Below are 56,749 nucleotides of genomic sequence, written 5' to 3' on the forward strand. Positions count from 1 at the left end.
TGAATAAAGTCTGCGTCGCCCCAGACTACTGGGCGACGAAAGCCCCGAATCCTACGGAATCTGGTAGTGGCTTTGGTTCATCAGATCAACGCCACACTCCAGGTCAGCGATCCAGTTGATGAACTCAGCCACCGCTTTTTTGCCGACAAACGCGCGGCCATGCTGCGGCACGATCATCTCGATATCGAGGTCCTTCACCATGTTGGCCCAATAGCGACAGACCCGGTTTGAGTTCATATAGCGCTTGTGGAAACCCTCCATATAGGGCAAAACCTCAGCGATCTTCTTCACCGGCTTGTCCAGGTCTCCCGGCGGCAGGTTGGCACCCAGATCACCGGAGAAGAGGATCTTGCTCTTCGGATCGTAGAACTGAAAATTGCCTTCGGCATGGAGAAAATGGGCCGGCAGCGCCTTCAGGCGGATATCGCCCAACTCCAGATTCATGCCCGGATCCGGGATCGCGATGACCCGGTTCTGCAGCCGCCCCGGCCGGGTGAAGTGAGGAATGAACCGCTCCCAGAGGGCGGGCACGACCACTTTACAATCGGTACCAACCAACCATTTGTTGATCGAGGCAACAATATCGGGATCCTGGTGGGATGCAACCACATAGTCGAGCTTCTTGACGTTCACATAATCACTGATCGCCATAAACAGACGAGAGTAGGTGAGCTCTCCGCCAGGATCGATCAATGCGGCATGGCCGTGATCAAAGATGAGAAACTGATTGGCCTGCACCGCCTCACCGCTAACCAGATCACGATAAACTACGCAGATATGGCCCTGTTTGTTATAGAGTTCCACTGACATCTAATGCCCACCCTTCTACAGCGCCTGCTCCCCAGCATCACCGGAGAAACGAGCGCCTGTCCACTGAAATTACTTAATAAATCGCTAGCCTGAAACGCAAAGGCAGTGCCAAATTTATGCGAACATGGTTCAACTGCCTGTGAAACGATCACAATCACCAAAAAGCATGGTATATGTCATCATCCCGCTGGAACAATCTTATGTCAGGTTCGGCTATTTGCAACAAATTGTTGGAATTTGCTGTCCTGGATCACACAGGACGATCGGTTCAGAATTCAGACTAATCGAGAGCAGATCCAACCAGCACTGAACTTGGCCGGCGACGTTGAAGGTGGATCTATCTAACTTGCACGATTGGAATCTGACACCGCAGCAGGCGCGCGAGCTACAACAGCAGCTGAGCCTGAAGGTGATCCGTGAAGACCGATTCACCACACCACGCTTTGTTGCCGGTGTCGATGTGGGATTTGAAGATGGTGGCGCCACCACCCGCGCTGCGGTTGCCCTGTTGCGGTTTCCATCCCTTGAGCTGCTGGAACACAGCATCGCACACCTGCCCACCCGCTTTCCCTATCTGCCGGGACTGCTCTCCTTTCGTGAGATACCGGCAATCCTTGAGGCGTTGAAGGGGCTGGAAACAGCACCCGATATGCTGCTATGCGACGGTCAGGGGCTGGCCCACCCCCGCCGCTTTGGGCTGGCCTGTCATCTCGGCCTGATCACCGACACACCCTCCATTGGTGTTGCGAAAAGCCGCCTGATCGGCACCCATGCGGAGTTGCCAGCGGAGAAGGGGGCTTGGGTAACACTGGAAGACAAGGGCGAGATCATCGGCGCAGTGCTACGCAGCCGCAGCAACGTAAAACCCCTCTATATATCCATCGGGCAAAGGATCAGCCTGGCTTCGGCCATCCACTACACTCTCGCCTGCACCACCCGTTACAAGCTGCCGGAGACGACCCGCTGGGCGCATCGCTTCGCCTCCGGCTAAGCAGCCGGGGCTATTCTGGCTTGATGTGCTCAATGTAGTAGGGGCGATCCTCCATCTCCAGCCTCACCCCCACGGCCTGCGCCTGAAGTATCTGCTCACTGTCTTTGAAGCGCAGTTTGCAGTGGGCATGTCCCTGACTCTGCAGTGGCAACGGGATCATATCGCGGTAGGTGTAGACATTCTCCCCCACGTCACCGCCGTCACAGATACAAGGTGCGCTGGGCAGCTCGCCATCGAGCTCGGCAGCAGTAAAGATCAGCGAACCGGCCTGCCACCAGCGGGTGCGTTCCTTGGAGCCGCTGATGGTCTTGATGATATAGGCCCGGGAAAAGCGAACCTTGAGTTCACCATCTTCCAATGTGATTGACTCAATTTCACTGCCTGGCAGATCGACACTGCTGGAATCCATCAAAACCCCCTTTATCTGTTCGGGATGACGCGCATCCACCCCGCTAATCGTTTAACTGTCTAACTCGAGACCCAGCTCTTTGATCTTGCGGGTCAAGGTATTGCGTCCCCAGCCGAGCAATTTTGCCGCGTCCTGGCGGCGCCCGGCGGTCTGCTCCAGGGCGCTCTCGATCATCACACGCTCAAACGCAGGAAGTGCCTCGTCAAGCAGATTTTTATCCCCCGCCTGCAGCCGCTCCCGTGCCCACAGCTGGAGCAGCTGACGCCAGTCTCCGGCGGCTGCCGAGGATCGCTCCTCCTGCAGCAACTCTGGAGGCAGATCCTCTACATGGATCTCCTTGCCGGCAGCCATTACCGTAAGCCAACGCGCAGTGTTCTCCAACTGGCGCACATTGCCAGGCCACTCTAGTTGACTGAGAAACTGCTCGGTTTCCGGCAGCAGCGTCTTAGTCTCGACTGCCAGCTCCTCCGATGCCTGCCCGAGAAAGTGGCGCATCAGCAGGGGGATGTCCTCACGACGCTCGCGCAGGGCCGGGATATGAATTCTAATCACATTGAGGCGATGAAATAAATCCTCCCGAAACTGTGCTTTTTTGACTAGCTGTTCGAGATTCTGATGGGTGGCGGCAATGATGCGCACATCCACTTTCACCGGTTCATGGCCGCCGACCCGATAGAATTCACCATCTGCCAGCACCCGCAGCAACCGCGTCTGCAGCTCAGCCGGCATATCACCGATCTCATCCAGGAACAGGGTACCGCCATCGGTCTGTTCGAAACGCCCCTCGCGCCGGCTCTGCGCACCGGTGAAGGCGCCACGTTCGTGGCCAAACAGCTCCGACTCCATCAGATCCCGTGGGATCGCCGCCATGTTGAGGGCGATGAACGGGGCCTCGGCGCGCGGGCTGTGGCGGATGCAGGGCTCGGGCGACCAGCTCCTTGCCGGTGCCCGACTCGCCATTGATCATCACCGTGATGTTGGAACGCGCCAGCCGGCCGATGGCACGAAACACCTCCTGCATCGCCGGCGCCTCACCAATGATCTCCGGACTCGGCTCAATGACATCAACCTGGCGTTTCGTCTGACTCTGGGTCTGCCGGCAGGCGCGACGGATCTGATCCACGGCCTCATCCACATCGAAGGGCTTTGGCAGATATTCGAACGCGCCACCATGGAAGGCCGACACTGCACTCTCCAGGTCAGAGTGAGCGGTCATGATGATCACCGGCAACTCCGGAAAGCGTAGATTGATCCGCTCCAGCAGCTCCAGCCCATCCATACCTGGCATACGGATATCCGAGACGATCACATCCGGCTGTTGCCGCTCCAGTGAGTCGAGCACCCCATTGGCACTCTCGAAGCAGACCACCTCCATCTGCGCCTTCTGCAGGGTCTTCTCCAGCACCCAGCGAATCGACCGGTCGTCATCAATGACCCAGACCCGGCAGAAATCAGCCATGTTTGCCCTCCAAAGGCAGAGAAATTGTAAACACCGTCTCACCCGGACGGCTAGTGAATTCAATCAGGCCCTTATGCTGATTAATCAGTGACTGGGCGATGGAGAGCCCTAGGCCCATACCATCGCTACTGCCTGAAACCATCGGGAAGAAGATCCGCTCCTGGATCTCCTTGGGGATGCCACCGCCGTTATCACTGATCTCAACCTGCAGCACTAATCGGTAGTGTTTGGTGCCGATGGTAAAGTGGCGCATCACCCGGGTGCGCAGGCCTATCACACCGCTAGGTCCAGCGGCCCGCACACCGTTACGCACGATATTCAAACAGGCCTGGATCAGCTGATCGCTATCCCCCAGCAGGGAGGGAATACTTGGATCGTAATCCTTTTTGATAGTCAGGGCGTTGCCCGTTTCCACCTGCACCAGGCTGACCACTCGTTCCAGCACCTGGTGGATGTTGACCGGCTTACGATCCGGCAGACGGTTCGGTCCGAGCATCCGGTCAACCAGGGTCTGCAAGCGGTCGGACTCGCCGATGATGATCTGGGTATACTCCTTGAGTTCAGGGTCATCCAGTTCCCGCTCCAGCAGTTGCGCCGCGCCGCGCACTCCGCCCAGGGGATTTTTTATCTCATGCGCGAGCCCCCGCACCAGCGCACGCGAGGCCTGGTTGCGTGACAGCAGCTGCTCCTCACGGTTGATCCTCAATTGCCGATCAACCTGCAGCAACTCGACCAGAAACTCCTTGATCTCGCCCTCCTGGCGAAGCGGGATCACGGTGCAGTCGACCGTCACCTCTTTACCTCCGGCGAGAGGCAACGACAACTCCCGCTCGGTAAAGGGCTGACCGCTCTTCACCACTTGAGAGAGGTGTGACTCAACCAGTGCTCCAGGGCAGCGGATCAGATCTCTGACCCGCAGCCCGATCAGCTGGCGAGCACTCACCGCAAACAACATCTCCCCGGCGGGATTGATGTAGTTGAGGATGAAATCGCGGTCAAACAGCAACACAGCTGAACGTTGATTTTCAACGATGCGTTGCTCAATGGTCTCTGTGTCTGGTGTAACTGCCATGCTAATTGCTTGCAATAATCAAACCAATCAGCAGCATAGGGCATTTTTCTGCGTGCAGTCTGCTGAACTGTCTCATCTGTCACGATTTAAGACGTTGAGTAAGGCTTTGTTTCTGAAAAAATTGAGGCTGCGACGAGTGCCCGCCTTTTCATAGGGCAGGGGCTGTCCGCGTCGCAAGATAATGCGCACCAAAAAAGTGCGGCCAGAGGACCCCTAGTGAACGTCAGGGTTTGATAATAGAGGCTTTTCGCAGATGGAAGCTGATCTGTTGAGCGGAGATCAAACGCTTGCCCGCGGCATCGACGACATGCGCCTCAAGGGTATGGGTGCCGCGATTCAGGCCAATCAACCTGAATTGAGTCCGATTCAGCTCATCTCCTCCTTTCTGCAATGCACCATCGATCAGGATCTCCAATCTGTGCCCCTGCTGCAGTGCCGGCGAAAGGCTCAGGCCCACATCGACCACACCCTCGTTGTTGCGAATCGTGACATCCTGCTCGGGTTCGACAATCTCAAAGCTGGTGTAGCCTTCCGCTTTCTCCTGTTTGCTCTCTGACTCCGCGCTTGGTCTGAACGATCGGGCTGTACTGATCTGAATGGGTGCCTTTGATGGTGACCATCTCCGCCCCCGGCGCGTCGAAGTCGGAGTAGTGGATCACTCCATCATCCGAGACCCAGCGGTAGACATCCCTGGCTGCAGCCGGCAAGGCAAGAACAATAAGAAGAATTAGGATAAGGGTACGCATATGCAAAAGAATAGACCACAACTCGTTGATAAAACAAGCAGATAGAGACTAAAAAAGCGCCCCCGAATGGAGGCGCTTTCCACAATTCCTGTACTAGGCGGGAATCGACCAGGCAAGGCTCCCTGACGGGAGCCGATACCTGCTTAGAGGCTGTAGTACATGTCGAATTCCACCGGGTGGGTGGTCATGCGCAGACGAGTCACCTCTTCCATCTTCAGCTCGATGTAGCCATCGATCAGATCATCGGTGAAAACGCCGCCAGCGGTGAGGAACTCACGATCCGCATCCAGTGCATCCAGTGCCTGATCCAGACTGTGGCAGACGGTGGGGATATTCGCCGCCTCTTCTGCGGGCAGGTCATAGAGATCCTTGTCCATCGCGTCGCCAGGGTGGATCTTGTTCTGGATGCCGTCCAGGCCGGCCATCATCATGGCGGCGAAGGCCAGGTAGGGGTTGGCGGTCGGATCGGGGAAACGCACCTCGACGCGACGACCCTTCGGGCTGGAAACCCACGGGATACGGATCGAAGCAGAGCGGTTGCGGGCCGAGTAGGCCAGCATTACCGGGGCTTCGAAGCCCGGCACCAGACGCTTGTAGGAGTTGGTGGAGGCATTAGTGAAGGCGTTCAGCGCACGAGCATGCTTGATGATGCCGCCGATGTAGTAGAGCGCACTCTCGGAGAGGCCGCCGTACTGGTCACCAGCGAAAATGTTCTCACCATCTTTCGCCAGGGACTGGTGCACATGCATGCCGGAACCGTTGTCACCAACGATCGGCTTGGGCATGAAGGTCACGGTCTTGCCGTAAGCGTGACCGACGTTCCAGGTAGCGTATTTCTGGATCTGCACCCAGTCAGCACGCTCCACCAAGGTGCTGAACTTGGTGCCGATCTCACACTGACCACCAGTCGCCACCTCATGGTGATGGACCTCGACCGGCACCCCCATCTCTTCCATCGCCAGACACATGGCGCCACGCAGGTCGTGCAGGGAGTCAACCGGAGGGACCGGGAAGTAACCACCCTTCACGCCAGGACGGTGACCGATGTTGCCATCTTCATAGACGCGCTCGGAGTTCCACTCCGCCTCTTCGGAGTCGATCTTGACCATGCAGCCGCTCATATCGGCACTCCAGCGCACGTCGTCGAGGACGAAGAATTCTGGCTCGGGACCGAAGAAAGCCTGGTCGGCGATGCCGGTGGACTGCAGATAGGCCTCGGCGCGCTTGGCGACGGAACGGGGATCACGCTCGTAGCCCTGCATGGTGGCAGGCTCGAGGATGTCGCAGCGTACGATCAGGGTGTTCTCGTCGGCGAAGGGGTCCATCACGGCAGTGGCAGCCTCAGGCATCAGGATCATGTCTGACTCATTGATACCCTTCCAGCCAGCGATGGAGGAGCCATCAAACATCTTGCCGTCGGTAAACATCTCCTCATCAACCTCGTGGGCAGGCAGAGTGACATGCTGTTCCTTGCCGCGGGTATCGGTGAAGCGAAGATCAACGAATTTTACTTCGTTGTCTTTCATCATTTTCATGACTTCAGAGGCCATCATTATCTCCAAATCTATTAGGTGACTATCTGCTGCTGCAAGAGCCTCTGAACGAATCGGATGAAGCAGATTCATTCAGAGGCTCCTGTCGCCAGCAACGAAATTCCTGCGAAAGGATGCCATCGATCCCTGCCGCTCTGGGCCATTCACTAGGCAAAAACAGTGCCATCAACCTTTGATTGCTACAGCTCCTGTATGAGCCAATTCGCAAAAAACTGTTGATAAACAAGCGGAAGATGATAGAGCGATCGAACGCATAATGGTAGTGGTTGCACGCATTAGCCGCGACCAAACAGTAACTCTTCGCAAGAATACGCACAAAAACTGTGCGGATCCGCGCCTGCATGCACAAAAATCGTGCGTTAACCAAACCAGAGCCGTACCCGCCCAAACTGCTCGGCCTCTTGCAGCTGCGCCTGATAGCGCTCGGCCAACTCCTCGCTTATCGATACGCTCTTGCTGCAGTCGAGCGGAAAGAAAAGATCCACATCGATACGTCCGGAAATGTAGTGCAATACGAGCCTCATGCGTCGATCGAAACAGGGCAGATCCTGCCATAGCGCCTGCAGACGTTGCTCCGCTTCGGTGCGTAGCGGTAGATGACCACAGGGAGCGGTCGATTCGTCATCCTCCGGATCGATATGCACCGTCACATCCACCAGTTCCTCCACCGACTCAAGCAGCCGCTGCATCACCACTTCACTGATCCTGTGTCCCTCAGAGACACTCAGCCAGGAGGCGACCTGCACATGCACATCAGCCGAGGCGTGACCACCCATCTTACGGGTGCGTAACATATGTACATCCTTGACCCCGGCCACTGAGGTGATCACCTGCTTGATCTCTTCTACCCGCTGCTCTTCAAGACCTGAGTCGACCAGCTCATGCACCGACTGCCAGACCAGCTGCCAGCCGATGTGCAAAATCATCAAGCCGACCAGCACCGCGGCGATGGCATCGAGATAGGGCAGCCCCACCAAGGTGCCGCCGATGCCGACCAGCACCACCACCGATGAGATCGAGTCGCTGCGATGGTGCCAGGCATTGGCGCGCAACAGATCGGAGCGGATCTGCTTCGCCAGATGCTGGGTATAGAAATAGAGAGCCTCGTTGGCAACGATGGAGAAGGCGGCAACCCACAGGGTGGTCATGCTGGGTACCAACAGTGCCTCTGGCGAAAACAACCGCTCCACCGCATCCCAGATCACCCCGGCACCCACCAGGAACAGAAACAATCCCAGGGCGAGAGTTCCCGCCGTTTCGAAGCGCCCGTGGCCATAAGGATGCTCGTCATCTGGTGCCTCTTTGGCATGGTAGGCAGCAAACAGCACCAGCCCATCCGAAAGTAGATCGGAGAGTGAATGCAGACCATCAGCTAACAGCGACTGGGAGTGTCCGATCACGCCAAACAGAATCTTCACTACCGCCAACAGCAGGTTCACCCCGGCGCCGACAAGGGTGGCCCGCTGGGTCACCCGATAGCGCTGCTGTTGCTGCCGTTCCCGACTATCCACCTGGCTGCTCCACACCACCCACCCGGATCCGCACGATATATTCGTCGCCCTGCTGGCGGGTCTCCACCACCTCGTGGCCGTTGATCCGGCACCAGGCGGGGATGTCGTTCAACACTCCGGGGTCGGTACAGACCACCTCCAGCACGGTTCCCGGCTGCAGGGTTTCGACCCGATCCTGCACCCGGATCACCGGCATTGGGCAGAGCAGACGCCGTGCGTCCAGGGTTACCAGCTTCAAATGAACCACTCCTGCGGGATCTCGTGGGGCTTGATCGGCGTGACACTGAGCTGGCGGGTCTCGCCCTGGAGGTCGGTCAACTCAAGATCGACCAGCTCCGCATCCCGCCCCTGGCTGTAACGCGCCACCAGTCGTGCCGCCAGCTCGATCTCGTCCGCGTTGGGCTCTCCGTCGATCAGCGCCAGCGGCCCACCGTGGCTGGTGGTCTTGAGGCTGATGAACTGTTTTCGATAGCCCTGCAGAAACTTCGCCTCGCCCTCTTCGCGAGCGATGATCAGCTTGAAGTGCGGCGCCGGGCGCAGATGCCGACCGACCTTGAGCAGCATGATGTCATCCATCTCATACTGCTTGCTGCCGCGCGCCTGCCAGAGATCGGCCAACTTTTTCGAGTACTGCTGATCGGTAAGAAAGCAGCAGCCGCCAGCCGGTTGCGCATAATCTGTCAGGCCAAACGACTCGGCCAGGGCCATCTGCGGCTTGCGGTTGCGGCCGCTGAATGCATAGAGCTTGTCGCGATCGACCCAGCCCTTGCGCTCCGGCAGGGTCTCGGGCAAATTCTTGGCACAGAGCGGGCGTAGCAGCAGATCCTCGGCACCCGACTCACCCGCCACCACCGGCATAGTGTCCTTACGCTGCGACATCGGCCGCTGGCCGATCACCTCGCCGGTGATGATGAAGTCAAAACCACGTGCGCGGATCCACTCAAACGCCTTTTTCACCATGAAGATTTTGCAATCGAGGCAAGGATTGAGATTGGCGCCGTAACCGTGCACTGGGTTGAACAGCACCTCCTTATACTCCTCCACGATGTCGACGATATGCAGCTTGATGCCCAACTGCTCCGCCACCCAGAGCGCATTGTTGCGCTTCGGCTTGCGCTGGTCGCGCTTGCGGATCGCATGGGTGTGGCCCTCGACGCAGAATCCGGTGAAGAAGTTGATCCCCTCCACATGGATCCCCTGGGACTGGATCACCTTAGCGGCGAGTAGCGAGTCGAGCCCGCCGGAGATCAGGGCGACAGCTTTGCGTGGCTCGGTCATGGTGCTCCTGGCAGATGAGAGAAAACGCGCATTATAAGAGATCATAGGGCGCAGGGCATCCGGTTAGCCAAGCCTCGGGGCGACCGCTATAATTGTTCAGTTTTTTCTGATCAAACAGGATCTTGGACGTGAACCAGGCAGACGACCTCAAACCCGATCTATCAACCTTTCAGGGGCTGATCTTCGCCCTGCAAGCCTATTGGGCCAAGCAAGGTTGTGTGATCCTGCAGCCCTACGACATGGAAATGGGCGCCGGCACCTTCCACACCGCCACCTTTCTGCGCTCAATCGGGCCCGAACCCTGGAATGCCGCCTACGTGCAGCCTTCGCGCCGCCCCACCGACGGACGCTATGGTGAGAATCCCAACCGGCTGCAGCACTATTATCAGTATCAGGTGGCGATGAAACCCTCGCCAATGAACATCCAGGAGCTCTATCTGGGTTCCCTCGAGATGCTCGGCATCGACCCCAAGGTGCATGATATCCGCTTCGTTGAAGACAACTGGGAGTCCCCTACCCTAGGTGCCTGGGGTCTCGGCTGGGAGGTCTGGCTGAATGGCATGGAGGTGACCCAGTTCACCTATTTTCAGCAGGTTGGCGGGCTCGATTGCCGCCCGGTCACCGGTGAGATCACCTATGGCCTGGAGCGCATTGCAATGTATATCCAGGGAGTGGAGAGCGTCTTCGATCTGGTCTGGACCCATGGTCCGCATGGCCCGGTCACCTATGGTGATGTGTTTCACCAGAACGAGGTCGAACAGTCTGCCTACAACTTCGAACATGCAGATGTCGATTTTCTCTTCGGCTATTTCGATCAGTGTGAGAAGGCGTCCAATAAACTGATCGAGCTCGGCCTGCCACTGCCTGCCTACGAACAGGTACTGAAGGCCTCCCATGCCTTCAACCTGCTCGACGCGCGCCACGCCATCTCGGTCACTGAGCGCCAGAGCTACATCCTCAAGGTCCGTGCGTTGTCGCGGGCGGTTGCCAAAGCCTACTACGATGCCCGCGAGAAGCTGGGCTTTCCCATGCTCAACACCGATGCGGAGGTGGCCAATGGCTGAACGAGTCGATCTGCTATTTGAACTCGGCACCGAGGAGCTACCACCGCTGGCACTTAAGCGCCTCTCTGATGCCCTGACCCAGGAGTTTGTTGCAGGACTGAAACGTGCCGGGCTCGCCCATGGCGAGGTGGAGAGCTTCGCTGCACCACGTCGTCTGGCTGTCAGAATCAGCGACTGCGCCAGTCGCCAGGCAGATCGAACCATCGAGCGACGCGGCCCGGCCGTTAAGGCCGCCTTCGATGCGGATGGCAACCCCACCAAGGCTGCTGAGGGCTTTGCCCGTTCGGTCGGTACCACAGTTGATCAGCTGCAACGTCAGAAAAGCGACAAGGGTGAATGGCTCTGCTACCAGTTAAAAGAGACGGGCAAGTCAACCCGGAACCTACTACCGGAGATCGCCGAAACTGCCCTCGCCCGTCTGCCGATCCCAAAGCGCATGCGCTGGGGTGCCTCGGAGGCGCAGTTTGTCCGGCCTGTTCACTGGCTGCTGTTCCTGCTCGGCAATGAGGTGGTGCCCTGCACTCTCCTCGAAGCTGAGGCCGACCGGTTTACCTACGGCCACCGTTTTCACCATCCGGCCGCGATCGAGATCAACTCACCGGCCGAGTACGCAGACAAACTGGAGACCACCGGCTATGTGATTGCTGATTTCGCCCGTCGCCAGGAGCAGATTCGCTCCCATGTTGTGCAGACAGCCCAGGCCCTAGGCGGCATCGCCGACCTGGACGAGGCGCTGCTAGATGAGGTGACGGCTCTTAATGAGTGGCCGGTGCCGATTGCCGGTAGCTTCGAGGAGCGCTTTCTGGAGGTGCCTCACGAAGCGCTGGTTCTGACCATGAAGAAGAACCAGAAGTATTTCCCGCTGTTCGATAGCGAGCAACGCCTGCTGAACCACTTCATTACCATCGCCAATATCGATAGCCCCAAGCCCGAGCTGATCAAAGAGGGCAACGAGCGCGTGGTGCGCCCGCGTCTTGCCGACGCCATGTTTTTCTGGCAGCAGGATAGCAAGAAGCGGCTGGAGGATCACCGTGAATCGCTCAAGCATGTGGTGTTCCAACGGAAGCTCGGCAGCATGGCCGACAAATCGGAACGAGTCGCCGACTTGGCCATCTATATCGCCGAACAGATTGGCGCTGATCAGGAGCGGGTAAGACGCGCCGGACTGTTGAGTCGCTGCGACCTGATGACCGAGATGGTCTATGAGTTCCCGGAGATGCAGGGCATCATGGGACGCTATCAGGCACAGCGAGATGGTGAAGATGCCGAGCTCGCTCAGGCGATGGATGAGTTCTACATGCCGCGCTTCTCCGGCGACCAACTGCCGCAAAGCCAGACTGGCATCGCCATCGCACTGGCTGAGCGCATTGACACCCTGGTCGGTATCTTTGGTATTGGCATGAAACCCACCGGAGACAAGGATCCGTTTGCCCTGCGACGTGCCGCGCTCGGTGCGATTCGCATCATGAGTGAGCACTCACTTAGCGTAAACCTCCCTGATCTCATCGCCAACTCTGCGGAGTTGCTGGCTGACAAGATCGAGCAAAATGACACTATTGTGCTGGTCTACGATTTCATCATCGAGCGTCTCAAAGGCGTCTGTTTGGAACAGGGTATCAGCAGCGATCAGTTCCAGGCCGTTGCCTCGATCCGGCCGAAGAGTATTGCCGATTTCTATCGTCGACTTGAGGCTGTAAAGGCGTTTCGGGATCTGGATGAATCCGAAGCACTTGCTGCAGCCAACAAGCGCATCCAGAATCTGTTAAAGAAGGTCGATGGCGAGGTTCAAGAACATGTCAACACGCAGCTCCTGAAACAACCTGAGGAGCGCGAATTGAATGACCAGCTTCAGGCGATGAAGCTACGTGTCTCGCCGATGATCGAATCTGCTGACTATCAGGGCACTTTGATGGGGCTGGCTGAGCTGCGCCAACCGGTCGATCGTTTTTTTGATCAGGTGCTGGTAATGGCCGATCAGGCAGATATCCGAAACAATCGGCTGGCACTGCTGAAGGGGTTGAGCAATCTGTTTCTCAAGGTCGCCGATGTCTCCATGCTGAGACACAGCTGAGGGTCTAAATCATATGTCTTCACAACGTGACTCCTGGCAGGAGATGATGGCCGCTGTTCAGGCATTTCATGACAAACATGACTTCAAGAACACCGGTGGCGAAGAGCTTAAATATAGGGTCGCCCTGATGGCGGAGGAGCTGGGTGAGATCTCCTCCTGTGTCACCAAAGGCAAACGAGTTGAGCTGCTGGCTGAAGAGGTGGCTGATCTGCTAATCCTTGTGATGGGCACCGGCATCGCCGCCGATTTTGATCTGAATGCCGCCTTCTGGAACAAGATGGAGAAACTGATGAAGCGGGAGTCGCGAATGGTCAACGGCCATATCCGGGTCTCAGAATTTCGGGATATGGATGGATGAAGTTTGTCATCCTCGACCGTGACGGGGTCATCAACCAGGATTCCGCTGAGTTTGTTAAGGGACCGGAGGAGTGGATTCCGATTCCTGGTAGCCTAGAGGCGATTGCACGTCTGAACCATGCGGGCTTCCGGATCTTCATTGCAACCAACCAATCCGGCCTCGCCCGCGGCATGTTTGACATCAACGCCCTCAACTCGATGCATCACAAGTTGCATCAGGAGTTGGAAAAGCACGGCGGCCAGATCGAGGGGATATTTTTCTGTCCCCATGGGCCAGATGATGACTGTGATTGCAGAAAGCCCAAATCAGGTCTTTATCAGCAGATCGCCGATCGTACTCAGCAATCACTGGAAGGCGTTCCGGTGATCGGTGACTCTTTCCGGGATTTGGAGGCGGCATTGGATGTTGCCGCACGCCCTATTCTGGTACTCACCGGCAAGGGCAAGCGCACTCTGGATGCCCATGCTTCACGCCTCACTGATATCGAGATCTATTCCAATCTTTTTGAAGCCGCAAAGGCGATTATCAACGGTTAATAATCTCCAAATCCTATGACTTTCCTACGCTCCTCCCTCTTTTTCTTGGCATTTGTGCTCAACACGATCTTCTTTGCGCTCATTGCAAGCACCTTCATCTGGCTAATTCCCGAGAAAAGTCGCTTCCACATTGATGGGGCGTGGAGTCGCACAAATCTCTTCGCTCTCAAGGTGATTTGCGGTCTCAACTACCGCGTTGAAGGGCTTGAAAATCTGCCGAAGGGCAGCTTCATAGCCTTGGCAAAACATCAATCGACTTGGGAGACCATTGCACTGATACATATTCTTAACCGCCCAGTGGCGTGGGTGGTCAAGAAAGAGCTGCTTTCAGTTCCATTTTTTGGGTGGGCTCTACGTGCCTTCAGGGCAATCGCTATCGATCGTAAGTCAGGCCGCAAAGCGGTCGTGCAGATCGTCAAAGAGGGGATAAATCGCCTTGATGCGGGGCTTAGCATCATCATCTTCCCTGAAGGGACACGCGTCGCACCCGGTGAAAAAAAGCGATACGGCATCGGCGGTTCCATTCTTGCCGAGAAGAGCGGCTATCCGGTGGTTCCTATTGCACACAATGCGGGCCAGTTCTGGGCCCGTAGAGGCATTAATAAATATCCAGGTGTCATCGATGTCAGGATTGGTTCTGCCATCAAAACACAGGGTAAAAGCGCCACGGAGATCAATTCCGAAGTCGAAGAGTGGATTGAATCTACTATAGATCTACTACCCCAGCGTACTAGCGGTCAGTAGATACTCGCTTTTTAGTCACTACTCCCACTACATTCAGACATCAAGATTTTCAACCGAGAGTGCATGCGCCTCAATAAACTCTCTTCTAGGTTCAACCTGATCGCCCATCAGGGTAGTAAACACCTCATCTGAAGCAACAACATCTTCAATATTCACCAGCAGAAGACGTCTTGATTCTCGATTCATTGTCGTCTCCCACAACTGTTCGGGATTCATCTCACCAAGGCCTTTGTAGCGCTGGACATGCTGGCCACGCTTTGCCTCCTCCATCAACCATTCAAGTGCCTGCCGAAAACTACTGATCGGATGTTTTTTCTCGCCCCTTTGAACAAACGCATCGTCATCAAGCAATCCTGATAGTTTTTCACCCAATTCAATAATATTTCGGTATTCAACCGTAGCAAAAAAATCGGCTGGAATAAACTTATCCGTTGATATGCCATGAACTTTTCGTTCAACCAGCAGCCCTGCTTCTCCAGTCCCTGTCTCCGATTCGTTTAACCACTTCAGCTCGCAGGATTCAGAGATACCGAGATCACTGTTGAGCATAGGCAATAGATCGGCCAACCAGCCATCCATTGCCTCTTGGTTTTCAACTAACGATGCATCAAGTCTTCGAACGTAGATGAGCTTTTCCAACAATTCTTCGTCATAGCGTCGAGACAATCTATCTATAGTCGATTTAACAACCAGATAGGACTGACACAAATCTTCCAATGCACTTCCACTTAGTGGAGGTGCATCAGCTGTGACATATATCGCCGAATTCTCAAGCGCAGTTTGCAAAAAATAGCTATTGAGGTCAGATTCATCTTTCAGATATTGCTCTTGTTTGCCTTTTTTTATCTTGAATAGCGGAGGCTGAGCGATATAAATATGGCCACGTTCGATTAATTCAGGCATTTGCCTGTAAAAGAAGGTCAATAACAGTGTGCGGATATGAGCGCCATCAACATCAGCATCGGTCATAATGATCACACGATGGTAACGTAATTTATCTGGATTAAACTCTTCTCTCCCAATTCCACACCCAAGCGCGGTGATCAAGGTACCCACTTCCGCTGAGGACAGCATTTTGTCAAAACGAGCCTTCTCGACATTCAATATCTTGCCTTTAAGTGGGAGTATTGCCTGATATCTGCGATCCCTACCCTGTTTGGCCGATCCTCCTGCTGAATCACCCTCAACCAAATATAGTTCTGATTGAGCTGGATCTTTTTCCTGACAATCAGCAAGCTTTCCAGGAAGTCCTGCAATATCTAAGACACCCTTGCGGCGTGTCATCTCCCGCGCCTTCCGCGCTGCCTCTCTAGCCCTGGCAGCTTCCACCATCTTCCCAACAATTACCTTTGCATCAGATGGATTTTCAAGCAGAAATTCATTCAAATATTCAGTCACCACCCCTTCTACAATCGCTTTAACCTCAGATGAAACTAATTTATCTTTCGTCTGAGATGAAAACTTTGGATCAGGCACTTTAACTGATAGAACTGCTGTCAAGCCTTCCCTTGCGTCATCTCCAGATGTATTTACTTTATGTTTTTTCAGGACGCCTTCTTTCTCAATGTATTGATTAAGCGTTCTTGTCAGCGCTGCTCTAAATCCCGCAAGGTGACTACCACCATCTCGTTGAGGAATATTGTTTGTGTAGCAGAAAATATTTTCCTGATAAGACTCATTCCACTGTAGCGCCACTTCAACACCAACATCATTCTTATCAGTTGAAAAGTGGAATACTTTCTTATGAATCGGTGTTTTATTTCTATTGAGGTGTTCAACAAAAGCTAGAATGCCGCCCTTGTACTCAAAAACATCCTCTTTTCCAGACGACTCCTCACGCAGAATGATGCGCGCTCCTGAATTCAGGAATGACAATTCTCGCAACCGCTTTGCAAGGATATCGTAATGGAATTCAATATTTGAGAACGTTTCTTTTGCTGGCTTAAAGCAAACCGTAGTTCCTGTTTTTTCTGTATCCCCGATTGACTTAAGTGGGAACACAGGCTCACCACGAGAATATTCTTGTTGCCAGACTTTTCCTTGGCGTTTAATTGTAAGTACTAACGAATCTGAAAGGGCATTAACCACTGATATCCCAACGCCATGAAGCCCGCCAGAAACCTTATAAGAGTTATCATCGAATTTTCCACCAGCATGCAGAACCGTCATTATCACTTCTGCTGCCGAGCGATTTTCCTCTAGGTGAATATCTACAGGAATTCCTCTCCCGTTATCTGAGACACTCACAGACTGATCAGAGTGGATTACTACTTTAATCTCATCACAATAACCAGCAAGTACCTCATCAATTGAGTTGTCCACAACCTCGAACACCATATGATGAAGCCCTGTCCCGTCGTCAGTATCTCCAATATACATTCCCGGACGCTTGCGAACGGCATCCAAGCCTTTAAGAACTTTAATATTTGACGAACCGTAGGACATTAGAAAAGAACCCCATTCAACTAATTGAAAAACTGAATAAAAGCACTCGAGTTATGATGGGCATGTAGACTTTTTTACCAATACAAACTACTACTTCGTCCCAAACACACCTTACATTTCACAGCGCGCTTAGACGCACCTAGCGAGTCCCGCCCATGAGCAAGGCGGCGTTGCGGCCTCTTGGAGAGGGCACAGCATTCCTTACGGACCGCGCCTACACCCCAAGGGTACTTCCTTCGGGACGCCTTGGCTTATGGGTGGGACGCTGAAACGTAAGATGTGCCTGGAACGGAGCGCCAGTATCTAAGTTTAGACAGTTTACGACAAAACACATTAGTAATCCCCCATTTATTACGCAGATTAGAAATGGAGCCTAACCGTGAGGGCTAGCTTCTATCTCAATGCGCTGTCTGCTAGGAGGCTCCCACACCGCTGGTGGTACTGCGCTATCGCGCAGCATCTACACAAATTTGCTAACGTTAAGACAGGCAAAAGAGCGGTTATTTTTATCTTTAAAACAAGAGGTTATGGGGGATTCGATAAGAGTTATACTTGATCGCTCATGGTTATTAGTCGACTGTTGATTCGCCGGGAATACCCGTCTTCATCACTAAACAGCCACCGGCCAAGGCAGGAGGATTTGGGTTACGGACTAAAGGTACGGATTCGCGTCGACTGAACGATGCGTCTAGTCGGGCTCCATCCGAAAAATATCGCTAGAATTCGGCTCAAAATGATGATCCAAACACTCCTTGATCAATTCTTCGGTCATCTGCCGGGCCGTGGCACAGAAGTATTTCTTCGCCCAAAATGCCTTCCCCAGCACCGTTTCTTTAAATAGGAAAACTCTTCAGACGTTCGTCCCTTGGTGCACCTTATAATTCTCCCGGCACAAGACTCAGCAGTTCGCTCACCAATATGTGGGCATGGCCTTTACTCACCACCCCTCGCACAATGCACATCTCAAATGTCTCACAAGTCTCACGCACCAACTTGCATACCCATTCCGCCACCTCCCCATGCAGTATCTGTAACAATACTTTAGGCTCTTTCCAGGATTGTGTGGGCACCTGCTCAGCATAAGCTCGGCCTCGTAAAGGGGGATCAGGTAGATGGCTGAGCTTTCCGGCAATCAGGTAAGCTATCGCAATCAGGCTACGGGAGGCCCAGTAACCTCTAGCTCTCGCTTTGACGGCCTAAATCAGCGAGTTGGTGCCTCCACACATCCATTACTCAGTTGCACTGTGGATCCATTGAGGATACCGGAGAGGTACGCCTTGATAGTGGCCACCATCTTCTTTATCTGGGGAACCCGGCATCGACGTGCCCAGCTCTGCCACTTCATGAGCATTCTTGTTGGCATTGTCGAGCATCAGCAGGGTAGAGAGAATTTCACATAGCGCCTCTTTGACCTATTCCACCTGCCTTCATCGACAGCCTTAGCCTTGTTGGCTAGCTGAACAATGTGAAAGCGATCAAAGCTCAGTTCAGCGTTGGGCAGATAGGTGCTGGCGCCCTTGATAAAGGCTTTGGATATATCGGAGCAGGCGCCAGGATCGTGCGGACCACCTTGATGGATCTTTAGGTCTTCAGTGAAACGCTCGACGGTTTTGTAGCCGCACCGCTCACAGACTTATAATCCCCAAGTCGTGAAACAGGGCGATATAGTTGCGCCCAAGTCTGGAGGCTTTCTTATCGGCACCAACGGTCTTCCCTCGCTGAAATCCTCCTGGCTCCGGGCGCCATCTACAGAGTGCGATCGCGATAACCCATAAGCTCCAAGGCAGACAGCAAGATTTCAGTGGAGGACATTTCTGTGTCTGGGCTCGTGGAGCCTTTGCTCAACAGCGGAGCTGGGTGAAATGATGCTAAGAAAACACCTCCGCCATCAAGAAAAATGATGGGCATCGGGACCCATTGAAACTCAATATTGCACCCAAGGCGCTCACATCGAGCCATTTGAGGGCGTTCCCAAATATGCCTCAGGCTCGGATGGCTTTCACTGAATCGGGGGGCATCCAAGAAGCTAGGCCCTATTCAGCGATTCTAATATATTCAAAAAGACTTTACCTGTACTTACTGTTCCACGTGAAACATTGCAGGATTTTAGCTTCGGTCTTTTCTACTATTGCTTTAGCAGCGCAAAGAACGCCCGTGCTCCATGGATTTGAGTGGCGTGCAAAGTGGATAAACTTTTTCCTATATGAGAGGGTATGGCAGCGGTTGGATCGCCAAGGCTAATTTCTATTTTAGTGTTATACCACCAAAGGCCGTGCTCGAGCACTCATGATTGCAGGTCCACAACCAGCGGTCGCAAAACCCTTAACCTCAGCAATGGCGCCAAACAAATATCGGACCAACCAATCATGGCCACCGTTCGGTTTAGCGTTCCGTTTATGGATTTTACGGCGACCTGCCGAGCGAGTGTAGTCCAGACGGATGCCGCATTTCTCAGCCCAAACCAGTATGGCCTACGCCGCTGATGTGCTCCAGCCCATAGTACAAACGGGACCATGAATGTAATTATTCAGCCCATTCTGTCAGGGTCGGCTACATTAGCCTCATTCAACTTCCTGAGCTGTGGGTTCTTCTCCTGAAAATGCAGCATCAGTGTTTGTGTGGCCGTCATGCCCTACTTTCAGTAAGTTGACAGGTAACTTCGAACTCGACAAAAGATTTTTGTCCCTTCCATGAATCTCAAACAATTGGAGAGCTTCCGCTGCACCTTTGCCATACCAGATCGTTTTTACCTTGATTATCGGTAAAGAGAACTTTCTCCGCATCCATGAAGCACAGGACATCTTGCTCGAAGTCTCGTAATCGCTCCAGTAAGTTTCTGGCTTTTGATCATTTGAACCTGCCACATTTCCCTTTTCGTTGCCTTTTTCAGCGGACGGCGGACATTCAACCACTGCTTTTCAATTGGTTTTCGATATCGCTGGCACCATAGTTCGGACATATTTGATGTTAACTGACCACCAGCACCCTGTACCGCTATTCTGATATTGGTTATATCCTTTGCCCACTGCTGGTGATCTTGTCTCAAGGCCCTCGCAAGCTTACAGAGGTGATGGGCATTGCACAGGGCATGGATGCATTCTTATGGTAGTACGACTTGACCATCATTCATTGTGGAAATGCAGATTTTGCAGGAGCAATAATCTGCCCAGTGATCATGGCGCAACACGCTCTTGAACACGAGTAGAAAGCCCATCTCACCCATGGCCTCGGTGGCACGCTTTGCATGGGGATACCCCCCTCTGTATCAGGATAGTTGTCACCTCCCCGTGATGGGGCAATGAGAGCAGACAAGGGCCAGAAAGAGGAGCAAATTCCTGATTGCTCAGAAGAACATATAGCATCGGTAATGCGGAAGTTATTGCCGTCGAACGGCCATCTCGTGTCGGAGGTGGCAAAGGAAGAGGGAATTTCAGAACCGTCACTATACAATTGGCGAAAGCAAGCCAAAGAACGAAGAGCTCCAGTGCCAGGCATCGAAAAACGGACAGAAGCGTGATCACCGGAGGCAAAATTGGCGCAGTGGTAGAGACCACCTCAACGATCGAGCCGGAAGTCAGTGGATATTGTCGCAGCAAAGTGCCCTACCCTGAGCAGATAAGACGAAGGAAAGAAGCCTGTCTACAAGGTACTCAGTCGACGGGGAAGCAGAGGCAGCGTGAGGCGAAGCGGGACAAGCAGCGAATCAAACACTCGAACGGGATCTCAGACGCAAGGAGAAGGACCTGGCTAAAAGGGCAGCGTATTGGTGCTGCGAGAAAAGCTGGATGCCCTCTGGGAGGACAACGAGGCCGAGTGACTTCGTACCCGAAGCGGCGCAACTGCTGGGATGGGTCGACGAAGCAGTGGGATCGAGTGCCCGAAAGCTCCGGTAACTCCCCCGAAAAACAGTTGCGCTCAAAAGTAGAATTTTCTCAGTAAACTGAGCGGAGCACAGCATGAGTAGCGCTGCCTTCTACAAATGGCGTTCGAAGTACGGTGGTATGGATGCCTCTATGATGTCCCGATTGAAAGCACTGGAAGAGAAGAACCGGCGTTTGAAGAAGATGTATACCGAGGAACGGCTCAAGGCGGAGATTGTCCAGGAAGTACTGGCAAAAAAGTGGTGAATCCATCTCGTCGGCGCGAGATGGCAAAGACCGTCATGACGGAACGCTCGATCAATGTGCGTCTGGTATCCACCGCCTTCACGATCAGCAAGACATGCTACCGTTATCAACCGAAGCTGTCCGATGAGAACGCCGAGATTGCGAATTGCTGATACGTCTTACTTATAATCAGCGCAATTGGGGTTTTAGTTTGTGTTTCCTGTATCTACGGACGTCAAAAGCTTTGGCTGGAATCACAAACGAGTGTACCGCATCTACCGTGAGCTGGAGCTGAATTTACGAATCAAGCCAAAGAAGCGAATCGTGCGTGAGAAACCGGAACCACTGGCGGTACCAACAATGATCAACACTGTTTGGTCGATGGATTTCATGCACGACCAGCTCACGGACGGTCGAAGCTTTCGGTTGTTCCATGTGATTGATGACTTCTACCGGGAAGGATTGGGCATTGAGGTGGATTTCTCATTGCCAGGCCCGGGCGCGTGATCCGAGCCTTGGAGCACATCATCGAGTGGCGTGGCCACAACCAGCGGCCATCCGACCAGAATACATCAGTGGCACCCTACAGGCGTGGACTGAAAAGCGAGGCATCTGTCTTGACTACATACAACCGGCTAACCCGCAACAAAATGGATACATTGGACCTTACAATAGAACAGTGCGTTATGATTGGCTGAAGACCAGGATTTTGCGGCCCGCTGGTTATGGACCTACAATCATAAGCGGCCGAATATGGCCTTAGGCGGCATCACCCCAAAACAGAAATTGGCCTTGGTAGCCTAACCTCTACTCTTGAGACCAGCTAAAAATAGAGGGATTACCAGATCAAGTATATGCTCAGGCCAAGGCGAAGCATCAGTGGCGTTAATCTGGACACACAGGGATTTTTCACCTATCGGCACTGTTTCGCTGAATCCCGAGCACGCTGATCGACGGATAAAACAAGCAGCGTATTAAAAAGACGGCAACTAGCTTGAAAAATACCGCTTTTACTTTCTACCGCTGAAAACAAACCGGACAGCGCGATAAATACTATATTCTCATCGGCATTATGACGTATTTGCTATCTGGGTTTTCAGCCCCATATACTAGGATACTGCTATCTTTATTTTTGAATTCAATAGTAATGTTAGACTCAATTATTGCATTTAAAACATCTAACAGATAGTTTACATTTAAACCGATGTTTAATTCCTTTCCGGAATAATCAAGGTCTATTTCAATTTTTGCTTCTTCTTGTTCAGGATTATTAGCTATTATTTGAACGCGGTCCTCCTTTATCTCTAATTTTATCCCTTTATACTTTTCATTAGAAAGAATCGATGCTCGCCGTAGTGATTTCTTTAATTCAGATTTATCCATCACAAGTTTATTTTCATTATTTTTCGGTATAACTTTTTCATAGTCAGGAAATACGCCATCAATTAACTTTGATGTGAATATTGTTCTATCCAAATGGACACGAACATAATTCGACGAGACTTCAAATCGAATAGTATTTTCTGATTCATCGAGTAAACGATACAATTCAATAATTGCTTTTCGTGGGATAATCAATTGCGTTTTAAGTTCATAATTTTCGATAGCCTTTATTTGACTAAAGGCCAAACGATGCCCATCTGTTGCAACAGTTTTTATAATTCCATTACTGATTTCTAGCAGAAGACCATTTAGGTAATACCGTACATCTTGTTGTGCCATTGCAAACTGCGTATTTGCAATAAGTTTCCTTAATATACCTTGTTGGACTTCAAAGGAAATATTACTTGATGAAGATTGGATCGATGGATAATCATTCGCTGGTAACAAACTTAATGAAAATCTGTTGTTACCTGTAGAGATATTTACCCTATCATTCTTTTCCTCAATATTTAAAGTTGAACCATCTGGTAAAGATTTACATATGCTTAGTAGCTTTAGGGCCGGTATAGTGAACTCAAACTCATCACTGCAGTCGATATCTAAATAAGTACGCATTTCAATCTCTAGATCTGTTGCTGTCATGATCAACTGATTATGCTTGGCTTGAAATAATACATTTGCAAGGATTGGAAGTGTTTGCCTCTTTTCTACAACCCCAGTAATTTTTTGGAGTGGAAGAAGTAGATGTTCCCGATTGATTTGTAGCTTCATTTTTATACTCATATTGATGCCTAATATATAATTAATTATTAGGTAGATAGCATGTAAGATTGCTTTATAAGTAATTGTTTTACTTGTTTTTCTACCTGCTAATTTTGAAAATTGTTATGAGTTAGCATGCTTTTTGTCAATAAATTATGGACATTTTCCAATATTTTATCTTTCTAGAACTTTGCCATATTAACTTGAAAGAGTTCTTAAGAGGTTAGAGTAATCCTCAGCAATTCTTGGATCACTATCACGTAACTCATTTATTTTTTTATTTGCATGTATAACTGTTGTATGATCTCGCCCGCCGAATGCAGATCCTATCTCCGGGAGACTATGGTTTGTAAGTTCTTTTGCTAATGTCATTGCAATTTGGCGTGGCCGGGCAATTGAACGACTTCGTTTTGCAGAAAGTAAATCTGAGGTCCGGATTTGAAAATATTCACATACCGTTTTTTGAATGTTTTCGATAGTTACTTGTTTAGCTTGTGCCGCAAGCATGTCTCGAAGTGCGTTTTTTGAAAACTCAATACTTATTTCTTTCCCTGTAAAAGTTGAATTTGCTACAACTCTTCGCAATGCTCCTTCTAATTCACGGATGTTTGAGCGAATCTTCTTGCCAATAAAAAAGGCAACTTCGTCCCCCAGCTCTACATTTAACTGTAAGGCTTTACTCTTAAGTATAGCGACCCTTGTTTCAAGATCTGGCGGTTCGATTGCGACTGTCAGCCCCCAACCAAACCTGGATTTAAGACGCTCTTCCAATCCTTTGACTTCTTTTGGAAAACGGTCACTAGAAAGAATAATTTGTTGTTGGGATTCAAAAAGTGCGTTAAATGTATGAAAAAATTCTTCTTGTGATCTCTCTTTACCGGCAAAGAACTGGATATCATCAATCAGAAGCGCATTTACTGACCGATATCTTTTTTTGAATTCATCAATCTTATTGTGCTGAAGGGCTCTAACCATATCAGCGACAAATCGTTCAGAGTGAAGATATAGGACCTTAGCATTAGGATTTTCAGAGAGGATAGCGTTACCAACCGCATGCATCAAATGTGTTTTTCCCAGGCCTACACCTCCATATATAAAGAGAGGGTTATATGCTTTTCCAGGATTAGAGGCAATCTGCATGGACGCAGCACGAGCAAGTTGATTCGATTTTCCTTCAACAAAAGATTCAAATGTAAAGCTGCGATTTAGATTTGATTCGATTGCAGATACAGATTCTAGCTTGTCGCTTCTTTCAATGGTGGCTTGTTTTTTTACAGATCTATCAGGTAATTGGGTAGGTTTTTTTCTAGTGCCAATTATAATTTCAACTATTGGACGCTCATCCTTGCATATTTCATCAAGGTAACTGTTGATGATCTTAATGTAGTGATTACGTACCCAATCGAGCACAAAAGTATTCGGTGCTAGCAACCTGATTTTTGTGGTGCTTTCTTCTGCTTGTAGAGGACGGATCCAAGTGTTGAACTGTTGAGCAGGAAGTTTTCTTTCGAGATGATGGAGGCATTGTTGCCAAAGATCCACGTTGTAGCTCCGAAATGTACAGCCGATGATGTAGTAACTTAGGTTGTTCTTGTATTTCAGTACGTTACATCGTTTGGCAGAAAGATGTTCTTTGAAGTATACCGTAGATTTTTAACCACAGATACAGAAGTTATCCACAGTTTACTCATAACTCAGTCATTAGAGCATGGATTTCACCTTGACAACTACGCTCAATGCCATGTAGGCTGCGCCTCTTTTTTCTCTGCTCGTTGTTGGGTGGAGGCTCATAATTAACGCTGGAACAGTGTGATGAAACGTACATTTCAACCTAGCAACCTGAAACGCGTCCGTACCCATGGTTTTCGTACGCGAATGGCTACGCAAAACGGCCGTAAAGTAATAAAGGCTCGTCGCTCCAAGGGACGTGCTCGTCTTATCCCTTGAAGCAGATTCAGCTTCGTCGACTGTTTTGTTGGCGCTGCCACGCAATTGCAGACTGCTAAAGCCCGGTGATTTTCGCCGGGTTTTTAGTAGTGGCAAAAGATCTGCAGACGTCTATTTTACCGTCCTTGCAAGGAATAACGGCTTGGGGCGTGCACGGCTTGGCTTAGCGATCTCAAAGAAGAGATGTCGTCGTGCAGTTGACAGAAACCATCTAAAGCGGCTTATAAGAGAGAGTTTTCGGGAGAGTCAGACTCTCTTATCGGGCATGGATATCGTTGTACTTAACAAGCGCTTCATACCAGAGACAAGGAATCGCCGCTATTTTGTGTCACTTTCGAAGCACTGGCGAGTATTGATAGAGAAATGCGGTCAATCATCACCTTTCTGATTCGCATCTACCAGGTTGCTTTAAGTCCGTTTCTCGGCAATCATTGTCGTTTTTACCCCAGTTGCTCCTCATACGCCGTTGAAGCTGTGCAAAAACATGGCACCTTGTACGGTTTATGGCTCTCTATTAAGCGGATATCACGATGCCATCCTTGGCATGAAGGTGGTGTCGATCCCGTTCCTGAATCAGTTAATAAGAAGTTCCATGGATAACAAAAGACTTTTCCTGTCTTTCATTGCTGCGTTTTTGGGATTGATGATCTATCAGGCCTGGATGGACGATTATGGGGCAAAACCTACCGTAGAGTCGATTCCACGCACCACAGAATCGGTACCCTCAGCCACCTTGGACGATTCTGGAGTTCCCACTGCATCAGTAAAAGCCGAATTATCTGCGACAACATCGAGCGATGATCAGGCTGGATCAACAGTGGCAGATATTGTCTATGTAGAGACTGACCTTGTTAAAGCGGAAATCTCAACACGTGGCGGAACAATTCAGCGGTTAGAGCTACTCGATTATGCAGTAGACAACAAAAAACCCGATGTGAAGGTTCAACTCTTCTCGCCTGCAGCGGATACCTTCTATATAGCCCAGTCCGGCCTGCTCGGTGTTAACCCTGAAAGCGCACCGAATCACGATGCTATTTATAAGATCGACCAGCAATCCTTCAAGTTAACTGAGGGAGAAGATGAGCTAAAGGTTTCCATGCTCTGGAGTGGTCCGAACGGCATTACCGTAAAGAAGGAGTTTATCTTTCATCGTGGAAGCTATCTTATTGATGTTAGGCATCAGGTGGTAAATGGCGGAGAGGAGTCCTGGACAGCCAGGGACTACTCGCAACTGCAACGCACTGAGCCGACTGAAGGCAGCAGATTTACCACCTACAGCTACACTGGCGGTGTTTACTACACGATTGATGATAAATACAGCAAGATCACTTTCGAGGAAATGGCTGAAAAGAGCCTCAACCTAGACTCAGCAGAAAGCTGGACTGCGATGATTCAGCACTATTTCGTTAGTGCATGGATCCCACCGGCAGAACAAATCGAGCATTTCTATAGTAATAGCTTGCCCGGCGGACGGTATCTGCTCGGAAGCTATTCGCCTTCCACAACTGTTGCTGCGGGAGAGACTCGGTCATTTGACAGAAAACTGTTTGTCGGTCCCAAACTTCAGGATGTGCTGGAGCCCATCGCAAAAGGCTTGGAACTGACTGTCGACTACGGTTGGTTGACAGTGATCGCCGTACCGATTCACTGGGTGCTGAAGCAGATCCACCAGGTGGTGGGTAACTGGGGCTGGGCGATAATTATTCTAACTATCCTTATCAAGGCGATCTTCTACAAACTTTCAGAGACCAGCTACAAATCGATGGCGAATATGCGCAAGTTGACGCCACGATTGCAGGCCCTGAAGGACCGCTACGGTGATGATAAGCAGCGCCTCAACCAGGCAATGATGGACCTCTACAAGACAGAGAAGGTCAATCCACTAGGAGGCTGTCTGCCTATCGTGGTGCAGATCCCTGTGTTTATCGCCCTCTACTGGGTACTGCTGGAGAGTGTCGAGATGCGCCACGCACCCTTCATGCTGTGGATCGATAACCTCTCAGCCAAAGACCCCTACTTCGTGCTGCCGCTGATCATGGGTGTCTCCATGTTCATCCAGCAGAAACTCAACCCGGCGCCACCTGACCCGATGCAGGCGAAAATTATGATGAGCCTGCCTTTCATCTTCACCATCTTTTTTGCCTTCTTCCCGGCCGGACTAGTGCTCTACTGGGTGGTGAACAACATTGTCTCGATCACCCAGCAGTGGTACATCACACGCAAGATCGAACAGGGCGGAAGTTAACTCGTCCAGTTGCATCATCATAATGCAACCGCGAGACACCATTGCAGCGGTTGCCACCCCACCCGGTAGTGGTGGGGTCGGCATCGTGCGCGTCTCAGGAGCAGACTGCAAACGGGTTGCCGAGGCCCTGGCAGGCAAACTGCCGCAACCTCGTCTTGCCAGCTACCGTCCCTTCCATGATCAGGACGGTTCGGTAATCGATACCGGCATCCTGCTCTATTTTCCCGCCCCCCACTCCTTCACTGGCGAGGATGTGCTTGAGTTTCAGGCCCACGGCGGTGCGGTGATCCTCGACCTGCTCCTGCAGCGCATCCTCGATCTAGGCATACGCCCGGCACGCGCTGGTGAGTTTACCGAGCGCGCCTTTCTCAATGGAAAGATCGATCTGGCCCAGGCTGAGGCAGTGGCCGACCTAATCGAAGCACGTACTGTATCGGCTGCACGGCTGGCAGGCCGCACCCTACAAGGTGTCTTCTCTGAGCGTGTCCACGCCTTAGTGGAACAACTGATCGAATTACGAATCTATGTCGAATCGGCCATCGACTTCCCGGAAGAGGAGATCGATTTTCTCTCCGATGGCCGGGTTGCAAACGATCTCAAAACCCTCACCGAGCAGCTGGCGCAGTTAATCCAGTCGGCCAATACTGGACGCCTGCTGCGTGACGGCATGACCCTGGTGATCGCCGGCCGCCCCAACGCTGGTAAATCGAGTCTGCTGAACCAGTTGTCGGGGGAGGAGCGGGCAATCGTCACCGATATTCCAGGTACCACCCGTGACCTACTCCGTGAACAGATCCAGATCGATGGCCTGCCGCTCCACATCATCGACACTGCAGGCATCCGCGACAGTGAAGATCCGGTAGAGATCGAAGGCATTCGCCGCGCCCGTCAGGAGATCGAGCAGGCCGACCGGATCCTCTGGATCTTTGACCATCAGACCGACCCTCAACATCTTGAGCTCGACCGCGCTACCCTGCCAGCCGGCGTACCGCTAACCCTGGTACGCAACAAAATCGATCTAACAGAACTCGCTCCATCGATAAAGAGCAATAATGGGATCACCGAACTGGCACTCTCAGCAAAAAGTGGTGCCGGTATGGAGCTGCTCCGGCAGCATCTGAAGCAGAGTGTCGGATTTGGCGAATCGAGTGAGGGTGAGTTCATGGCGCGGCGCCGCCACCTGGATGCACTGCAGCGCGCCGCCACAGCCTTGGAGCGGGGCAACCAGCAGTTCAAGCAATTTACCGCTGGAGAGATCCTCGCCGAAGAGCTGCGTCAGGCCCAGCAGGCATTGAACGAGATCACCGGTGAATTTTGTGCCGACGACCTGTTGGGCCGGATCTTTTCCAGCTTCTGCATCGGCAAATAGTCAACGCTCGCGGCCTGGATGGAAACGCCGCACCTGCTGGAAAAAGCGTGCGTTTGAGGTGTCTCGCGTATGCGGTTGATAGCGCAAAGCGATATAGAGACGGATTATCTCCATCGTCTGGCTGGCCAGCTCCGGTCGCTGCTGGGCAATCCGTTTCGCAAGATCGAGCGGTCCCTCATTGCGCAGTCGATGGATACCCACACGCTGAAGCTTTCTACAGAAACGCTGATAAGCCTTCAGCACAGGGTCGCTGCCTGCACGGCCCCGGGTAATAATGAACAGCGCAAGTGTCGCCAGCACAATTGCCATCACAGCAAGCAGCAGCTGCATCCACTGGCGCATGCCCCTGAGCTCAATGCCCAGAGAACGCATCAGATTGAACTGACGCGCACGACTGTAGCCCACCACCCAGCGTCGCCAGCCCATGTTAGCCGCGTCCAACGCCAATACCAGCCGGTTGCCCAACTGGCCCAGCAGACTCTGTTCAGAGATACGAAATAACACCGGTTCGCCAATACCCCGCCTGGCGGTTGAGATAGAGCTGAGGAGACGCTCCGGAGCAACCGCTGTGGTTGGATCGATCCGCACCCAACCACTATCCGCCAGCCAGACCTCTACCCAGGCGTGGGCGTCGGACTGGCGCAGGATCAGATAGTTGCCGACCGGATTGTACTCCCCACCGAGATAGCCGATTACCAGCCGGCTCGGTATCCCCGCGATGCGCATCAGTAGAGCGAAGCTACTGGCGTAGTGTTCACAAAATCCCTGGCGTCCCTCAAACAGAAACTGATCCGTAGGGTTTTCTCCGTAGAGGGGTGGATTGAGAGTGTAGACAAAGGGTCTGCTATGAAAGAATTCGAGGGCCGCAGCAATCAACTGTCGATCATCCCCAGCCAGCTTGCGCCAGTCTGCCACCAGCTGTGACATGCGCGGAGTAATGTTGTCGGGCTGTTGCAATGCCCGTGCGAGCTGATGTTCTTTCAACGGGGAGGTTTTGTAGTCGAGATAGGAGCTAAGGCGATAGTTGATCTCTCGATCGACTGCTTTATCGGCAACCAGCTGAAATGTCTCCGTCAGGCGTGCACCGCTGGGGGCGAGTGCAGGGAGGTCGAGAGCAAACAGCCACTTGCGATAGTGGGGCTCGACAAACACCTCGTAATCGATGGCTGGGGCCAGGGGTTGAATAACACCCTTGGCGAGGGGGCGATGCTTGCTCTGTTGATTGTGCCAGCTGATCCCATCGCTATCCCAGAGCACCAACGCCCGCCAGTAGCGCGACTTGGCGGCGGGCAGTTCACCGTCGAAGTGGGCCCGAAAGGCGATTGCCTGGGACTGACTCAGGCGGCTGACACTACCGGGGCTAACATGCTCATCGAGCCCGGTTACACCGCCCGATTTATCGACAAAGAACTGCCACAGGGGGGTGCTGACGCGGGGAAAGAGTAGAAATAGCAACAGCGCCAGCGGTAGCGCCTGCAAGGCAAGCCGTAGCGTAGTACGAACAATCTGCCAGATATCCTCATCCGACTGTAGCCGGTTGCTCAGATTCAGGATCGCAATCAGCCCCAACATCAACAGAAACAGGTAGGCGGCGAGCAGAAAGCTCTGATCGTAGATGAACTGAGTAATGATGACAAAAAAGCTGATATAGACTGCCACATAGATGTCCCTACCCTGTTTCATCTCCATCAGCTTCAAGCCAAGCATCACACAGAGTAGTGCAACCCCGGCCTCCCGACCGAGCAGAGTCTGATAGTTGCTGTAGACCAGCCAGGTTCCAAAGATGGTGATAATCAACAGCAGGAAGCGGCCAGGCTGCAGCCTGGCGTAGGAGTGCGCAGCGAAACGCCACAGCACGATGACGATAAAAAAGAGGCTGACAGCCACCTCCATATGGCGTGCATGGGGCAGTGCACTGAGTGTGGAGAGCAGCAGCAGCGCCAGCAGACTGCGTGAGCCGATCACCCGCTGCAGGGGTTGAGAGCGTATCATCCTGGAAAATCTGCCAGTGCGGTGAGACAGCGCTGCAGCTGCTGCTCACCCCGCCCTATCGGCGAGTAAAAGCCGGGCAGGCACAAACCGTAGTTGAGCTGGCGCTTTTCGCACCATAGAAGATAGCGGGTCAGCAGGCTGAGGCGTACCTCGATATCCATCGCCTCAAGCCGATCCCAGTCAAACAGGTAGTCACCACCCCCCTGGCTGCCAGCAAAGCGTTTGCTCTGCATCCCCTTATCACGCGCATGCACCTTCCAGTCGATGCGAGCGGGCGGGTCGCCAGGCTGATAGCGTCGGTGTCCGATGAAGTCATCAACCCCCTGCCCCTGTGGGCCCCTGCCCTCTCGTTTCAGCAGATGCAGAGCGGAGGGTTCACCCTGTCCGGCGGGCTTCGGATAGACGATGCAGGCTGCATCGAGCGGCAGATAACACCAAGCATAGAAGAGTCCGAGTGGATAGAGGCTGGAGAGAGTCAGTTCGGGCAGCTTGAGCCGACCGCGCTGCGGCGCCGGCAGATCAATTGCATAAGTGTAGTCGCTGGCAGCATCGATAGTAGCGGCCTGCTGTGGCCCCAATTTGAGGCCCAGTCTCACCGCCGGGTGGGGATTGCTATCCGGATTTTGGATTAACAGCTCAAAGCGTGCCATGTTACCGGCAAAGACCGGCCCGCCACGGACGGAGAGAATCTTCAGCTGGAACAGGTTGCGCCAGGTATGAAACAGGCTAACGATCCATATCCCACCGAGGAAGAAGGTCGCCAGATAGCCCAGATTGCTGCCGTAGTTGACCGAGCCGATCAGCATCAGCAGCAACAGCAACGCCATCACCAGCCCCTCCCGACTGGGTAGAATGTAGATGTTGCGCAAGCCAACCTGAAAAGAGCCATCAGATTGTGGTCTGGCCGAACGGCGGATATGAACGCGCCAATAGGCTTTAAGCGAGTGGAACATCGCTCAATCTACTGCCACCGACTCGAGCAGCAGCGAGACAGCGCCACCATCGCCCTCCTCCTCACCGGTCAGGAAGAGACGATGACCGATGGTGGCCGGCAGCACCGCCTGTAGATCTTCCGGCAGCACATGGTTCCTCCCCTCAAGCATCGCCCAGGCCCGTGCCGTCTGCAGCATCGCAAGGCCGGCCCGGGGCGATAGCCCCTGACGAAAGGGCTCGGCACTGCGACTGTAGGCGAGCAGATTCTGGCAGTAGTCGAGCAGCGCCTCGGAGATATGGATCGATGCAACTTGCTGTTGATACGCCTCTAGCTGTTCGGGCGACAGCAGAGGCTGGCTTCGCTCCAGCAGGCTACGCCGATCAATCCCGCTCAGCAGCTGCCGCTCAGCAGCGCGATCGGGATAACCGATGCCGATGCGCATGGTGAAGCGGTCGAGCTGTGACTCCGGCAGCGGGAAGGTGCCGATCTGGTGTGAGGGGTTCTGGGTAGCGATGACAAAAAATGGCTGCGGTAGAGCACGGGTCTCACCCTCCACCGTTACCTGGCGTTCCTCCATCGCCTCCAGCAGGGCACTCTGCGCCTTGGGTGTGGCGCGATTGATCTCATCAGCCAGCACCAGCTGGGAGAAGATCGGACCGGGATGGAAGACAAAATCACTTCGCTGGCGATCATATACAGAGACCCCAAGGATATCCGCCGGCAACAGATCACTAGTGAACTGGATGCGCTGATAGTGCATACCCAGCAGATGGGCCAGGGTGTGGGCCAGAGTGGTCTTGCCGACGCCGGGGATATCCTCGATTAGCAGATGCCCCCGGGCCAGCAGGCAGCAGATCGCGAGGCGGATCCTGTCGCGCTTACCGAGCAGAATCTCACCTGCATGTTCGATAATGCTTTGCAGTTCAGCTGCCATTTCTCTCCATTCTCCATTGCCAAGCTACAGATATTTTCACGTCTGTAGCTGACTGCATCAGCCGATGCATCACTCAATCCACCAACAGAGAGACCACACCCCTGCCTCTCTCATTCTCTCTACCAGACTGAGTGAGTCCTTAACCATTGCACAGTCTTCAACAACTCGTGGATGTCTGTGCAAACCTATTAAGAACCCCTTCAAGTTACTGTGGATATCCTATTGGCGGAAGATTAAACAAAAGTTATTCACATTTTATAAACGAAACATCCTAGTGATCATAACTTGTTGTCGTAAGGGATTTAGGTGAAAAAACCAATATACAACAATAAGTTAATTAGTTATCCACAATAGTTGCCCTGCCTTATAACAACAATAATGCCTATACAAATACCTTTTATAATTACGCTTGTTCGAACTTATGGGTTGTAACACCAAAAATTTCCCTAGCGAACTAATGTGCCAAGGCCTCTTCCTCAGCTTGAGATATCTTCGATCAGCAAATGGCCTTTAGAGTGCAAACGACAGAGTTCAAGGCAGATCCCGCCATGCTTACCGAGTAGAATCTCACCTGCCTATCGGAAGCCATTTCCCTCGGTTCCCCTTTGTATTGCTGTAGTGCTTGGTGAGACTGCTAAAATAGCCCTCTCTTTTCAGATTCTGATCATGCAAAATGTTCTTCACCGAGACCTTTGATGTCATTGTAGTGGGTGGCGGTCATGCCGGTACTGAAGCCGCACTGGCTGCAGCCCGTATGGGCGCACGTACCCTGCTGCTGACCCACAATATCGAGACCCTGGGACAGATGAGTTGCAATCCGGCTATCGGCGGCATCGGCAAGGGGCATCTGGTGAAGGAGGTCGATGCCTTAGGCGGCGTGATGGCCCATGCCACCGATCTGGGTGGTATCCAGTTTCGCATCCTCAACTCACGCAAGGGGCCGGCAGTACGCGCGACCCGCGCCCAAGCGGATCGGTTGCGTTATAAGGCGGCAATCCGTCATACGTTGGAGAACCAGCCCAATCTGCAGCTATTTCAGCAGGCAGTGGATGACCTGTTGGTGGAGCAGAACCGGGTAGTTGGTGTAACCACCCAGATGGGACTCAAGTTTCGTAGTCGCGCGGTGGTGCTGACCGTCGGTACCTTCCTTAGCGGCCGCATCCACATTGGTCTTTCCAACCACCAGGGCGGACGCGCAGGCGATCCGCCTGCCAATGCCCTTGCCCAGCGACTGCGTGAACAGCCCTTCACAGTGGAGCGTCTCAAGACCGGCACGCCACCGCGCATCGATGGTCGTACTATTGACTACAGCCAGCTAAAGGAGCAGCCAGGCGACCATCCGACGCCTGTCTTTTCATTTCTTGGCACCGCAGACCAACACCCTCCTCAGATCAGCTGCCACATCGCCCACACCAACGCACAAACCCATGAGCTGATCCGTGGCGGTATGTCGCGTTCGCCGCTCTTCACCGGAGTGATCGAAGGGACCGGCCCGCGCTACTGCCCATCGATCGAAGACAAGGTGGTGCGCTTTGCCGACAAGGATTCGCACCAGATCTTCATCGAACCTGAAGGGCTTGATACCCACGAGGTCTACCCCAACGGTATCTCCACCAGTCTACCGTTTGACGTGCAACTACAGCTGGTGCGCTCAATGAAGGGGTTTGCCAAGGCCCACATCACTCGGCCTGGCTATGCTATCGAGTATGATTTTTTCGACCCGCGGGAGCTAAAGAGCTCGCTCGAGACCAACCATATAGCCGGGCTCTTTTTCGCCGGTCAGATCAACGGCACCACCGGTTACGAAGAGGCCGCCGCCCAAGGGCTGCTGGCCGGGGCAAACGCGGTGCTCTCTTTCAGACAACAGGAGGCCTGGTGCCCACGCAGGGATGAGGCTTATCTTGGGGTACTGGTGGATGACCTGATCACCCGCGGTACCAGTGAGCCCTACCGCATGTTCACCAGCCGCGCCGAGTATCGTCTATTGCTGCGCGAGGACAACGCGGATCTGCGTCTCACCGAGCAGGGGCGAAAGCTGGGCCTGGTTGACGATCACCGCTGGGCCACTTTCTGCCGCAAAAGGGAGTTGCTGGAACGGGAGCAGCAGCGTCTGCGTGAACTCTGGTTGCACCCAAACCGGCTCGATCCGCAGCAAGAGGAGCGGGCGCTGGGGCAGCGATTGTCAAGGGAGGTCCGCCTGCTTGATCTGCTAGCACGGCCAGAGGTGCGCTATGCTGATCTGATGGATTTGCCCGGTCTGGGCCCTGCAGTGGTGGATCCACAGGTCTGTGAACAGCTGGAGATCCAGGCCAAATATGCCGGCTATATCGAGCGCCAGCGGGATGAGATTGAGCGCCAACGTAACAACGAGGCGGTGCAGCTACCGCACGATTTTGACTACGATAAGGTGCGTGGCCTCTCCGCCGAGGTGCGAGAGAAGTTCCAGCGCCATCGCCCCGAGACCCTTGGCCAGGCAGGGCGCATACCCGGCATCACCCCGGCGGCGCTCTCGCTGCTACTAATCCATCTGAAGCGGAGATCCGCCTGATGCCTTGGAAAAAGCGCGAACAACGCTACGCCCAGCAGCTGGCGCAAGGGATTGCAGCACTCGGCATGCAACAGGATCAACATGTAAGTGATCAGTTACTTCACTATCATGCCTTGCTGCATAAGTGGAATCAGGCATTTAACCTTACCGCAGTTCGGGATCCGCTGGAGATGATCGACAGACATCTGCTCGACAGCCTCTCATTGCTCCCCTATGTAGAGGGCAAACGGGTGCTGGATATGGGCACAGGTGCGGGTTTGCCGGGCATCCCGCTGGCGATCTGCCTGCCCCAGACCCAGTTCGTGCTGCTGGATAGCAACGGTAAAAAGATTCGTTTTGTGCGCCAGGCGATGATGGAGTTGGGGCTGCAGAATGTGGAACCGGTTCAGGCCAGGCTCGAGGCCTATCAGCCGGTTGAACCGTTTGATCTGTTGATCTCCCGCGCCTTCACTGGTCTCGCCAATATGCTCAAACTGATTGAACATCTGGTGCAGCCGGGAAGCAGCCTGTTGGCGATGAAGGGGAAGAATCTGCAACAGGAGCTGGCGACGCTGCCAGCTGGTATCGAGCCTGAGCTGATCCGGCTACCACAGACGATCTCCACAGAGGCGGGATCGATCGTGCGGATACGATTCGAATGAAATAAATCGGGATGATCCCGTTGCTCAGGAGGAACGTCTGCCACGCAGTGTGGAGTGAGTGGCAGTGGAGTTCTCGTCTCGGCTGAATTGATGCCAGCGCCGGTAGAGCAGCAAGATTATGGTAGAGATCAGCGAAAAGAGCAGAAAGCCTCGAACCGCGGGATTGGACTCCGTCTGGTCCAGGCTAAAGTTGGCGGGCGTTGTCTGAGTCATGGAGAGGAACGAGCTTGAAGCGCCTGCTGGTTGGTTTGAGTCTGAGTGCAACAGGCTCGATATCCGCAGCAACATCATCTGCTCAGATGTCGGTGAGTTGAATATCTGAGCTGTCGGCACATCGGCCAATAGTATGCCAGGGCCGGTGAGCAGCAGCAGAACAGCGATCAACATGGACCTACAGGCGGGCTTTCTCATTGCGGCTGGATCCTCAATAAAGTGGCATGCACCGCCAGATCGACTGGTATAGTTGAAGGCTTAGCGCTTTGAGAATCTATTTCGTTTTGGGATGTTTTATAGATGAAAAACTGTTCTGGATAGGTGTTTGTGGCGATATTTTCGAGAGAATCGGCAGTTTTTCCCGATTGACTGCTGGTGGCAGGTACCACATTCGCTCCCCTGCCGTTATCATTAGCCGCCTTGTCGTTCAATCCCTTTCCATCGAGTGAGCAACCAAAATGGGCCATGTAATCACCATCGCAAACCAAAAAGGTGGCGTTGGCAAGACGACCACTGCGGTCAATCTCGCGGCAGGCCTGGCCAGCTATAACAAGCGGGTGTTGCTGATCGACCTGGATCCCCAGGGCAATGCCAGCATGGGTTGTGGGATAGATAAACATCAGCTGAAGAAATCGAGCTGTGATGTGTTGCTGGGGGACGCCAAGCTAAATGAAGCGGTGCTGGCGGCTCCCGATTCGGGCTTTGATGTGTTACCCGCGAATGGGGATTTGACTGCAGCAGAGGTTGGCCTGATGAGCGCCACGCTCAGAGAAAAACGGCTACGGTTGGCGTTATCCAGTACCCAGGAGAATTACGATTTCATCATCATCGACTGCCCGCCCTCGCTGAATATGCTCACGGTGAATGCGTTGGTGGCAGCCGACGGGGTACTGATCCCGATCCAGACTGAATACTACGCATTGGAAGGTTTGTCGGCGCTGATGGGCACGGTGAACCAGATTCAGGAGCATCTCAACCACGATCTACGTATCGAAGGGATAGTGCGCACCATGCACGATCCGCGCAACAATCTTGCGGTGGATGTATCGAACCAGCTTACAGGTCATTTCAGCTCAAGCGTTTTCGAGACCATCATCCCGCGCAACGTGCGGGTGGCCGAAGCGCCGAGTCATGGTAAGCCGGTTTTGCGTTATGATAGCGCCTCCCGCGGCGCGAGGGCCTATCTAGCGCTGGCTGCCGAGCTGCTGGGGCGCCACCATGTGGCGGTAAGTGCATAACCTTCCCCGAAACGGATAGATCGATGGTGACAAAAAAACGCGGCCTAGGCAGAGGGCTCGACGCACTTCTCGGCGGCATGACTCCGCTTGGAGACAACGGCTCGACAGCTTCCGCGGACTCAACCAGCGTTATCGAGAACCTGCAGCGACTGCCGCTCGATCTGATCCAGCGGGGCCGTTACCAGCCACGCCGGGAGTTTGATCCCGACAGTCTGCGTGAACTAGCCGATTCTATCGCTGCCCAGGGGGTGATTCAGCCGGTGGTGGTGCGTCCGGTGGAGAGTGGGCGCTATGAGTTGATCGCGGGCGAGCGCCGCTGGCGCGCCTCGCAACAGGCTGGGCTGGATGAGATCCCGGTGGTGATCAAAGAGGTCACCGAACAGGCGGCGATGGCGATCGGCCTGATCGAGAATATCCAGCGTGAAGACCTCAATCCGCTAGAGGAGGCAAATGCCCTGAGCCGGCTACTGCTGGAGTTCGATCTGACCCACCAAGAGGTGGCTAAGGCGGTGGGCAAATCTCGCACCACTGTTACCAACCTGTTGCGCCTGCTGGACCTTAAAGAGGACGTAAAAGCTCTGGTTGAAACGGGCCGGATCGAGATGGGCCATGCACGGGCGCTGTTAGGATTAAAGGGTGAACAGCAGAGCGAGGCCGGCCAGCTGGTGGTCTCCCGCGGGCTTACCGTGAGAGAGACTGAGCGGCTTGTGCGCAAGTTGCAGGAGCAGGGTGAAAAACCTGCCAAGCCGATCGCTGCTGAGCAGGACCCGAATGTGAAGCGTCTGCTGAATGATCTGACCGAGCGATTGGGGGCGAAGGTTGATATCAAGCAGAGCGCCAAAGGCAAGGGCAAGCTAGTCATTGCCTACAATAGCCTGGATGAGCTGGAAGGCATTCTGGCGCATATTAAATAGATTTATCATGATATTTCATGATATTTGACAGTATATTCTGAAGCCCCTATAGTCCACGCCACTTTGCGATGTGGCTGGAGAGGGCCGGGGTCTGGAGTGCGGACTATCGGTGATAATAGCCAGATACGCAGGATCATCCTGATACAGATGGGGTTCTCTCTGTTGCTGGCGCTGGTACTATTTCTGTTTGGAAAAGTCCATGCTTGGTCAGCATTGACAGGTGGCTTAATCGCCACGTTTGCGAACGCCTTCTCAGCGAGTAGGATTTTTGTGCACTACCGCGCACAAGAATCGAGTAAGATACTCGCCCGGATATATGGAACAGAGTTACAGAAACTCCTCTTGACGGGGATGATGTTCGCGGCCGCGGTCATTTTGGTTGATCCTCTGAATATCGCTGTAGTGCTCGGGGCATACCTATTCGTACAGGTGCTGATCCCCCTTTTGGTGTTAACATTTTCTGATCACGTGTAGCCAAGGTTAAAAAGAACATGGCAGGCGAAACCCTGACTTCTGGTGAGTACATCAAACACCATCTGACCAATCTGACCTATGGTCAGCATGCTGATGGTTCCTGGGGCATTGCCCACAGCGCAGCAGAGGCCAAGGAGATGGGCTTCTGGGCGATTCATCTGGATACCATGTTCTGGTCGATCGGCTTGGGTGTGCTCTTCCTCTACTTTTTCAAAAAAGCAGCCGATGCAGCGACCGCCGGTATTCCCGGTGGACTGCAGAACTTTGTTGAATGGATAGTCGAGTTTATCGACACTAGCGTACGCGGCTCCTTTCGTTCGAAGAACGACATGGTTGCGCCGCTGGCGCTGACAATCTTTGTCTGGATCTTTCTGCAGAATCTGATGGATCTGGTGCCGGTAGATCTGATCCCCTGGTTCACCAATCTGCTCGGCATCCACTTTATGAAAGTTGTGCCATCGACCGATCCCAATGCCACTTTTGGTATGGCTATCGGCGTCTTCACTCTGGTGATCTTCTACACCATCAAGATTAAAGGGGTTGGCGGTTTTGTCGGTGAACTGACGCTACAACCCTTCTCGTCGAAGAATCCAGCCGTCAATGCGCTGTTCATCCCGATCAACTTCATCCTCGAATTTGTCAGCCTGATCGCCAAGCCGATCTCTCTCGCACTGCGACTCTTCGGTAACATGTACGCTGGTGAGATGATCTTCATCCTCATTGCCATTATGTACAATGCTGGCGTTATGTTCGGCCTGTTTGGCGGTGCACTGCAACTTGGCTGGGCTATCTTCCATATCCTGATCATCACGCTGCAGGCGTTCATCTTTATGACCCTGACCATTGTCTATCTAGATATGGCGCATAACGAACACTGATTTCTTTTCAATATTTCCATTATTTGATTCGATAAACGGGAGACCAAAATGGAACAAGCACTGCTGTACATTGCCGGCGCAATAATGATGGGCCTGGGTGCTCTGGGTGCCGCTGTAGGCATCGGCGTACTCGGTGGCCGCTTTCTCGAGGGTGCGGCTCGTCAGCCCGAACTTATTCCCATGCTGCGTACCCAGTTCTTCATCGTGATGGGTCTGGTTGATGCCGTGCCCATGATCGCTGTGGGTCTGGCCATGTACGTACTGTTCGCGGTTGCCGGGTAATCTGGGCTGACTGTCGAACGGAATATCCTCTCGTCACAACCGAGGTAATTCCGGGATGAACATCAATCTGACTCTATTTGGTCAGCTCATCTCTTTCATGGTGTTTGTGTGGTTCACGATGAAATACGTGTGGACCCCGATGATGGGCGCACTCGATGCCCGCAAGAAAGAGATTGCCAGCGGCCTTGCCGCCGCTGAGCGTGGTCAGCACGAGCAGGAGCTTGCTCAGGAACGTGCCAAGGGTGCGCTACACGAAGCCAAGAGCCAGGCGGCTGAAATCGTCACCCAGGCGCAAAAGCGTGCTGCCGAGATCGTCGACGAGGCGAAAGAAAATGCGCGCATCGAAGGTGATCGTATCCTGACCGCGGCACAGGCGGAGATCGAGCAGGAGACCAACCGTGCCCGTGAGCAGTTGCGGGAAAAGGTTGCCGAACTGGCGGTGGCTGGTGCGGAGAAGATCCTGCGCAAAGAGATCAACGCTGATGCCCATAAGGACATCGTTGAAGCCCTGGCTAAAGAGATATAAAGGCTATGGCAGGAGACGCTAGCACAATCGCCCGACCCTACGCTGAGGCGGTGTTCGATCACGCAGAAGAGAAGGGTAACCTCGACCTCTGGTCCGACATGCTCTCTTTCCTTACCGCTGTGGTGGAAGAGCCCACCCTGGCAGCTGTTATCCGTGACCCGATGTTTGAGCGTGCACAGCTCACCGACCTAATGTTGGAGATCAGCGGTGGCCGGCTCAACGAAGAGGGCGCAAATTTGGTGAAGCTGCTGGTCGAGAATGGCCGCCTGCTTGTGGTGCCGGAAATTACGGCCATGTTTGAGCAGCTGAAGGCCGAGAGCCAGCGCATGCTGAAAGTGCATGTACGTTCTGCATACGTGCTTAAGCCGGCCCAGGAAAAGCAGATAGCCGCAGCCCTCAAAGCCAAGCTCGGGCGCGACGTCACCGTCACCAGCGAGAAAGACCCGGAACTGATTGGCGGAGTCCACATCCGCGCAGGTGATCTGGTCATCGACGGCTCAGTGCGCGGGCAACTGCAGCAACTGGCGAACGAATTGGGAATCTAAGCGAGAAGCCATCATGCAACTCAATCCATCCGAGATCAGCGAACTGATCAAAAATAAGATCGAGAAATTCGATCTCAAGACCGAGGCCCGTAACGAGGGCACGATCATCAGTCTCACCGACGGTATCGCCCGAATTCATGGCCTCGAGGACGTGATGTCCTATGAGATGCTGGAATTCCCGGGCAACACCTATGGCCTGGCCCTCAACCTGGAGCGCGACTCCGTGGGTGCTGTGGTGCTGGGTGACTACAAGCACCTCTCTGAAGGTGATTCAGTCAAATGCACAGGTCGCGTTCTCGAGGTGCCGGTAGGTGAAGGCCTGCTGGGGCGCGTGGTGGACTCCCTGGGTAACCCGCTTGACGGTAAGGGCGAGATCAAGGCATCCGCTAGCGCCACCATCGAAAAGGTGGCTCCTGGCGTTATCGAGCGTAAGTCGGTTGACCAGCCGGTGCAGACCGGTATTAAGGCGATCGACGCCATGGTGCCGATTGGTCGTGGCCAGCGTGAGCTGATTATTGGTGACCGCCAGACCGGCAAGTCTGCGGTGGCTATCGACGCCATCATCAATCAGAAAGGCACCGGCGTTAAGTGTATCTACGTGGCGGTTGGGCAGAAAAATTCGACTATCGCGCAGGTGGTGCGAAAGCTGGAGGAGCATGGCGCGCTGGAACACACCATCATTGTCGCCGCCCCCGCTGCCGACTCCGCCGCGATGCAGTTCCTGGCCCCCTACGCCGGCTGCACCATGGGCGAGTACTTTCGCGACAAGGGCGAAGATGCGCTGATCGTTTACGATGATCTGACCAAGCAGGCTTGGGCTTATCGCCAGGTTTCTTTGCTGCTGCGTCGTCCACCAGGTCGTGAAGCCTATCCTGGCGATGTGTTCTATCTGCACTCCCGTCTGCTAGAACGCGCGGCGCGGGTCAATGCCGATTTCGTTGAAAAGGCCACTAACGGTAAAGTCAAAGGCAAGACCGGCTCCCTGACTGCGCTGCCGATCATCGAGACCCAGGCTGGTGACGTATCCGCTTTCGTACCGACCAACGTGATATCCATCACCGATGGCCAGATCTTCCTTGAGGCGGATCTGTTCAACTCCGGTATCCGCCCGGCGATCAACGCCGGCCTGTCGGTTTCCCGTGTGGGTGGCTCGGCGCAGACCAAGATCATCAAGAAGCTCGGCGGTGGTGTGCGTCTAGCCTTGGCCCAGTATCGTGAACTGGCGGCTTTCTCCCAGTTTGCCTCCGATCTAGACGAGGCAACCCGGGCCCAGCTGGAGCGCGGAGCCCGCGTCACCGAGCTGATGAAGCAGAAACAGTACTCCCCACTGAGCATCGCAGAGATGGCGGTTTCCCTGTTCGCGGCCAACGAAGGCTTCCTGGACGATGTTGAGACCAGCAAGATTGTCGACTTCGAAGCGGCACTGCATGGCTACATGAGGAGCAGCCAGAAAGCGCTCCTGGATAAGATCGATGAGTCCGGTGACTACAACCCTGAGATTGAGCAGGCGCTGAAGAGTGCGCTGGATGATTTCAAGGCAAACCACACCTGGTAACTGCGATAATCGTTAGTTCGACCTAATTAGGGTTATTTAGATATGGCAGGCGCTAAAGAGATACGCACCCAGATCGCCAGTATCAAAAACACGCGCAAGATTACCAGCGCGATGGAGATGGTAGCGGCCTCAAAGATGCGTAAGGCCCAGAACCGGATGGATGCGACCCGACCTTATGCGGAGAAGATGCGTAATGTTATCGGCCATCTATTCCATGCTCATCCGGAATACCGCCACTCATTTATGAAGGAGCGTGAGGTCAAACGGGTCGGGTATATCATCATCTCCTCCGATCGTGGGCTGTGTGGTGGTCTTAACAGCAACCTGTTCCGGAGACTGTTGAAAGAGATATCGGCACAGCGTGAGGAGGAGGTTGAGATAGACTTCTGCATCATCGGCAGCAAGGCCGCTGGTTTCTTCGGCCGCTTCGGTGGAAATGTGCGCAGTCAGGCGACCCAGCTGGGTGATGTGCCCCATCTTGAAGATCTCATCGGTACCGTGAAGGTGATGCTGGATGCCTATGAGGCGGGCGAGATCGATCGCATCTACGTGGCATACAATCGCTTTGTCAACACCATGACCCAGGATCCGTCGATCGAGCAGCTGGTGCCGATTGCTGCGGAGACAGAGGATGAGTTGAAACACCACTGGGACTACATCTACGAGCCGGATTCCAAGGATGTGCTCGACAATCTGCTGAGTCGCTATGTTGAATCCCTGGTCTACCAGGCAGTGGTGGAGAATGGCGCCTGTGAACAGTCTGCGCGGATGGTGGCGATGAAGGCAGCTTCGGACAACGCCGGTGATCTGATCAATGAGTTGCAGCTGATCTACAACAAGGCGCGCCAGGCAGCGATTACCCAGGAAATCTCTGAAATCGTCGGTGGTGCTGCAGCGGTTTGATCTCCCGCACAGTAAAAAGAATTTAGTTTTAAACTTTAGAGAGTCGCCTGGAGCGGCAAGAGGAACCAGAAATGAGTTCGGGCAAAGTGGTTGAAATCATCGGCGCCGTGGTGGATGTACAATTCCCCACTGGTGAGATGCCGAAGGTCTACGAGGCACTGAAGATCAACGAAGCCAACCTCACTCTGGAAGTTCAGCAACAGCTGGGTGACGGGGTGGTGCGTACCATTGCCATGGGTTCTACCGATGGCCTGAAGCGTAACGTTGAGGTCGAATCGACTGGCGCACCGATCACTGTCCCCGTTGGGCAGGGGACTCTAGGCCGCATCATGGATGTGCTTGGTAACCCGGTAGATGAGGCAGGCGAGGTCAAGTGCGACAGTCGCATGCCGATCCATCGTTTACCGCCCAAGTTTGAAGATCAGGCATCAACTACCGAGATCCTCGAGACCGGTATCAAGGTTATCGACCTGATCATGCCGATCTCCAAAGGTGGTAAGGTGGGTCTGTTCGGCGGTGCGGGTGTGGGCAAGACGGTTACCCTGATGGAGTTGATCCGCAATATCGCGGTCGAACACTCCGGCTTCTCCGTATTCGCCGGTGTTGGTGAGCGTACCCGTGAGGGTAACGACTTCTACCACGAGATGCATGAAGGTGGCGTACTCGACAAGGTGGCCCTGGTCTACGGCCAGATGAACGAGCCGCCCGGCAACCGTCTGCGTGTTGCGCTGACCGGTCTGACCATCGCGGAGAACTTCCGTGACGAAGGGCGTGACGTGTTAATGTTTGTCGACAATATCTACCGTTACACCCTGGCGGGTACCGAGGTATCTGCACTGTTAGGCCGTATGCCTTCCGCGGTGGGTTACCAGCCGACTCTGGCGGAAGAGATGGGTACGTTGCAGGAGCGCATCACTTCTACTAAGACCGGCTCCATCACCTCCTTCCAGGCCGTATACGTACCGGCGGATGATCTGACTGACCCCTCCCCCGCCACCACCTTCGCTCATCTGGATGCGACCCTGGTGCTCTCCCGTCAGGTTGCCGAGTTGGGTATCTACCCTGCCGTGGACCCGCTGGACTCCACCTCACGTATCCTCGATCCTAACGTCATCGGTCAGGAGCATTACGATACCGCACGTGCCGTTCAGGGTACCTTGCAGCGCTACAAGGAGCTAAAGGATATCATCGCCATTCTCGGTATGGACGAGCTCTCCGAAGAGGACAAACTGGTAGTACAGCGCGCGCGTAAGATTCAGCGCTTCCTCTCCCAGCCCTTCTTTGTGGCCGAGGTGTTCACCGGTAGCCCGGGTAAGTATGTCAGCCTGAAAGATACCATCGCTGGCTTCAAGGCGATCGTTGCCGGTGAGTACGATCATCTGCCGGAGCAGGCCTTCTACATGGTCGGATCGATCGAGGAAGCTGCCGAGCGTGGTGGCGACGTCTGATTCCGACGGGAGTGTAAAGCTATGGCCATGACCATACATGTCGATATCGTCAGCGCGGAGGGTGAGATCTACTCAGGCCTTGCCGAGATGGTCTACGCCCCCGCAGTGATGGGCGAAGTGGGCATCGCCCCCCGTCACACCCCGCTGGTCACTCGCCTCAAACCAGGTGAGGTGCGTGTTATGTCTGCTGATGAGATGCAGCATTTTTACGTCTCTGGGGGCATCCTTGAGGTGCAACCCCATGTGGTCACCGTGTTGGCGGATACCGCAATTCGTGCCCACGACCTTGATGAAGCCGCCGTCCAGGAGGCGAAAAAGCGCGCTGAAGAGGCGATGCAGGACAAGTCTGCTGAATTTGAATATGCGAAAGCGCAGTCAGAACTTGCGGAGGCGGTTGCGCAATTACGGGCAATCGAGCGAATTCGTAAAAGCACTAGCGTCTAGATCAACGTTTTAACCCCAAATGGAGAAGGGGCTGCTGAACCAGCAGCCCCTTGTTTAGTTTCTGCTATGACAAAAGAAAGCATTAAGACGGGAAAGTTTGTCTCCCTCACCTACTCCATTTCGGATACCGAGGGCAACGTACTCGAACAGAGCGACCTGCCGGTCACCTATATCCATGGAGGAGAGACCGAACTCATCGGTGGTATGGATAAGGCGGTGGCCGGTCGCTCCGAAGGTGATGAAGTCAAATTAACAATCGAACCCAAAGATGGTTTTGGTGATCACGATCCGACCCTGACATTCACCGATGATCTGGAAAACGTGCCACCGGAGTTTCGCAAACTGGGAGCAGAGGTGCAGATGCAGAACTCGGAGGGTGAGACTAAGAGTTTCTTCGTCACCAAGATCGAGGACGGCAAACTGACCGTAGACGGTAACCATCCGCTGGCCGGCAAGCGGCTGCTGGTGAAGGTGAAGATTCTCGAGGTGCGCGACGCAACTCGTGAGGATGCCCAGTCTATCGGTATACCGGGCCAATCAACCACCCTCAACTGATCCCTTTTTAGCACCGGTTCACGATTGTGCAATCGGTGCAGCACGATTCTCCTTCCGGGGGTGCGCTCATCCTGCGCTCCCGCTATACTCCTTCGCCAGTGGAGGCGCGCCCAAAGGCCCATCAAGATGGTCGGGCAGCAGATGACTCTCCCTCTCTTGGACCATTCAGGGAATGGATGAGATAGGTCAAGCGGCAACCAGAATTCGCTTTTGCAGATATGCAATTTAAAACCAATCTCGACCGAACAAACTGATGTGATGGTGAAGGTGCGCTTCAATCTCCCGCTTTTTTCGTTACTCCCCGAGCCCATTTTTCCGGAGCCTTCATGAAACTTGGAGTTCTGATCCTCGCCGCTGGTCAGGGTACGCGTATGCGCTCGAACCTACCGAAGGTTCTACACAAACTGGCAGGCCAGCCACTGCTGGAGCATGTGGTCAAAGCGGCGCAACAGCTCGAACCTGAGCAGACCACTATTATCTACGGCCATGGTGGAGAGCAGGTGCGCACAGCGCTGCAGCATTACCCCCTTGCTTGGTGTGAGCAGCGCGAACTGCTGGGTACAGGACATGCGGTAATGCAAGCGGAGTCCCAGCTAGCCGATCTGGATGCAGTACTGATCCTCTATGGTGATGTGCCGTTGATCGACACTATGACCATCCGGAATATGGTGGAGCATCTTTCGCAGACGGATCTGGTGCTGCTGACGGTTTCCCTTAACGACCCGAGCGGTTATGGGCGGATAGTGCGCGACAATCATGGCAAGGTGGTGCGGATTGTCGAGCAGAAAGATGCCAGTCAGGATGAGTTGGAGATCGCTGAGATCAACACCGGCATCATGGCGCTCAATCGGGCTCGTCTGAATGGCTGGCTGAGGGAGATCGAAAACGACAACGCACAGAAAGAGTATTATCTGACCGATGTCATCGAGCTGGCCGTTAACGATGGCGTCGATGTGTTCACGGTCAACCCAAACAGTGAGGAAGAGGTGATGGGCGTCAACGATCGAGTGCAACTATCCCACCTGGAGCGCCACTATCAGCGCGAACTTGCCGAAAAGCTGATGCAGTCTGGTGTGACCATAGCCGATCCTGCGCGCATCGATATCCGCGGCGAACTAAAGGCCGGCAAGGATGTCTTTATCGACTGCAATGCCATCTTCGAGGGCGAGGTGGAGCTGGGTGACGGTGTCACCGTAGGTCCAAATGTGCTGATCAAAAATTCAAAGATCGCCGAGGGTGTGCAGATCAACGCCAATTGCGTGATCGAAGATGCAGAGATTGGTGTCAACTCCCGTATCGGCCCGTTTGCCAGGATTCGCCCCGAGACCCGTCTGGCCGATTCGGTGCATGTCGGCAACTTCGTCGAGGTGAAGAAATCTGAGGTCGGCTCGGGCAGCAAGATCAACCACCTGAGTTATATCGGCGACAGCATCATCGGCAGCAAGGTGAATGTTGGTGCTGGCACCATCACCTGTAACTATGATGGCGCCAACAAACATCAGACAGTAATCGGTGACAACGCCTTCATCGGCTCAGACTCACAGCTGGTGGCGCCGGTGATCATCGGCGAAGGCGCGACCATTGGCGCAGGTTCCACCGTTACCCGAGATGCACCATCGAGCACCCTGACCCTGAGCCGAGCCAAGCAGATCACGGTGGCAGGCTGGAAGCGTCCGGAAAAAAATAGCAAATAAGATTCACGGAGTAGATCTCAATGTGTGGCATTGTTGGTGCTGTCGCCCAGCGCGATGTGGCCCCTATCCTGCTGGAGGGCCTGAAACGACTCGAATACCGGGGTTATGACTCGGCCGGTCTGGCGGTTATCAGTGAGACGGACGCTATTACCCGTCACCGGGCGCTTGGCAAGGTGCGGGAGCTGGAGCAGATCCTTGAGCAGGAGCCGTTGCCAGGCAAGCTTGGTATCGCCCACACCCGTTGGGCCACCCATGGCGAGCCCTCGGTGTGTAATGCCCATCCGCACGTCTGCAAGGGACGGGTGGCACTGGTGCACAACGGCATCATCGAAAATCATGAGGCGTTGCGCCAATCACAAACGCAGCAGGGCCACAGGTTTAGCTCCGACACCGATACTGAGGTCATCGTCCATGCCATCTATAACGAACTGGAGCAGGGCGTCGACCTGCTCGATGCAGTGCGCAACACCACAAGACTGCTGGATGGTGCCTATGCCCTCGGCGTGATCAACACCGCTGATCCAGGGCGCCTGATCACCACCCGCCACGGCAGCCCGCTGGTGATCGGCCTCGGCATCGGTGAAAACTTCATCGCCTCAGATGTGTTTGCGCTGCTGCCGGTGACCCAGAAGTTCATCTTCCTCGAAGAGGGTGACATTGCAGAGCTGACCCGTCTTGGTGTCAACATCTACGACAAGGACGGTAAGCGGGTCGAGCGGCCGATCAAAGAGTCGGGGCTGTCTGCCGATGCGGTGGAGCGCGGTGAGTTCCGCCACTACATGATGAAGGAGATCTATGAGCAGCCTCGTGCGATCGCCGACACCTTGGAAGGCCGAATCACCAGCACAAAGGTATTGCCAAGCAGCTTCGGACTGGGCGCTGAGGCGCTGCTGAGCGAGGTGAAGGCGGTGCAGATTGTCGCCTGCGGCACCTCGTACCATGCCGGTTTGATCTCCCGCTACTGGTTTGAATCCCTCACCGGCCTGCCCTGCAACGTGGAGGTGGCCAGCGAGTACCGCTATCGAAAACACTATGTGCCGAAGGATTGCCTGTTTGTCACCATCTCCCAGTCGGGTGAGACGGCAGATACCCTGGCGGCCCTGAAATTGTCGAAGGAGCTGGGCTACGCCAAATCTCTGTCGATCTGTAATGTGCCGGAGAGCTCGTTGGTGCGCGAGTCAGATCTGTCTCTGCTGACCCACGCGGGACCGGAGATCGGTGTCGCCTCAACCAAGGCCTTTACCACCCAGCTGGTGGCGCTGCTGTTTCTGGTCTCAGTGCTGGGGCGCTACAACGGCATGGATGAGAAAGCCGAGGCCGGTCGGGTCGAGGCGATGCGCAGCCTGCCCGGCAAGCTCGAGTCGGTGCTGGAGCTGGATGAGGAGATCAAGGCGCTGGCAGAGCGCTTCACCGACAAGAACCATGCCCTGTTCCTCGGTCGTGGCGACCAGTATCCGGTGGCGATGGAGGGCGCGCTGAAGCTGAAGGAGATCTCCTATATCCATGCCGAGGCCTACCCGGCCGGTGAGCTGAAACATGGCCCGCTGGCACTGATCGACAATGAGATGCCGGTAATCGCGGTGGCACCCAACAATCAGCTGGTGGAGAAACTTAAATCGAATCTGGAAGAGGTGCGTGCCCGTGGTGGTGAACTGTTCATCTTTGCCGACGAGCGTCTCGAGATTGAATCAGAACCGGGCGTGACCGTGATCAAGGTGCCGCATTCTGATGGTTTGATCCAGCCGATAGTCTTCACCGTACCCTTGCAGTTGCTGGCCTACCACGTGGCAGTACTTAAGGGCACCGATGTGGACCAGCCTCGCAACCTAGCGAAATCGGTGACTGTGGAGTGAACGGGACAGAACGAGCTTACGCTGCAGCATGGTAACACTACCCAATGCCCTCCAGGCTTGGGGGGCTGAGCGCTTTTCACAGATCCTCAAGGCTGAGCTCGAGAGCCTTAGCAGTGGTTCGCTGCCGCTGGAAAATGGGATCTCGCAGGGTGGTCTGGTCGACGACAGCAACATCTCTGTGACAGTGCTGAACTTCAGTGAAGCGGAAGGCGCCATCCGTGTCATGCTGGGCGTCTTTTTCACCGAGATCGTCGGCGGCTGCAGTTGTGGCGACGATCCGCTAGAGGCGAACGGCTATTGTGAGCTGAGGCTGGAGATTGACAAGTCGACCGCGGAAGCTGGGTTCAAAGTCGTGTGATGCGGCGGGCTGAGCCCCAGCTCGATGTTTTCCACTAATCCCGTCAAAGCCCTTCCGCACCCTGGCGATGTCCTGCTGCTGTTCGTCATGTTGTCGCCGTTTGTGCTATTCGCCTTGCTTGCGCAAGCACAACAACTGGTGAATTTCTTTCCGGATGATGCCTTCTACTATCTGCAGACGGCAGACCAGTTGCTTCTACGCGGTTTTCCCACCTTCGATGGACTAAATCCTACCAACGGCTTTCATCCGCTGTTTTTCCTGCTGGTAACACTGACTGATCTGCTGACGGGCAAAGCAGCCCTGATGCAAGGCCTGTTTCTGCTGAATACCCTGTTTATTGCGCTGAGCATTATCTTGATGATGCAGTTCTTGGCGCGGTTCCCGAGTATGCTGCGCAGCCTGCTACTCCTGCTGCTAATGTTGCCCGTCTACCTGCTCTATTTCTGGATGAGTGCAGGAATGGAGGCGAGCCTGGTGCTGCTCTGCTTTCTGCTGTTTGTGCATGCCTGGTTGAAGGCGCAGCAAGCCGAATTTGAAGATCGCCGCCGCAACCTGCTGCTGAGTGGAGTCATCACACTGCTGATGCTGGCCCGTTTGGATATGGTGATCCCGCTGGCGGTATTTATCGCAGGGCTTGGCTGGTACGGGCTGAGCCATTGGCAATCCAATGGTGGTTATGCGAGCCGGAAAATGGTTGTCGAAGTGCTGCTGCTGCCATTGCTGGTCGGGTTTGCTTATCTGACTTTTAACTATGCAACCACAGGCCATATGGTTCCGATCAGTGGCCTGGTCAAGCAGCACTATTTCATTCCCTTCTCAATCTCCTGGAATGCAGTGACAGGAGGTGGGAAGGTTGCGCTGCAAGTGTTGACGATCTCGCCGTTTTTCTTGGCTTTGCTCGCCCTGTTTTTTGTTAATAGGGTGCGGCTCAATAGCAATAGAGCCGATGCGATAACGTTTCTGCTGACGAGCTTGGCGCTGCTGCTCTATGGCCTCTATCTGGCTTTTTATGCTTCGAACTTTTTTCACTGGTATCTCGCCATGCCGTTTGCAGCTGCAGCCTATCTGCTTGTGCAATTGGCAGGATTGATAAAGATTGAGAGGGTTCGCCTCAACGGGCGAAGTGGTCGGCTGATACTGTTATTGTTATGTGCCTTGATCGGTACAAGTGCTAACAGCGCCTTTCTCGCATGGACTGGCTGGAAGCGCCAGTCGACCTCATACCATCTAATGCAGCTAGCCAAACAGCTGGACCGGCTTGGTGATGAGAGCGTGCGGGCCGCCACCTTCGATGCGGGCGCCATCGGTTTTTTCTCCAGACATCAGGTGATTAATCTGGATGGGTTGGCGAATAGCCACGACTACTTTTTTAATTATCGGCTGCCGGGGCGACTGCAGGAGTATCTGCAACAGCAGCAGGTAGACTACCTGCTAGTACGGGATGGTCACCTGGAAAATCGCGAGGAGGTTTTGAGTGGAGACTATAGCCAGGCCCGCTACCTGCCCGATCCACGCATTCGTTTGGCTAGACAGGACGAGCAGTTTCGCTACTCTATTCCCGGTGGCTTCACCGTGATTGCTTATCGATACCGATGATATCTCAGCTTGCATGCGGGGCTGTATTGTCTGCAGCAGCCAGCCCGATTCGGGGAGCGCGATGAGACTGACCCTACTGGGCACCGGCAGCGCGGGCGGTACGCCCTGCTATGGTTGCGACTGCCCTGCTTGTAGGCGGGCGGCAGAGGATCCGCAGTGGCGGCGGCGTGCTTGCAGCGCCCTGCTTGAGGTGAATGGGCAGAAGATCCTGCTGGATGCGGGTCTCACCGACCTGGCCGAGCGCTTTCCGCCCGGCAGCCTGAGCCAGATCCTGCTCACCCATTATCACATGGACCATATCCTCGGCCTGTTCGATCTGCGCTGGGGGGTGAATCAGCGCATTCCGCTGGCCGGGCCGGATGATCCGGAAAAGAGCAGGGAGCTCAAGCGACACCCAGGCATTCTTGATATCAGCCACCTTGAGGCGTTCGAGGAGCTGGAGTTAGGGGCGATCCAGGTAACCTCCCTGCCCCTCAACCACTCCTGTCCGAGCTTCGGTTACTGTTTCGATGATGGGCGCAATAGCCTCGCCTATCTCACTGACACCCTGGGGCTGCCGGAGCAGACTGAGGCCTGGTTGATGCGGCAGCGCCCAAGTTTAATCGTCATCGACTGCTCTCTTCCTCCGGGCAAGCGTGGTGGCGGTATGCACAATGACCTCCAGTCTGCCTGCGATACCCTCACGCGGTTGCGCCCTGAGAGAGGTGTGTTGAGCCATCTCGGCCATGATCTGGAGAGCTGGTTGATGCAGCAGCCTCAGGTATTGCCGGCTGGTGTAGAACTGGCTCAGGATGGTCGAGTCTACACACTCTGATGGCAGCTTTGCGCGCCTTGAGAGGCCCTCATTCCGTTGCCTGCAGATGCCAGCGCTCGTCATCTAGGCCGTTCATCCGACCGCTATCACGCAGTGCCTGTAGCCACTGCTCCGGACCTGCGACATAGAGGTCGGAGCGCTGCGGTTCAACCTCCGGCGAGTTGATCAGCGACAGTAGAGCCTCTACAGGGGTATCAGGGCTGAGCGCGTGGTAGTCGAAGTTATCCAGGGAGTGAGACCAGGAACGCATCAGGTTGTCTAGTGGTGAGCCTGGCGCATTGGCCCCCAGCTGGATCAGCATCAGATGTTCGGCGTTGTCGATGGTGATCGCCTGCTCGACCAGGCTCTTAATCGGTGCCAGTCCATTGCCGGCGGCAATAAAGATGGCCGGTCGTGATGACTCCTCCTCCAGTACAAATCCACCCTCAGGGCCCTTCAGCAGGACGGTTTGTTCGGCGATGCTGCCGTTGAAAACCAGCTCGCCAAACTCTCCGCTCCCTTGCCGCGGCACCAGGAACTGTAGGTTGCGCCCATCGCAAGGGCAACTGGCAACAAACAGGGAGAGGCTGCTGCCCTCTTCGGCGCTGAGCTCGACCCGCTGGCCCGCCTTGAAGCGCAGCGATTTGGTGTGTGGCGTTTGCAAATTAAGTAAAGCAAGATCAGTGCCAGCTGACTCGATGCTGCGTACCCGGGTACGGATATTCTGCTGCGGCAATGTGACCCCCTGACCCGCCTCGCTCGCCTCCAGCACCAGGTCGGAGATGGCGGTATTGGAGCAGGCGAGGATATAACCCTCTTCACTCTCCCGCTTGCTCAGAACATAATCGTGATCACGCAGCTTGCGTACCGCTCCGGAGACCACCTTGCACTTGCAGTCGCCACAGTTGCCGCTGGAGCAGCCGTAGCCGAGATGTAGCCCCGCCTTCAGTCCAGCTTCGAGGATAGAGTCATTGCCGTCGACAAAAAACTCATGGCCGCTGGGCAGTAGACGCACGCTGGCGGTGACTATCTTGAGCAGGGCATTCTTGGCAAACACGGTGGCTCTGGCGTCCTCAGCGCGGTCGAGTCGCCCCATCGCCTTTTTGAGCTTGGTGATGCAGCGTTTTACCTCTTGCTGAAGGTCGGCGGTGGGTGCATCAATTGCTGCCTGCAGGCTCTGCTGGGTATCGCCGATCAGCATTTCCGCGCCGTTGAGCGCTGCCTTGGTCTGCACCAGGGTGTGCTGAAACTCCCGCAGACGCGACATCAGCACCTCGGGGTCAGGCAGCCAGCCGTCGCTGTATTTTGCCTTGGGGCGCGCCTCCCGCTTGATCCGCTGTACCCGTTCAAAAACCGGGTCATTATCCATGTTGATTTCGGGATAGAGGCGGATCAGATCCTCGACCTGGATCTTGCCCTCAAAGGTCTCCACTCCCTCTTGGCGAATCCGTTTTTGCAGTTCACCACGAGTGACACCGGCAAGCCGGGCTGAACGGGAAAGGTTGAGAGGTTGTGACATGAAAAGCCCCTTACTTACTATGGTTGGTAGATAACTATATTTTAGAGTGGCATGGTGGCGGCGAAATGAGCGACGCCGAGCAGTGCGGTACGTTGGTTGAGGATGATGCGGACCGGCATCGAGGCCATCAGTTCCTGCATGCGTCCTTTATCGAGAAAGGCCTCGATGAAGGCGCCTTGTCGGAGTCGGTCGATCAGCTTCGGTGCGATACCGCCTCCCAGATAGACCCCGCCGGTGGCCATGATCTTCAGCGCATGATTGCCGACCTCCCGGCCATACAGCCGCACAAACAGATCCAGTGCCTGATCGCAGATCTCATCCTGTTTTGTGAGGGCGGCATTGGAAATGGCCGCGGCACTCCCCTGCTCCCGCATCACCTGTTCCAGCCAGGCTGGCGCAGGGGCCTTCCGGTGTTGCCGCAGAAAGTCGTGAATTGTCTCCAGTCCCGGGCCGCAGACCAGCCGTTCCCAGCTGACATGGCCGTGCTGTTTTGTCAGATGTTCGAACAGTGCAAATTCCAGCGGGGTGCTGGGGCTAAAGTCGCTGTGCCCACCCTCGGTGGCAAAGGGAATGTGCTGGCGACCGTCCCAGAACAGCCCTGCCTCTCCCAGTCCGGTGCCGGCAGAGACGATGGAGCGGTTGCCCTGGGCGTCGGGATCGCCCGCTTGCAGCAGCACTATCTGCTCATCTTTGAGGCGATCTATGCCCCAGGCATTCGCCTCCAGATCGTTGAGCAGGTGGGTGGCGGCAAAACCGAAACGGGCGTTGATGGACTTGGCGGAGAGCTGCCAGCGGAATTTGGTGGTGGTGCATTGGCCATCCCGGACTGGGCCGGGTACGCCAAAGGCGGCACGCTCCACCTCAGCGCCGCTCTGCTGCAGAAATTCGGCAATGATCGCTTCAAGTCCGTCAAACTCAGCGCTGGCAAAATCCTTTTCTGTCACCAGCTCCAAGCCGGCATCGGGGCCGGTTCGGTAGATTGCCAGCCGGCTGTTGGTACCGCCAATATCCCCTGCAAGCAGCTGCATCTCTGTCCCTCTAGTGATTCCTGCGAACCATTTTAGTCAATTCCACCAGACAAGGGTTGTTGAATTCGACCCGCAGGACGACAAGCCTGATAAAATGCCGGGATGGATGTTTCACCGATTCTCGATCCTCTCAACGAAGCCCAGCGTGACGCGGTCAGCGCGTCGGTGGGCAATCTTCTGATCCTCGCCGGCGCTGGTAGCGGTAAGACTCGGGTGCTGGTGCATCGCATCGCCTGGCTGATGGCGGTGGAGGCGGCTTCGCCCTGGTCGATCCTCGCCGTCACCTTCACCAACAAGGCGGCGAAGGAGATGCGCGGGCGTATCGAGGAGCTGATGGGGCAGCCGGTGGGGGGCATGTGGGTCGGCACCTTCCACGGTCTCGCACATCGTCTGTTGCGCGCCCACTGGCAGGAGGCGGGATTGCCGCAGAGCTTTCAGATCCTCGACTCGGATGATCAGTTCCGGCTGGTTAAACGGGTGTTGAAGAGCCTCGATCTAGACGAGGCGAAGTGGCCGCCGCGCCAGGCCCAGTGGTTCATCAACGGTCGCAAGGATGAGGGGCTGCGCGCCCAGCATCTGGATGATGGCGACGACCCCTATCAGCGGCAGATGATCCGCATCTACACTGAGTATCAGGCCGCCTGCGAGCGCGGTGGGGTGGTTGATTTTGCCGAGCTGCTGCTGCGCGCCCATGAGTTGTGGCGCGATCGGCCCGACATCCTGCAGCACTATCAGCAGCGCTTTCAACATGTGTTGGTGGATGAGTTTCAGGACACTAACGCGATCCAGTATGGCTGGCTGCGGCTGCTTACCGCCGGGCGCAACAACCTGTTCGTGGTGGGCGATGACGACCAGTCGATCTACGGTTGGCGCGGTGCACGGGTGGAGAACATCCAGAGCTTCGAGCAGGACTATGCCAGCCAGCCAGCTGATCCGGCTGGAGCAGAACTACCGCTCGACCGGCAACATCCTTAACGCCGCCAATGCGCTGATCGCGCGCAACCCCTCGCGGCTCGGCAAGAATCTCTGGACCGAGGATGGCGAGGGGGAGCCGATCAACCTCTATGCCGCCTTCAACGAGGTCGATGAGGCGCGCTTCGTGATCGAGCGGATCCGCCAATTCACCAGCGAGGACCACGCCCGCGCCGACTGTGCCATCCTCTACCGCACCACCGCCCAGTCGCGGTTGTTCGAGGAAGCGCTGATCCAGGCCGGCACCCCCTACCGGGTCTACGGCGGGCTGCGTTTCTTCGAACGCGCCGAGATCAGGGATGCGCTGGCCTACCTACGGCTGCTCAACAATCCTCAGGATGATGCGGCTTTCGAGCGGGCGGTCAACCAGCCGCCGCGGGGCATAGGGCCGAAGACCCTGGACGGAGTGCGCGCGCATGCGCGGGACTTCGACTGCTCCCTGTGGCAGGCCAGCGTCGATCTGCTGAAGGGTGGTGCGATGCCGAAGCGGGCCAGCAATGCGCTGCAGGGCTTTCTCGATCTGATCGAGGAGCTGCAGGTGGAGAGCCGCGACATGGCCCTCTCCGACAAGGTGGCCCAAGCACTGGCGATGAGCCGTCTGCCGGAGCACTTCGAGAAGAGTCGCGACGGCAAGGGGCAGGACCGCAAGGAGAACCTGGAGGAGCTGGTCAACGCCTGCCGCCAGTTCAGCTGGGAGGCCCACGAGGACGAGGAGCTGGACGAGCTCTCCACCTTTCTCGCCCACGCTGCGCTGGAAGCGGGCGAGGCCCAGGGCGATGCCTTCGACGATTGCGTACAGCTTGATGACGCTGCACTCCGCCAAGGGGCTGGAGTTCCCGCTGGTGTTCCTGGTGGGGCTGGAGGAGGGGCTGTTTCCCCACAGCATGTCGGCGGATGATCCGGCCCGTCTGGAGGAGGAGCGCCGTCTCTGCTACGTCGGCATCACCCGCGCCATGCAGAGCCTCTATCTTACCCATGCGGAGAGCCGCCGACTGCACGGCCAGGAGAACTATCCGATGCCATCGCGCTTCCTGCGGGAGTTGCCGGCAGAGT

53 protein-coding genes and 3 pseudogenes are annotated in these 56,749 nt (G+C 54.6%); 34 read left to right on the plus strand and 22 right to left on the minus strand.

Annotated features, from left to right (window positions below; all coding sequences use genetic code 11):
* Positions 1-51 precede the first annotated feature (51 nt).
* On the minus strand, positions 52-810 hold the full coding sequence (locus RIFP1SYM_RS01385; protein WP_005958775.1) for an oxygen-binding di-iron domain-containing protein: 759 nt from the start codon (positions 808-810) through the stop codon (positions 52-54).
* A gap of 331 nt (positions 811-1,141) precedes the next feature.
* On the opposite strand from RIFP1SYM_RS01385, the gene nfi reads away from it, so the two are divergent.
* Positions 1,142-1,801: a deoxyribonuclease V gene (gene nfi, locus RIFP1SYM_RS01390; RefSeq protein ID WP_039959541.1), complete on the plus strand. Its 660-nt coding sequence runs from the start codon at positions 1,142-1,144 to the stop codon at positions 1,799-1,801.
* A 10-nt stretch (positions 1,802-1,811) separates the two neighbouring features.
* On the opposite strand, the gene RIFP1SYM_RS01395 is transcribed toward nfi, so the two are convergent.
* The 3 genes and pseudogenes from RIFP1SYM_RS01395 to glnL all read right to left on the minus strand — a co-directional run bounded on the left by RIFP1SYM_RS01395 (position 1,812) and on the right by glnL (position 4,741).
* The gene (locus RIFP1SYM_RS01395; protein WP_240991665.1) at positions 1,812-2,210 is read right to left on the minus strand and encodes a hypothetical protein; all 399 of its coding nucleotides are present in this window, start codon (positions 2,208-2,210) and stop codon (positions 1,812-1,814) included.
* Between the two features lie 51 nt (positions 2,211-2,261).
* Positions 2,262-3,669, minus strand: a pseudogene (ntrC, locus tag RIFP1SYM_RS01400) (nitrogen regulation protein NR(I)).
* Positions 3,662-4,741 (minus strand): nitrogen regulation protein NR(II), encoded by a 1,080-nt coding sequence (glnL, locus tag RIFP1SYM_RS01405; protein WP_006474975.1) that lies wholly within the window; start codon positions 4,739-4,741, stop codon positions 3,662-3,664. The pseudogene ntrC and the gene glnL overlap by 8 nt, the downstream one beginning before the upstream one ends.
* Before the next feature lie 253 nt (positions 4,742-4,994).
* Between glnL and RIFP1SYM_RS17265 the strand changes: the two genes are divergently transcribed.
* Complete coding sequence (locus tag RIFP1SYM_RS17265; RefSeq protein ID WP_039959533.1) at positions 4,995-5,297, plus strand: hypothetical protein; 303 nt, start codon at positions 4,995-4,997, stop codon at positions 5,295-5,297.
* On the opposite strand, the gene RIFP1SYM_RS18925 is transcribed toward RIFP1SYM_RS17265, so the two are convergent.
* From RIFP1SYM_RS18925 to RIFP1SYM_RS01430, 5 genes are all read right to left on the minus strand, one after another.
* Complete coding sequence (locus RIFP1SYM_RS18925; protein ID WP_081417677.1) at positions 5,254-5,487, minus strand: DUF4124 domain-containing protein; 234 nt, start codon at positions 5,485-5,487, stop codon at positions 5,254-5,256. The two genes, RIFP1SYM_RS17265 and RIFP1SYM_RS18925, sit on opposite strands and share 44 nt — an antisense overlap.
* Positions 5,488-5,630: 143 nt before the next feature.
* Positions 5,631-7,037 (minus strand): glutamate--ammonia ligase, encoded by a 1,407-nt coding sequence (gene glnA, locus RIFP1SYM_RS01415; RefSeq protein ID WP_006474977.1) that lies wholly within the window; start codon positions 7,035-7,037, stop codon positions 5,631-5,633.
* A 362-nt stretch (positions 7,038-7,399) separates the two neighbouring features.
* Positions 7,400-8,551: a cation diffusion facilitator family transporter gene (locus RIFP1SYM_RS01420; protein WP_006474978.1), complete on the minus strand. Its 1,152-nt coding sequence runs from the start codon at positions 8,549-8,551 to the stop codon at positions 7,400-7,402.
* A complete protein-coding gene (locus tag RIFP1SYM_RS01425) occupies positions 8,544-8,789 on the minus strand; it encodes a sulfurtransferase TusA family protein (RefSeq protein WP_006474979.1) in 246 nt (81 codons plus the stop codon). The genes RIFP1SYM_RS01420 and RIFP1SYM_RS01425 overlap by 8 nt, the downstream gene beginning before the upstream one ends.
* Positions 8,786-9,829, minus strand: a complete 1,044-nt coding sequence (locus tag RIFP1SYM_RS01430; protein ID WP_006474980.1) for a tRNA (5-methylaminomethyl-2-thiouridylate)-methyltransferase — start codon at positions 9,827-9,829, stop codon at positions 8,786-8,788. The genes RIFP1SYM_RS01425 and RIFP1SYM_RS01430 overlap by 4 nt, the downstream gene beginning before the upstream one ends.
* 128 nt (positions 9,830-9,957) lie before the next feature.
* On the opposite strand from RIFP1SYM_RS01430, the gene glyQ reads away from it, so the two are divergent.
* From glyQ to RIFP1SYM_RS01455, 5 genes are read left to right on the plus strand one after another with little or no spacing between them, the layout of a single operon-like run.
* Positions 9,958-10,893 (plus strand): glycine--tRNA ligase subunit alpha, encoded by a 936-nt coding sequence (gene glyQ, locus RIFP1SYM_RS01435; RefSeq protein WP_005958795.1) that lies wholly within the window; start codon positions 9,958-9,960, stop codon positions 10,891-10,893.
* On the plus strand, positions 10,886-12,964 hold the full coding sequence (gene glyS, locus RIFP1SYM_RS01440; protein ID WP_039959534.1) for a glycine--tRNA ligase subunit beta: 2,079 nt from the start codon (positions 10,886-10,888) through the stop codon (positions 12,962-12,964). The genes glyQ and glyS overlap by 8 nt, the downstream gene beginning before the upstream one ends.
* 13 nt (positions 12,965-12,977) lie before the next feature.
* Complete coding sequence (locus tag RIFP1SYM_RS01445; RefSeq protein ID WP_005958799.1) at positions 12,978-13,322, plus strand: nucleoside triphosphate pyrophosphohydrolase family protein; 345 nt, start codon at positions 12,978-12,980, stop codon at positions 13,320-13,322.
* Positions 13,319-13,858, plus strand: coding sequence for a D-glycero-beta-D-manno-heptose 1,7-bisphosphate 7-phosphatase (gmhB, locus tag RIFP1SYM_RS01450; RefSeq protein ID WP_005958801.1), 540 nt, complete (start codon positions 13,319-13,321; stop codon positions 13,856-13,858). The genes RIFP1SYM_RS01445 and gmhB overlap by 4 nt, the downstream gene beginning before the upstream one ends.
* 15 nt (positions 13,859-13,873) lie before the next feature.
* Entirely contained in the window at positions 13,874-14,602 is a 729-nt protein-coding gene (locus RIFP1SYM_RS01455; RefSeq protein WP_005958803.1) for a lysophospholipid acyltransferase family protein, read from the plus strand.
* 33 nt (positions 14,603-14,635) lie between these two features.
* Here the strand turns inward: RIFP1SYM_RS01455 and gyrB are convergent, their stop codons facing one another.
* From gyrB to RIFP1SYM_RS17270, 4 genes are all read right to left on the minus strand, one after another.
* The gene (gyrB, locus tag RIFP1SYM_RS01460) at positions 14,636-17,047 is read right to left on the minus strand and encodes a DNA topoisomerase (ATP-hydrolyzing) subunit B (RefSeq protein ID WP_005958805.1); all 2,412 of its coding nucleotides are present in this window, start codon (positions 17,045-17,047) and stop codon (positions 14,636-14,638) included.
* A gap of 1,201 nt (positions 17,048-18,248) precedes the next feature.
* Entirely contained in the window at positions 18,249-18,410 is a 162-nt protein-coding gene (locus RIFP1SYM_RS18930; protein ID WP_081417678.1) for a transposase, read from the minus strand.
* Between the two features lie 9 nt (positions 18,411-18,419).
* Positions 18,420-18,626, minus strand: a complete 207-nt coding sequence (locus RIFP1SYM_RS18935; protein ID WP_081417681.1) for a transposase — start codon at positions 18,624-18,626, stop codon at positions 18,420-18,422.
* Positions 18,627-19,608: 982 nt separating this feature from the next.
* A complete protein-coding gene (locus tag RIFP1SYM_RS17270) occupies positions 19,609-19,959 on the minus strand; it encodes a hypothetical protein (RefSeq protein WP_139042029.1) in 351 nt (116 codons plus the stop codon).
* Positions 19,960-20,345: 386 nt separating this feature from the next.
* Between RIFP1SYM_RS17270 and RIFP1SYM_RS18940 the strand changes: the two genes are divergently transcribed.
* Positions 20,346-20,564 carry a transposase gene (locus RIFP1SYM_RS18940; RefSeq protein WP_081417679.1) on the plus strand — a complete coding sequence of 73 codons (219 nt, stop codon included), beginning with the start codon at positions 20,346-20,348 and terminating at the stop codon, positions 20,562-20,564.
* A gap of 430 nt (positions 20,565-20,994) precedes the next feature.
* Positions 20,995-21,957 (plus strand): annotated as a pseudogene (locus tag RIFP1SYM_RS01475) (IS3 family transposase); the annotation flags it as partial.
* 249 nt (positions 21,958-22,206) lie between these two features.
* Here RIFP1SYM_RS01475 and dnaN read toward each other — a convergent pair.
* Both dnaN and dnaA read right to left on the minus strand, forming a co-directional pair.
* On the minus strand, positions 22,207-23,307 hold the full coding sequence (gene dnaN, locus RIFP1SYM_RS01480; protein WP_006474992.1) for a DNA polymerase III subunit beta: 1,101 nt from the start codon (positions 23,305-23,307) through the stop codon (positions 22,207-22,209).
* Between the two features lie 189 nt (positions 23,308-23,496).
* On the minus strand, positions 23,497-24,840 hold the full coding sequence (gene dnaA, locus RIFP1SYM_RS16755; RefSeq protein WP_005958812.1) for a chromosomal replication initiator protein DnaA: 1,344 nt from the start codon (positions 24,838-24,840) through the stop codon (positions 23,497-23,499).
* A 270-nt stretch (positions 24,841-25,110) separates the two neighbouring features.
* Between dnaA and rpmH the strand changes: the two genes are divergently transcribed.
* The 5 genes from rpmH to mnmE are packed head-to-tail and all read left to right on the plus strand — an operon-like array spanning position 25,111 to position 28,859.
* Positions 25,111-25,245 carry a 50S ribosomal protein L34 gene (rpmH, locus tag RIFP1SYM_RS16760; RefSeq protein WP_081417680.1) on the plus strand — a complete coding sequence of 45 codons (135 nt, stop codon included), beginning with the start codon at positions 25,111-25,113 and terminating at the stop codon, positions 25,243-25,245.
* Positions 25,226-25,633, plus strand: coding sequence for a ribonuclease P protein component (rnpA, locus tag RIFP1SYM_RS16765; RefSeq protein ID WP_005958816.1), 408 nt, complete (start codon positions 25,226-25,228; stop codon positions 25,631-25,633). The genes rpmH and rnpA overlap by 20 nt, the downstream gene beginning before the upstream one ends.
* Positions 25,609-25,845: a membrane protein insertion efficiency factor YidD gene (gene yidD / locus RIFP1SYM_RS16770; protein ID WP_006474993.1), complete on the plus strand. Its 237-nt coding sequence runs from the start codon at positions 25,609-25,611 to the stop codon at positions 25,843-25,845. The genes rnpA and yidD overlap by 25 nt, the downstream gene beginning before the upstream one ends.
* Positions 25,838-27,490, plus strand: a complete 1,653-nt coding sequence (gene yidC / locus RIFP1SYM_RS01485) for a membrane protein insertase YidC (protein WP_039959545.1) — start codon at positions 25,838-25,840, stop codon at positions 27,488-27,490. The genes yidD and yidC overlap by 8 nt, the downstream gene beginning before the upstream one ends.
* A gap of 22 nt (positions 27,491-27,512) precedes the next feature.
* Positions 27,513-28,859 (plus strand): tRNA uridine-5-carboxymethylaminomethyl(34) synthesis GTPase MnmE, encoded by a 1,347-nt coding sequence (gene mnmE / locus RIFP1SYM_RS01490; RefSeq protein ID WP_039959535.1) that lies wholly within the window; start codon positions 27,513-27,515, stop codon positions 28,857-28,859.
* Here the strand turns inward: mnmE and RIFP1SYM_RS01495 are convergent, their stop codons facing one another.
* The 3 genes from RIFP1SYM_RS01495 to RIFP1SYM_RS01505 are packed head-to-tail and all read right to left on the minus strand — an operon-like array spanning position 28,860 to position 32,719.
* Entirely contained in the window at positions 28,860-30,851 is a 1,992-nt protein-coding gene (locus tag RIFP1SYM_RS01495; protein WP_005958822.1) for a transglutaminase TgpA family protein, read from the minus strand. It abuts the gene before it with no gap.
* Positions 30,848-31,804, minus strand: a complete 957-nt coding sequence (locus tag RIFP1SYM_RS01500) for a DUF58 domain-containing protein (RefSeq protein WP_005958824.1) — start codon at positions 31,802-31,804, stop codon at positions 30,848-30,850. Before RIFP1SYM_RS01500 ends, RIFP1SYM_RS01495 begins: the two co-directional genes overlap by 4 nt.
* A 3-nt stretch (positions 31,805-31,807) precedes the next feature.
* Positions 31,808-32,719: an AAA family ATPase gene (locus RIFP1SYM_RS01505; protein WP_005958825.1), complete on the minus strand. Its 912-nt coding sequence runs from the start codon at positions 32,717-32,719 to the stop codon at positions 31,808-31,810.
* A gap of 673 nt (positions 32,720-33,392) precedes the next feature.
* Between RIFP1SYM_RS01505 and mnmG the strand changes: the two genes are divergently transcribed.
* Positions 33,393-35,267, plus strand: a complete 1,875-nt coding sequence (gene mnmG / locus RIFP1SYM_RS01510; protein ID WP_005958827.1) for a tRNA uridine-5-carboxymethylaminomethyl(34) synthesis enzyme MnmG — start codon at positions 33,393-33,395, stop codon at positions 35,265-35,267.
* On the plus strand, positions 35,267-35,908 hold the full coding sequence (gene rsmG, locus RIFP1SYM_RS01515) for a 16S rRNA (guanine(527)-N(7))-methyltransferase RsmG (RefSeq protein WP_005958829.1): 642 nt from the start codon (positions 35,267-35,269) through the stop codon (positions 35,906-35,908). The genes mnmG and rsmG overlap by 1 nt, the downstream gene beginning before the upstream one ends.
* A gap of 24 nt (positions 35,909-35,932) precedes the next feature.
* Here rsmG and RIFP1SYM_RS01520 read toward each other — a convergent pair whose 3' ends face one another.
* Positions 35,933-36,295, minus strand: a complete 363-nt coding sequence (locus RIFP1SYM_RS01520; RefSeq protein ID WP_039959538.1) for a hypothetical protein — start codon at positions 36,293-36,295, stop codon at positions 35,933-35,935.
* A 20-nt stretch (positions 36,296-36,315) separates the two neighbouring features.
* Positions 36,316-36,552, minus strand: a complete 237-nt coding sequence (locus RIFP1SYM_RS17275) for a hypothetical protein (protein ID WP_138921862.1) — start codon at positions 36,550-36,552, stop codon at positions 36,316-36,318.
* Between the two features lie 27 nt (positions 36,553-36,579).
* Here RIFP1SYM_RS17275 and RIFP1SYM_RS01525 point away from each other — a divergent pair, with 27 nt between their 5' ends.
* The 17 genes from RIFP1SYM_RS01525 to phnP all read left to right on the plus strand — a co-directional run bounded on the left by RIFP1SYM_RS01525 (position 36,580) and on the right by phnP (position 52,198).
* Positions 36,580-37,359, plus strand: a complete 780-nt coding sequence (locus tag RIFP1SYM_RS01525; RefSeq protein WP_005958833.1) for a ParA family protein — start codon at positions 36,580-36,582, stop codon at positions 37,357-37,359.
* Positions 37,360-37,382: 23 nt separating this feature from the next.
* On the plus strand, positions 37,383-38,273 hold the full coding sequence (locus RIFP1SYM_RS01530) for a ParB/RepB/Spo0J family partition protein (RefSeq protein WP_005958835.1): 891 nt from the start codon (positions 37,383-37,385) through the stop codon (positions 38,271-38,273).
* A gap of 96 nt (positions 38,274-38,369) precedes the next feature.
* Positions 38,370-38,747, plus strand: a complete 378-nt coding sequence (locus tag RIFP1SYM_RS18945; protein WP_050798687.1) for an ATP synthase subunit I — start codon at positions 38,370-38,372, stop codon at positions 38,745-38,747.
* A gap of 17 nt (positions 38,748-38,764) precedes the next feature.
* Positions 38,765-39,625, plus strand: a complete 861-nt coding sequence (atpB, locus tag RIFP1SYM_RS01540; RefSeq protein ID WP_005958837.1) for a F0F1 ATP synthase subunit A — start codon at positions 38,765-38,767, stop codon at positions 39,623-39,625.
* 48 nt (positions 39,626-39,673) lie between these two features.
* Positions 39,674-39,907: a F0F1 ATP synthase subunit C gene (gene atpE / locus RIFP1SYM_RS01545; protein ID WP_005958839.1), complete on the plus strand. Its 234-nt coding sequence runs from the start codon at positions 39,674-39,676 to the stop codon at positions 39,905-39,907.
* Between the two features lie 55 nt (positions 39,908-39,962).
* Entirely contained in the window at positions 39,963-40,433 is a 471-nt protein-coding gene (locus RIFP1SYM_RS01550) for a F0F1 ATP synthase subunit B (protein WP_005958842.1), read from the plus strand.
* 5 nt (positions 40,434-40,438) lie between these two features.
* Entirely contained in the window at positions 40,439-40,978 is a 540-nt protein-coding gene (locus RIFP1SYM_RS01555; protein ID WP_005958845.1) for a F0F1 ATP synthase subunit delta, read from the plus strand.
* Positions 40,979-40,991: 13 nt separating this feature from the next.
* Positions 40,992-42,533 carry a F0F1 ATP synthase subunit alpha gene (atpA, locus tag RIFP1SYM_RS01560; RefSeq protein WP_006474998.1) on the plus strand — a complete coding sequence of 514 codons (1,542 nt, stop codon included), beginning with the start codon at positions 40,992-40,994 and terminating at the stop codon, positions 42,531-42,533.
* A gap of 42 nt (positions 42,534-42,575) precedes the next feature.
* On the plus strand, positions 42,576-43,436 hold the full coding sequence (atpG, locus tag RIFP1SYM_RS01565) for a F0F1 ATP synthase subunit gamma (protein ID WP_005958849.1): 861 nt from the start codon (positions 42,576-42,578) through the stop codon (positions 43,434-43,436).
* A 71-nt stretch (positions 43,437-43,507) separates the two neighbouring features.
* Positions 43,508-44,884 (plus strand): F0F1 ATP synthase subunit beta, encoded by a 1,377-nt coding sequence (gene atpD / locus RIFP1SYM_RS01570; RefSeq protein ID WP_005958850.1) that lies wholly within the window; start codon positions 43,508-43,510, stop codon positions 44,882-44,884.
* A gap of 21 nt (positions 44,885-44,905) precedes the next feature.
* The gene (locus tag RIFP1SYM_RS01575; RefSeq protein ID WP_005958852.1) at positions 44,906-45,328 is read left to right on the plus strand and encodes a F0F1 ATP synthase subunit epsilon; all 423 of its coding nucleotides are present in this window, start codon (positions 44,906-44,908) and stop codon (positions 45,326-45,328) included.
* A gap of 66 nt (positions 45,329-45,394) precedes the next feature.
* The gene (locus tag RIFP1SYM_RS01580) at positions 45,395-45,883 is read left to right on the plus strand and encodes an FKBP-type peptidyl-prolyl cis-trans isomerase (RefSeq protein ID WP_005958855.1); all 489 of its coding nucleotides are present in this window, start codon (positions 45,395-45,397) and stop codon (positions 45,881-45,883) included.
* 326 nt (positions 45,884-46,209) lie between these two features.
* Positions 46,210-47,577 carry a bifunctional UDP-N-acetylglucosamine diphosphorylase/glucosamine-1-phosphate N-acetyltransferase GlmU gene (gene glmU, locus RIFP1SYM_RS01585; RefSeq protein WP_005958857.1) on the plus strand — a complete coding sequence of 456 codons (1,368 nt, stop codon included), beginning with the start codon at positions 46,210-46,212 and terminating at the stop codon, positions 47,575-47,577.
* Positions 47,578-47,597: 20 nt separating this feature from the next.
* Positions 47,598-49,430, plus strand: a complete 1,833-nt coding sequence (glmS, locus tag RIFP1SYM_RS01590) for a glutamine--fructose-6-phosphate transaminase (isomerizing) (RefSeq protein WP_005958859.1) — start codon at positions 47,598-47,600, stop codon at positions 49,428-49,430.
* Positions 49,431-49,458: 28 nt separating this feature from the next.
* Positions 49,459-49,788 (plus strand): hypothetical protein, encoded by a 330-nt coding sequence (locus tag RIFP1SYM_RS01595; protein WP_005958861.1) that lies wholly within the window; start codon positions 49,459-49,461, stop codon positions 49,786-49,788.
* Positions 49,789-49,812: 24 nt separating this feature from the next.
* Complete coding sequence (locus RIFP1SYM_RS01600) at positions 49,813-51,384, plus strand: hypothetical protein (protein WP_005958863.1); 1,572 nt, start codon at positions 49,813-49,815, stop codon at positions 51,382-51,384.
* Between the two features lie 61 nt (positions 51,385-51,445).
* A complete protein-coding gene (gene phnP / locus RIFP1SYM_RS01605; protein ID WP_039959540.1) occupies positions 51,446-52,198 on the plus strand; it encodes a phosphonate metabolism protein PhnP in 753 nt (250 codons plus the stop codon).
* Between the two features lie 28 nt (positions 52,199-52,226).
* Here the strand turns inward: phnP and RIFP1SYM_RS01610 are convergent, their stop codons facing one another.
* A complete protein-coding gene (locus RIFP1SYM_RS01610; RefSeq protein WP_005958867.1) occupies positions 52,227-53,696 on the minus strand; it encodes a 2Fe-2S iron-sulfur cluster-binding protein in 1,470 nt (489 codons plus the stop codon).
* 41 nt (positions 53,697-53,737) lie between these two features.
* Positions 53,738-54,724, minus strand: a complete 987-nt coding sequence (gene glk, locus RIFP1SYM_RS01615) for a glucokinase (RefSeq protein WP_005958869.1) — start codon at positions 54,722-54,724, stop codon at positions 53,738-53,740.
* Between the two features lie 102 nt (positions 54,725-54,826).
* Between glk and uvrD the strand changes: the two are divergent.
* Positions 54,827-56,749, plus strand: a pseudogene (gene uvrD / locus RIFP1SYM_RS01620) (DNA helicase II); the annotation flags it as partial.

This window comes from endosymbiont of Riftia pachyptila (vent Ph05) (assembly GCF_000224455.1).
Classification (GTDB): Bacteria; Pseudomonadota; Gammaproteobacteria; order Chromatiales; family Chromatiaceae; genus Endoriftia; species Endoriftia persephonae.

What these genes read in the sequence shown, in the direction of transcription:
- RIFP1SYM_RS17265 (WP_039959533.1), top strand. Translation starts at nt 4,995, where the DNA reads ATGGAAGCTGATCTGTTGAGCGGAGATCAAACGCTTGCCCGCGGCATC.
- RIFP1SYM_RS18925 (WP_081417677.1), bottom strand. Translation starts at nt 5,487, where the DNA reads ATGCGTACCCTTATCCTAATTCTTCTTATTGTTCTTGCCTTGCCGGCT.
- glnA (WP_006474977.1), bottom strand. Translation starts at nt 7,037, where the DNA reads ATGGCCTCTGAAGTCATGAAAATGATGAAAGACAACGAAGTAAAATTC.
- glnL (WP_006474975.1), bottom strand. Translation starts at nt 4,741, where the DNA reads ATGGCAGTTACACCAGACACAGAGACCATTGAGCAACGCATCGTTGAA.
- glyS (WP_039959534.1), top strand. Translation starts at nt 10,886, where the DNA reads ATGGCTGAACGAGTCGATCTGCTATTTGAACTCGGCACCGAGGAGCTA.
- atpB (WP_005958837.1), top strand. Translation starts at nt 38,765, where the DNA reads ATGGCAGGCGAAACCCTGACTTCTGGTGAGTACATCAAACACCATCTG.
- RIFP1SYM_RS01455 (WP_005958803.1), top strand. Translation starts at nt 13,874, where the DNA reads ATGACTTTCCTACGCTCCTCCCTCTTTTTCTTGGCATTTGTGCTCAAC.
- RIFP1SYM_RS01385 (WP_005958775.1), bottom strand. Translation starts at nt 810, where the DNA reads ATGTCAGTGGAACTCTATAACAAACAGGGCCATATCTGCGTAGTTTAT.
- RIFP1SYM_RS01530 (WP_005958835.1), top strand. Translation starts at nt 37,383, where the DNA reads ATGGTGACAAAAAAACGCGGCCTAGGCAGAGGGCTCGACGCACTTCTC.
- RIFP1SYM_RS01595 (WP_005958861.1), top strand. Translation starts at nt 49,459, where the DNA reads ATGGTAACACTACCCAATGCCCTCCAGGCTTGGGGGGCTGAGCGCTTT.
- atpG (WP_005958849.1), top strand. Translation starts at nt 42,576, where the DNA reads ATGGCAGGCGCTAAAGAGATACGCACCCAGATCGCCAGTATCAAAAAC.
- atpA (WP_006474998.1), top strand. Translation starts at nt 40,992, where the DNA reads ATGCAACTCAATCCATCCGAGATCAGCGAACTGATCAAAAATAAGATC.
- glk (WP_005958869.1), bottom strand. Translation starts at nt 54,724, where the DNA reads ATGCAGCTGCTTGCAGGGGATATTGGCGGTACCAACAGCCGGCTGGCA.
- glmS (WP_005958859.1), top strand. Translation starts at nt 47,598, where the DNA reads ATGTGTGGCATTGTTGGTGCTGTCGCCCAGCGCGATGTGGCCCCTATC.
- RIFP1SYM_RS01430 (WP_006474980.1), bottom strand. Translation starts at nt 9,829, where the DNA reads ATGACCGAGCCACGCAAAGCTGTCGCCCTGATCTCCGGCGGGCTCGAC.
- RIFP1SYM_RS01520 (WP_039959538.1), bottom strand. Translation starts at nt 36,295, where the DNA reads ATGTTGATCGCTGTTCTGCTGCTGCTCACCGGCCCTGGCATACTATTG.
- RIFP1SYM_RS01525 (WP_005958833.1), top strand. Translation starts at nt 36,580, where the DNA reads ATGGGCCATGTAATCACCATCGCAAACCAAAAAGGTGGCGTTGGCAAG.
- rpmH (WP_081417680.1), top strand. Translation starts at nt 25,111, where the DNA reads ATGAAACGTACATTTCAACCTAGCAACCTGAAACGCGTCCGTACCCAT.
- RIFP1SYM_RS01495 (WP_005958822.1), bottom strand. Translation starts at nt 30,851, where the DNA reads ATGATACGCTCTCAACCCCTGCAGCGGGTGATCGGCTCACGCAGTCTG.
- RIFP1SYM_RS18940 (WP_081417679.1), top strand. Translation starts at nt 20,346, where the DNA reads ATGAGAGCAGACAAGGGCCAGAAAGAGGAGCAAATTCCTGATTGCTCA.
- yidD (WP_006474993.1), top strand. Translation starts at nt 25,609, where the DNA reads ATGCGGTCAATCATCACCTTTCTGATTCGCATCTACCAGGTTGCTTTA.
- rsmG (WP_005958829.1), top strand. Translation starts at nt 35,267, where the DNA reads ATGCCTTGGAAAAAGCGCGAACAACGCTACGCCCAGCAGCTGGCGCAA.
- gyrB (WP_005958805.1), bottom strand. Translation starts at nt 17,047, where the DNA reads ATGTCCTACGGTTCGTCAAATATTAAAGTTCTTAAAGGCTTGGATGCC.
- RIFP1SYM_RS01500 (WP_005958824.1), bottom strand. Translation starts at nt 31,804, where the DNA reads ATGTTCCACTCGCTTAAAGCCTATTGGCGCGTTCATATCCGCCGTTCG.
- RIFP1SYM_RS01600 (WP_005958863.1), top strand. Translation starts at nt 49,813, where the DNA reads ATGTTTTCCACTAATCCCGTCAAAGCCCTTCCGCACCCTGGCGATGTC.
- RIFP1SYM_RS01395 (WP_240991665.1), bottom strand. Translation starts at nt 2,210, where the DNA reads ATGGATTCCAGCAGTGTCGATCTGCCAGGCAGTGAAATTGAGTCAATC.
- dnaN (WP_006474992.1), bottom strand. Translation starts at nt 23,307, where the DNA reads ATGAAGCTACAAATCAATCGGGAACATCTACTTCTTCCACTCCAAAAA.
- gmhB (WP_005958801.1), top strand. Translation starts at nt 13,319, where the DNA reads ATGAAGTTTGTCATCCTCGACCGTGACGGGGTCATCAACCAGGATTCC.
- RIFP1SYM_RS01555 (WP_005958845.1), top strand. Translation starts at nt 40,439, where the DNA reads ATGGCAGGAGACGCTAGCACAATCGCCCGACCCTACGCTGAGGCGGTG.
- glmU (WP_005958857.1), top strand. Translation starts at nt 46,210, where the DNA reads ATGAAACTTGGAGTTCTGATCCTCGCCGCTGGTCAGGGTACGCGTATG.
- RIFP1SYM_RS01575 (WP_005958852.1), top strand. Translation starts at nt 44,906, where the DNA reads ATGGCCATGACCATACATGTCGATATCGTCAGCGCGGAGGGTGAGATC.
- phnP (WP_039959540.1), top strand. Translation starts at nt 51,446, where the DNA reads ATGAGACTGACCCTACTGGGCACCGGCAGCGCGGGCGGTACGCCCTGC.
- RIFP1SYM_RS01550 (WP_005958842.1), top strand. Translation starts at nt 39,963, where the DNA reads ATGAACATCAATCTGACTCTATTTGGTCAGCTCATCTCTTTCATGGTG.
- RIFP1SYM_RS01505 (WP_005958825.1), bottom strand. Translation starts at nt 32,719, where the DNA reads ATGGCAGCTGAACTGCAAAGCATTATCGAACATGCAGGTGAGATTCTG.
- mnmE (WP_039959535.1), top strand. Translation starts at nt 27,513, where the DNA reads ATGCAACCGCGAGACACCATTGCAGCGGTTGCCACCCCACCCGGTAGT.
- RIFP1SYM_RS18930 (WP_081417678.1), bottom strand. Translation starts at nt 18,410, where the DNA reads ATGCCAACAAGAATGCTCATGAAGTGGCAGAGCTGGGCACGTCGATGC.
- atpE (WP_005958839.1), top strand. Translation starts at nt 39,674, where the DNA reads ATGGAACAAGCACTGCTGTACATTGCCGGCGCAATAATGATGGGCCTG.
- RIFP1SYM_RS01580 (WP_005958855.1), top strand. Translation starts at nt 45,395, where the DNA reads ATGACAAAAGAAAGCATTAAGACGGGAAAGTTTGTCTCCCTCACCTAC.
- atpD (WP_005958850.1), top strand. Translation starts at nt 43,508, where the DNA reads ATGAGTTCGGGCAAAGTGGTTGAAATCATCGGCGCCGTGGTGGATGTA.
- mnmG (WP_005958827.1), top strand. Translation starts at nt 33,393, where the DNA reads ATGTTCTTCACCGAGACCTTTGATGTCATTGTAGTGGGTGGCGGTCAT.
- RIFP1SYM_RS01610 (WP_005958867.1), bottom strand. Translation starts at nt 53,696, where the DNA reads ATGTCACAACCTCTCAACCTTTCCCGTTCAGCCCGGCTTGCCGGTGTC.
- yidC (WP_039959545.1), top strand. Translation starts at nt 25,838, where the DNA reads ATGGATAACAAAAGACTTTTCCTGTCTTTCATTGCTGCGTTTTTGGGA.
- RIFP1SYM_RS01445 (WP_005958799.1), top strand. Translation starts at nt 12,978, where the DNA reads ATGTCTTCACAACGTGACTCCTGGCAGGAGATGATGGCCGCTGTTCAG.